50 protein-coding genes, 1 tRNA gene and 1 pseudogene (1 of these 52 running past the window's edge) are annotated in these 57,671 nt (G+C 72.0%); 28 read left to right on the top strand and 24 right to left on the bottom strand.

The window, feature by feature from the left end; genetic code table 11:
• Positions 1-268 carry the 3' end of an ATP-binding cassette domain-containing protein gene (locus AB0881_RS28470; protein ID WP_366621673.1) on the top strand. 500 nt of this gene lie to the left of the window's left edge, so only the last 268 of its 768 coding nucleotides appear in the window; the start codon falls outside the window, past its left edge; the stop codon is at positions 266-268.
• A 9-nt stretch (positions 269-277) separates the two neighbouring features.
• On the opposite strand, the gene AB0881_RS28465 is transcribed toward AB0881_RS28470, so the two are convergent.
• The 3 genes from AB0881_RS28465 to AB0881_RS28455 form a co-directional block, all read right to left on the bottom strand.
• Positions 278-1,999, bottom strand: a complete 1,722-nt coding sequence (locus tag AB0881_RS28465) for an ankyrin repeat domain-containing protein (protein WP_366621683.1) — start codon at positions 1,997-1,999, stop codon at positions 278-280.
• Between the two features lie 47 nt (positions 2,000-2,046).
• Positions 2,047-2,118, bottom strand: a tRNA-OTHER gene (locus AB0881_RS28460).
• Positions 2,119-2,172: 54 nt separating this feature from the next.
• Positions 2,173-5,376 carry a carboxyl transferase domain-containing protein gene (locus AB0881_RS28455; protein WP_366621671.1) on the bottom strand — a complete coding sequence of 1,068 codons (3,204 nt, stop codon included), beginning with the start codon at positions 5,374-5,376 and terminating at the stop codon, positions 2,173-2,175.
• 150 nt (positions 5,377-5,526) lie between these two features.
• Here AB0881_RS28455 and AB0881_RS28450 point away from each other — a divergent pair, with 150 nt between their 5' ends.
• From AB0881_RS28450 to AB0881_RS28435, 4 genes are all read left to right on the top strand, one after another.
• On the top strand, positions 5,527-6,105 hold the full coding sequence (locus AB0881_RS28450) for a TetR family transcriptional regulator (RefSeq protein WP_366621669.1): 579 nt from the start codon (positions 5,527-5,529) through the stop codon (positions 6,103-6,105).
• A 101-nt stretch (positions 6,106-6,206) separates the two neighbouring features.
• Entirely contained in the window at positions 6,207-7,721 is a 1,515-nt protein-coding gene (locus tag AB0881_RS28445; protein WP_366621667.1) for an RtcB family protein, read from the top strand.
• 1,065 nt (positions 7,722-8,786) lie between these two features.
• Entirely contained in the window at positions 8,787-10,031 is a 1,245-nt protein-coding gene (locus AB0881_RS28440) for a hypothetical protein (protein ID WP_366621665.1), read from the top strand.
• 296 nt (positions 10,032-10,327) lie between these two features.
• Positions 10,328-10,747, top strand: coding sequence for a hypothetical protein (locus tag AB0881_RS28435; protein ID WP_366621663.1), 420 nt, complete (start codon positions 10,328-10,330; stop codon positions 10,745-10,747).
• Positions 10,748-11,111: 364 nt separating this feature from the next.
• On the opposite strand, the gene AB0881_RS28430 is transcribed toward AB0881_RS28435, so the two are convergent.
• The 8 genes from AB0881_RS28430 to AB0881_RS28395 form a co-directional block, all read right to left on the bottom strand.
• Positions 11,112-11,435 carry a DUF6355 family natural product biosynthesis protein gene (locus tag AB0881_RS28430; protein ID WP_366621661.1) on the bottom strand — a complete coding sequence of 108 codons (324 nt, stop codon included), beginning with the start codon at positions 11,433-11,435 and terminating at the stop codon, positions 11,112-11,114.
• A 378-nt stretch (positions 11,436-11,813) separates the two neighbouring features.
• Positions 11,814-12,272 (bottom strand): S26 family signal peptidase, encoded by a 459-nt coding sequence (locus AB0881_RS28425; protein ID WP_366621659.1) that lies wholly within the window; start codon positions 12,270-12,272, stop codon positions 11,814-11,816.
• Complete coding sequence (locus AB0881_RS28420; RefSeq protein ID WP_366621657.1) at positions 12,269-14,098, bottom strand: ABC transporter ATP-binding protein; 1,830 nt, start codon at positions 14,096-14,098, stop codon at positions 12,269-12,271. Before AB0881_RS28420 ends, AB0881_RS28425 begins: the two co-directional genes overlap by 4 nt.
• Positions 14,095-14,658, bottom strand: coding sequence for a hypothetical protein (locus tag AB0881_RS28415; RefSeq protein WP_366621656.1), 564 nt, complete (start codon positions 14,656-14,658; stop codon positions 14,095-14,097). The genes AB0881_RS28420 and AB0881_RS28415 overlap by 4 nt, the downstream gene beginning before the upstream one ends.
• Positions 14,658-15,176, bottom strand: a complete 519-nt coding sequence (locus AB0881_RS28410; RefSeq protein ID WP_366621654.1) for a MauE/DoxX family redox-associated membrane protein — start codon at positions 15,174-15,176, stop codon at positions 14,658-14,660. Before AB0881_RS28410 ends, AB0881_RS28415 begins: the two co-directional genes overlap by 1 nt.
• A 27-nt stretch (positions 15,177-15,203) precedes the next feature.
• Positions 15,204-15,419 carry a hypothetical protein gene (locus AB0881_RS28405; RefSeq protein ID WP_366621652.1) on the bottom strand — a complete coding sequence of 72 codons (216 nt, stop codon included), beginning with the start codon at positions 15,417-15,419 and terminating at the stop codon, positions 15,204-15,206.
• On the bottom strand, positions 15,391-16,506 hold the full coding sequence (locus AB0881_RS28400; RefSeq protein ID WP_366621650.1) for a helix-turn-helix domain-containing protein: 1,116 nt from the start codon (positions 16,504-16,506) through the stop codon (positions 15,391-15,393). The genes AB0881_RS28405 and AB0881_RS28400 overlap by 29 nt, the downstream gene beginning before the upstream one ends.
• Positions 16,507-16,809: 303 nt before the next feature.
• Entirely contained in the window at positions 16,810-17,247 is a 438-nt protein-coding gene (locus AB0881_RS28395; RefSeq protein ID WP_366621648.1) for a hypothetical protein, read from the bottom strand.
• 248 nt (positions 17,248-17,495) lie between these two features.
• Between AB0881_RS28395 and AB0881_RS28390 the strand changes: the two genes are divergently transcribed.
• The gene (locus tag AB0881_RS28390; RefSeq protein ID WP_366621646.1) at positions 17,496-17,954 is read left to right on the top strand and encodes a PaaI family thioesterase; all 459 of its coding nucleotides are present in this window, start codon (positions 17,496-17,498) and stop codon (positions 17,952-17,954) included.
• Positions 17,955-18,141: 187 nt separating this feature from the next.
• Here the strand turns inward: AB0881_RS28390 and AB0881_RS28385 are convergent, their stop codons facing one another.
• Complete coding sequence (locus AB0881_RS28385; RefSeq protein ID WP_366621644.1) at positions 18,142-18,657, bottom strand: Lrp/AsnC family transcriptional regulator; 516 nt, start codon at positions 18,655-18,657, stop codon at positions 18,142-18,144.
• A gap of 100 nt (positions 18,658-18,757) precedes the next feature.
• Here AB0881_RS28385 and AB0881_RS28380 point away from each other — a divergent pair, with 100 nt between their 5' ends.
• Entirely contained in the window at positions 18,758-19,816 is a 1,059-nt protein-coding gene (locus AB0881_RS28380; protein ID WP_366621642.1) for a pyridoxal-phosphate dependent enzyme, read from the top strand.
• Positions 19,817-19,886: 70 nt separating this feature from the next.
• On the opposite strand, the gene AB0881_RS28375 is transcribed toward AB0881_RS28380, so the two are convergent.
• Complete coding sequence (locus AB0881_RS28375) at positions 19,887-20,060, bottom strand: hypothetical protein (protein ID WP_366621640.1); 174 nt, start codon at positions 20,058-20,060, stop codon at positions 19,887-19,889.
• Here AB0881_RS28375 and AB0881_RS28370 point away from each other — a divergent pair.
• From AB0881_RS28370 to AB0881_RS28340, 7 genes and pseudogenes are all read left to right on the top strand, one after another.
• Positions 20,046-20,606: pseudogene (locus AB0881_RS28370) on the top strand (alpha/beta hydrolase fold domain-containing protein); the annotation flags it as partial. The gene AB0881_RS28375 and the pseudogene AB0881_RS28370 overlap by 15 nt on opposite strands.
• Positions 20,607-20,880: 274 nt before the next feature.
• Complete coding sequence (locus AB0881_RS28365; protein ID WP_366621638.1) at positions 20,881-22,263, top strand: acyltransferase; 1,383 nt, start codon at positions 20,881-20,883, stop codon at positions 22,261-22,263.
• Between the two features lie 137 nt (positions 22,264-22,400).
• Positions 22,401-25,190 (top strand): LuxR C-terminal-related transcriptional regulator, encoded by a 2,790-nt coding sequence (locus AB0881_RS28360; RefSeq protein WP_366621636.1) that lies wholly within the window; start codon positions 22,401-22,403, stop codon positions 25,188-25,190.
• A gap of 164 nt (positions 25,191-25,354) precedes the next feature.
• Complete coding sequence (locus AB0881_RS28355; protein ID WP_366621634.1) at positions 25,355-27,418, top strand: hypothetical protein; 2,064 nt, start codon at positions 25,355-25,357, stop codon at positions 27,416-27,418.
• Positions 27,419-27,584: 166 nt separating this feature from the next.
• Entirely contained in the window at positions 27,585-28,139 is a 555-nt protein-coding gene (locus tag AB0881_RS28350; protein ID WP_366621632.1) for a hypothetical protein, read from the top strand.
• Between the two features lie 9 nt (positions 28,140-28,148).
• Positions 28,149-28,424, top strand: a complete 276-nt coding sequence (locus tag AB0881_RS28345) for a hypothetical protein (protein ID WP_366621630.1) — start codon at positions 28,149-28,151, stop codon at positions 28,422-28,424.
• 567 nt (positions 28,425-28,991) lie between these two features.
• Positions 28,992-29,306 (top strand): hypothetical protein, encoded by a 315-nt coding sequence (locus tag AB0881_RS28340; RefSeq protein ID WP_366621628.1) that lies wholly within the window; start codon positions 28,992-28,994, stop codon positions 29,304-29,306.
• A gap of 163 nt (positions 29,307-29,469) precedes the next feature.
• Here AB0881_RS28340 and AB0881_RS28335 read toward each other — a convergent pair whose 3' ends face one another.
• Together AB0881_RS28335 and AB0881_RS28330 are read right to left on the bottom strand one after the other, a co-directional pair.
• Positions 29,470-29,874, bottom strand: coding sequence for a hypothetical protein (locus AB0881_RS28335; protein WP_366621626.1), 405 nt, complete (start codon positions 29,872-29,874; stop codon positions 29,470-29,472).
• Between the two features lie 585 nt (positions 29,875-30,459).
• Positions 30,460-31,044, bottom strand: coding sequence for a hypothetical protein (locus AB0881_RS28330; protein WP_366621624.1), 585 nt, complete (start codon positions 31,042-31,044; stop codon positions 30,460-30,462).
• Positions 31,045-31,255: 211 nt separating this feature from the next.
• Here AB0881_RS28330 and AB0881_RS28325 point away from each other — a divergent pair, with 211 nt between their 5' ends.
• From AB0881_RS28325 to AB0881_RS28315, 3 genes are all read left to right on the top strand, one after another.
• On the top strand, positions 31,256-31,708 hold the full coding sequence (locus tag AB0881_RS28325) for a hypothetical protein (protein WP_366621622.1): 453 nt from the start codon (positions 31,256-31,258) through the stop codon (positions 31,706-31,708).
• A 755-nt stretch (positions 31,709-32,463) separates the two neighbouring features.
• Positions 32,464-32,805: a DoxX family protein gene (locus AB0881_RS28320; RefSeq protein WP_366621620.1), complete on the top strand. Its 342-nt coding sequence runs from the start codon at positions 32,464-32,466 to the stop codon at positions 32,803-32,805.
• 928 nt (positions 32,806-33,733) lie between these two features.
• Complete coding sequence (locus AB0881_RS28315) at positions 33,734-34,276, top strand: SMI1/KNR4 family protein (protein WP_366621618.1); 543 nt, start codon at positions 33,734-33,736, stop codon at positions 34,274-34,276.
• A gap of 247 nt (positions 34,277-34,523) precedes the next feature.
• Here AB0881_RS28315 and AB0881_RS28310 read toward each other — a convergent pair whose 3' ends face one another.
• A complete protein-coding gene (locus AB0881_RS28310; protein ID WP_366621616.1) occupies positions 34,524-36,491 on the bottom strand; it encodes a DUF6461 domain-containing protein in 1,968 nt (655 codons plus the stop codon).
• Between the two features lie 671 nt (positions 36,492-37,162).
• Positions 37,163-37,603 carry a group II truncated hemoglobin gene (locus AB0881_RS28305; protein ID WP_366621614.1) on the bottom strand — a complete coding sequence of 147 codons (441 nt, stop codon included), beginning with the start codon at positions 37,601-37,603 and terminating at the stop codon, positions 37,163-37,165.
• 371 nt (positions 37,604-37,974) lie between these two features.
• On the opposite strand from AB0881_RS28305, the gene AB0881_RS28300 reads away from it, so the two are divergent.
• The 3 genes from AB0881_RS28300 (at position 37,975) to AB0881_RS28290 (ending at position 40,382) form a co-directional block, all read left to right on the top strand.
• The gene (locus tag AB0881_RS28300) at positions 37,975-38,193 is read left to right on the top strand and encodes a hypothetical protein (protein ID WP_366621612.1); all 219 of its coding nucleotides are present in this window, start codon (positions 37,975-37,977) and stop codon (positions 38,191-38,193) included.
• Positions 38,194-38,333: 140 nt separating this feature from the next.
• A complete protein-coding gene (locus AB0881_RS28295) occupies positions 38,334-38,951 on the top strand; it encodes a hypothetical protein (protein WP_366621610.1) in 618 nt (205 codons plus the stop codon).
• A gap of 186 nt (positions 38,952-39,137) precedes the next feature.
• A complete protein-coding gene (locus AB0881_RS28290; RefSeq protein ID WP_366621608.1) occupies positions 39,138-40,382 on the top strand; it encodes a cation:proton antiporter in 1,245 nt (414 codons plus the stop codon).
• A gap of 58 nt (positions 40,383-40,440) precedes the next feature.
• On the opposite strand, the gene AB0881_RS28285 is transcribed toward AB0881_RS28290, so the two are convergent.
• Together AB0881_RS28285 and AB0881_RS28280 are read right to left on the bottom strand one after the other, a co-directional pair.
• Positions 40,441-41,172 (bottom strand): spermidine synthase, encoded by a 732-nt coding sequence (locus tag AB0881_RS28285; protein ID WP_366621606.1) that lies wholly within the window; start codon positions 41,170-41,172, stop codon positions 40,441-40,443.
• Between the two features lie 403 nt (positions 41,173-41,575).
• The gene (locus AB0881_RS28280) at positions 41,576-41,722 is read right to left on the bottom strand and encodes a hypothetical protein (RefSeq protein ID WP_366621604.1); all 147 of its coding nucleotides are present in this window, start codon (positions 41,720-41,722) and stop codon (positions 41,576-41,578) included.
• Between the two features lie 94 nt (positions 41,723-41,816).
• Here AB0881_RS28280 and AB0881_RS28275 point away from each other — a divergent pair, with 94 nt between their 5' ends.
• The 4 genes from AB0881_RS28275 (at position 41,817) to AB0881_RS28260 (ending at position 49,351) form a co-directional block, all read left to right on the top strand.
• Positions 41,817-43,415: a peptide chain release factor 3 gene (locus AB0881_RS28275; protein WP_366621602.1), complete on the top strand. Its 1,599-nt coding sequence runs from the start codon at positions 41,817-41,819 to the stop codon at positions 43,413-43,415.
• A gap of 480 nt (positions 43,416-43,895) precedes the next feature.
• Positions 43,896-45,386: a SulP family inorganic anion transporter gene (locus tag AB0881_RS28270; RefSeq protein ID WP_366621600.1), complete on the top strand. Its 1,491-nt coding sequence runs from the start codon at positions 43,896-43,898 to the stop codon at positions 45,384-45,386.
• 218 nt (positions 45,387-45,604) lie between these two features.
• Positions 45,605-46,006, top strand: coding sequence for a MerR family transcriptional regulator (locus AB0881_RS28265; protein WP_366621598.1), 402 nt, complete (start codon positions 45,605-45,607; stop codon positions 46,004-46,006).
• Between the two features lie 93 nt (positions 46,007-46,099).
• Entirely contained in the window at positions 46,100-49,351 is a 3,252-nt protein-coding gene (locus tag AB0881_RS28260; RefSeq protein WP_366621596.1) for a DUF4132 domain-containing protein, read from the top strand.
• Positions 49,352-49,582: 231 nt separating this feature from the next.
• Here the strand turns inward: AB0881_RS28260 and AB0881_RS28255 are convergent, their stop codons facing one another.
• Positions 49,583-50,164 carry a CGNR zinc finger domain-containing protein gene (locus AB0881_RS28255; protein ID WP_366621594.1) on the bottom strand — a complete coding sequence of 194 codons (582 nt, stop codon included), beginning with the start codon at positions 50,162-50,164 and terminating at the stop codon, positions 49,583-49,585.
• 84 nt (positions 50,165-50,248) lie between these two features.
• Between AB0881_RS28255 and AB0881_RS28250 the strand changes: the two genes are divergently transcribed.
• Positions 50,249-51,448, top strand: coding sequence for an epoxide hydrolase (locus AB0881_RS28250; RefSeq protein WP_366621592.1), 1,200 nt, complete (start codon positions 50,249-50,251; stop codon positions 51,446-51,448).
• A gap of 94 nt (positions 51,449-51,542) precedes the next feature.
• Positions 51,543-52,466: an RNA polymerase sigma-70 factor gene (locus AB0881_RS28245; RefSeq protein WP_366621590.1), complete on the top strand. Its 924-nt coding sequence runs from the start codon at positions 51,543-51,545 to the stop codon at positions 52,464-52,466.
• A gap of 16 nt (positions 52,467-52,482) precedes the next feature.
• Here the strand turns inward: AB0881_RS28245 and AB0881_RS28240 are convergent, their stop codons facing one another.
• The gene (locus AB0881_RS28240) at positions 52,483-52,686 is read right to left on the bottom strand and encodes a hypothetical protein (protein WP_366621588.1); all 204 of its coding nucleotides are present in this window, start codon (positions 52,684-52,686) and stop codon (positions 52,483-52,485) included.
• Positions 52,687-52,857: 171 nt separating this feature from the next.
• Between AB0881_RS28240 and AB0881_RS28235 the strand changes: the two genes are divergently transcribed.
• Positions 52,858-53,700: an SGNH/GDSL hydrolase family protein gene (locus tag AB0881_RS28235; protein ID WP_366621586.1), complete on the top strand. Its 843-nt coding sequence runs from the start codon at positions 52,858-52,860 to the stop codon at positions 53,698-53,700.
• Positions 53,701-53,711: 11 nt separating this feature from the next.
• On the opposite strand, the gene AB0881_RS28230 is transcribed toward AB0881_RS28235, so the two are convergent.
• The 3 genes from AB0881_RS28230 to AB0881_RS28220 all read right to left on the bottom strand — a co-directional run bounded on the left by AB0881_RS28230 (position 53,712) and on the right by AB0881_RS28220 (position 56,287).
• Positions 53,712-54,827: a hypothetical protein gene (locus AB0881_RS28230; RefSeq protein ID WP_366621584.1), complete on the bottom strand. Its 1,116-nt coding sequence runs from the start codon at positions 54,825-54,827 to the stop codon at positions 53,712-53,714.
• A 135-nt stretch (positions 54,828-54,962) separates the two neighbouring features.
• Positions 54,963-55,520 (bottom strand): dihydrofolate reductase family protein, encoded by a 558-nt coding sequence (locus AB0881_RS28225; RefSeq protein ID WP_366621582.1) that lies wholly within the window; start codon positions 55,518-55,520, stop codon positions 54,963-54,965.
• A 65-nt stretch (positions 55,521-55,585) separates the two neighbouring features.
• Positions 55,586-56,287: a helix-turn-helix domain-containing protein gene (locus AB0881_RS28220; protein ID WP_366621580.1), complete on the bottom strand. Its 702-nt coding sequence runs from the start codon at positions 56,285-56,287 to the stop codon at positions 55,586-55,588.
• Positions 56,288-56,406: 119 nt separating this feature from the next.
• Between AB0881_RS28220 and AB0881_RS28215 the strand changes: the two genes are divergently transcribed.
• Entirely contained in the window at positions 56,407-57,588 is a 1,182-nt protein-coding gene (locus tag AB0881_RS28215) for an acyl-CoA dehydrogenase family protein (RefSeq protein ID WP_366621578.1), read from the top strand.
• Positions 57,589-57,671: the final 83 nt, after the last annotated feature.

Here is a 57,671-nt window from a genome sequence, read left to right as displayed (position 1 = left end):
GCTGGCCCGCGCCCTGGCGACCCGCCCCCGGCTCCTCCTGCTCGACGAGCCGTCGGCGGACCTGCCCCTGCGGGAGTCGCGCGCGCTGGAGGTCCTGATCCGCGACCTGGCCGCCGAGGGGCTGGCCGTCGTGCTCGCCGAACGCGACCTGGAGCAGGTCATGGGCGTCTGCGACGAGCTGCACGTGCTGCGCGCCGGGCGCACGGTCGCCTCCGGGCCGCCGTTCCAGGTCCGCGCCGACACGCGGCGCGCCCAGGACGTCCCGTAGGCCGGCGGTTCAGTAGTCCTCGTAGTCGGGGTGCTCGGCGAGCACCCGCTCCCTGAGCCAGCCGAGGTCCCGGCGGCCGGCGCGGTCAATGAGGCGGAGCAGCGTCGTCTCCTCCTCGTCGAGCAGGTCGACGCGGGCGCCGGCGTCGACCAGCGCGCGGACCAGCGCCTCCCGGCCGTCCATCTCCACGGCCCGGTGCAGCGGGGTGCGCGGCATGTCCCTGCTCCAGTCGCTCGTGGACTCGGCCTCCAGGTCCAGCCCCGCCGCCAGCAGGCGCGGCAGCAGCGGCTCGTGCTCGGGCAGCAGCGCCAGCATGTGCAGCAGCGTGCGCCCGTGCTCGTCGCGCACCCGCGGGTCGATCCCGAGGTCGAGCATCCGCACGACGCCATCGGTGTCGCCGTGGTGGAAGCGGTCGAACAGGTCCCGGCGCAGCTCGCGCCACTTCCGGGGCAGCCTGCCCCGGCCGGTCGTCCACGCCCGCTCGGCGGCGAAGCAGCCGCCCGGTTCGCCGCCGAGGGCGACGAGGGCCGCCTCCCGGTCCCTCTCCTGCCCGGTGTGCGGGATCTCCAAGACGCCGTCCCGGAACGCCGGCTCGTGCCACTCGCCGCCGCACCGCACGCGCACCGTGAGGGGCACCTCCGGCTCCGGCGGCCCCGCCGGCGCGTTCCGCGCCGCCGCGCGCCCGGGGAACAGCGCGTCGCGGACGAGCGGGTGCAGGGCCTCGGGCGGCGTGCGGCCGTGGCGGAGCAGGTCCAGGTCGGGCGGCCGCCGCCAGGTCGCGTCGGCGAGCACCGGGACGTCCTTCCCGTGCTCGTCCCGCCACTCCCAGTAGGAGTCGGACGCCACGACCTCGACCCGCAGCCGCTCGCCGTCGTGGTCGAACAGGATGACGCTCTCCACGGTCCACGGGATTTGGAACCGGCCGCCGCCCAGCCGCCGGATCTCCGGCTCCAGCCGGGTCAGCGCCAGCGGCATCCGGGCGAGCTGGTCGTACGGGCCGAACGGCTCGTACCCGCCGGGCCGCCCGGTCCCGGGGTCCGGCGTGACCAGCTCGACGCCGGCGGCGGCGAACGCCGCGTCGATCTCGCCGCGCTCGTGCAGGAGGGTGACCCACTCGGTGTGCCCGGCCGGGTCGCCCGGACCCGGGTCGGAGGCGGGCAGTTCCGCGGCCGTGAGCGGGGTGCCGTCGGGGTGGAAGAAGGGCGCGCGCCCGGCGTCGCCGCCGCAGCGCTCGCGCAGCTCGCCGGTGTGCCGGTCGTCCCAGAGGTGCCGTGCCTCCGTCCAGGGTTGGACGAGGTTGCGCCAGAAGCCGATGTGCGGGAAGTCCGTGCAGATGAACGGGGCCTCGCGCGGCCGGGGGTCGCCGAAGCGCAGCGTCATCCGCTGCGGGCCGTTGATCAGCCAGGACGGCGTGTCGACGTACAGCGCCTCCATGCCGTACTCGGCCAGCACCAGGGGATGGTCGGGCGCCAGCGTGGTGCGCCCCTGCACCCGGGGCGCGTGCCAGCGGACCAGGTCCGGGACCAGGTGCCGCAGGTCGTCCTCGACCCGGCCGGCGACCTCGGCGTCGCGGCGCCGCGCGATCTCGTCCAGGTCCAGCTCGACGTCGATCGCCGCGGCTGCGCAGGCGCCGCGCCAGTCGCCGGCCGCCCGCCGCTCCGCCGACCGCTCGATCATCCACCGGGGCACCGCGTACCGCCGGATCCGCCGCAGCCGCGCGACCTCGCTCACCTGCGGCAACGACGCTCCCCCGGTCCGGCGGCATGGAAGATGAGGGGTAGGACCGGTCGGATTCGAACCGACGTCCTCCAGCCCGCTGCAAGGCGCGACGACCTCTGCGCTACGGCCCTACCGCCCGGAATCCTAGCGATCTTCCACGGTGGATCCGCCACTTTCACGACATGTCACCAGGTATCTATCCAGCGGCGCGGCGCCCGCTCCTCCCGCTCCCCGGCGTCCGGCGCGCCCGCGAGCACCGTCGTGATCCAGCGGCGGGTGTCGGCCGGGTCGATGACGTCGTCCAGCTCGAACACCGAGGCGGCGTTGAGCGCCTTGCCGTGCTCGTACGCGGCCGCCACCATCTCCTCGAACATCGCCTGCGGGTCCTCCGCGGCCGCCAGCTCCTTGCGGTAGCCGAGCCGTACCGCGCCCTCCAGGCCCATGCCGCCGATCTCCCCCGTCGGCCAGGCCAGGGTGGCCAGCGGCGCCCGGAAGCCGCCGCCCGCCATCGCCTGCGCGCCCAGCCCGTACCCCTTGCGGAGCACGATCGTGACGAGCGGGACCCGCAGGTTGGCGCCGGTGACGAACATCCGGCTGAAATGCCGGACGGTCGCGGTCCGCTCGGCGTCCGGGCCGACCATGAAGCCGGGGGTGTCGCACAGCGACACCACGGGGAGGCCGTGCGCGTCGCACAGCTGGAGGAACCGGGCGGCCTTGTCGGCGGCGTCGCGGTCGATGGCGCCGCCCAGATGGCCCGGGTCGTTCGCGATCAGGCCCATCGGGCGGCCCTCGATCCGGACCAGCGCGGTGACGATCCCGACCCCGAACCGGCGCCGCAGCTCCAGCACCGAGCCGGTGTCGGCCAGCCCCTCGACGGCGCGGCGGACGTCGTAGGCGCGCAGCCGGTTCTCGGGGACGACGTGCCGCAGCAGCCGCTGGTCCGGGCACTCCCATTCGGGCGCGGGCCCCTGGAAGTACGACAGGTAGCGCTTGGCGGCGGCGACCGCCCCGGCCTCGTCGTCCACCACGACGTCGATGACGCCGTTGGGCTCCTGGTCCCGGACCGGCCCGATCTCCTCGGGCCGGAACACGCCCAGCCCGCCGCCCTCGATCATCGCCGGCCCGCCCATCCCGATGTTGGCGTCGCGGGTGGCGATGATGACGTCGCAGCAGCCGAGCAGCGCCGCGTTCCCGGCGAAGCACCGCCCGGCGGCGATCCCGACCGAGGGGACGAGCCCGCTGAGCCGCCCCATGGCGTGGAACGAGGTGACGTCCAGCCCGGAGACCGTGGTGGTGTCGGTGTCGCCGGGCCGCCCGCCGCCGCCCTCGGCGAACAGCACCACGGGCAGCCGGCGGCGCGCGGCCAGCTCCAGCATCCGGTCGGTCTTGCGGTGGTTGAGGTGGCCCTGCGTGCCGGCGAGGACGGTGTAGTCGTACGCCATCACCACGGCCCGGCCGCCGTTGATCTCGCCGATGCCGCAGACCAGGCCGTCGGCCGGCGTGCGGGCGACCAGGTCCTCCACCGTGCGGCGGCGGCGCTGGGCGGCGATGACGAGCGCGCCGTACTCGTGGAACGTGCCCGCGTCGCACAGGTCGCCGATGTTCTCGCGGGCGGTGCGGTGGCCCCGGGCGTGCCGCTTGGCGACTGCCTCGGGGCGGGCCTCGTCCAGCCCGGTCGCGTGCCGCGCGCGCACCTCGGCCAGATCGGCGCGGATCTCGTCCGGGTCGATCCGCGCCTCCTCACCGGCGTCGCCGCCGACGACGTCGGCGGGTTCGAGGAACAGCACGGGCGCGCCGTCGGCGACGGTGTCGCCGGGCGCGGCGGCGACACGCCGGACGATCCCGGACGCGCCGGCGCGGACGACGTGCTCCATCTTCATCGCCTCGAGGACGAGGACCGGCGCCCCGGCCCGTACCGCGTCCCCTTCGGCGACGTCCACGCTCACGACCGTGCCCTGCATGGGGGCGGCCACGGGGACCGTCCCGGCGGGCGCGTCCGCGTCCGCCCGCACGGCCACGGCCTCGGGCTCCGGCAGGGCCGCGACGATCCCGGGCAGGTGCTCGGTCAGGAAGCCGGTGTCGAACGCGGCGCCGGTGAAGGCGGGGTGCCGCAGGACGCCCTGGAGCAGCGGAACGTTGGTCTCGACCCCGGCGATCTCGAACTCCTCCAGCGCCCCGGCGACGCGCGCCACCGCGGCGGCGAAGTCCCCGGCGCGGCCGACGACCTTGGCCAGCAGCGGGTCGTAGCGCGCCCCGACCTCGTACCCGGCGTGCCCGTGGGTGTCGACCCGCACGCCCGGCCCGGCGGGCGGCGTGAACGCGGTCAGCGTCCCGGAGCGCGGCCGCGGCGTCCCGTCCGCGTCCACCCGCTCGGTGTTGACCCGCGCCTGCACCGCGCACGCCCGCGGGAACGGCGGCGGCCCGGCCAGGCCCACGTCCGCCAGCCGGGCGCCGTACGCGAGCCGGATCTGCGCGGTCACCAGGTCGATCCCGGTGACCTCCTCGGTCACGGTGTGCTCGACCTGGAGCCGGGGGTTCACCTCCAGGAACCAGAACTCCTCCCCCGCCACCAGGAACTCGACCGTGCCGAGGCCCTCGTACCGGACCCGCGTCCCGATCCGCACCGCCGCGTCGATCAGGGCCGCCCGCGTCTCCGCGGCGAGCGCGGGCGCGGGGGCGATCTCGATCAGCTTCTGGTGGCGGCGCTGGACGCTGCAGTCGCGGTCCCACAGGTGCGTGACGGTGCCCGTGCCGTCCCCGGCGATCTGCACCTCCACGTGCCGGGCGCGCGGTACGCGCCGCTCCACGTAGAGGCCGCCGTCGCCGAACGCGGCGAGCGCCTCGGAGCGGCACCGCTCGTACGCCTCGTCCAGCTCGGCGGGGGTCGCGGCGGCGCGCATGCCGCGCCCGCCGCCGCCCGCGACGGCCTTGATCATCACCGGCCCGTGCTCGGCGAGGAACGCGCGGGCCTCGGCGAGCGTCGCCGTCCCGGCCGTCCCGGGCGTCACCGGCACGCCGGCCTCGCGCGCCAGGGCCCGCGCCCGCGACTTGTCGCCGAACAGCTCCAGCAGCTCCGGGCGCGGCCCGACGAAGGTGATCCCGGCATCTGCGCAGCGGGCGGCGAACGCGGCGTTCTCGCTGAGGAACCCGTACCCGGGATGGATCGCGGTGGCGCCCGCGTCCTTGGCCGCGGCGAGGATCGCGTCACCGTCCAGGTAGCCCGCCACGCCCTCGCCGGGCAGCTCCCTCACCTGCGCGGCGCGGCGCAGGCCGGGGAACGGCGGGTCGTCGCGGGTCCGTACCGCGATCACCGGCAGGTCCAGCTCGCGCGCCGCCCGCAGGATCCGCAGCGCGATCTCGCCGCGGTTGGCCACCAGGATTCCCGACACCGGCCCTCCTCGCCTCGTCTCTCGCCCCATTCCCTACCATCCCGCCGCCTTCCCGGCGCGGACCGGGCCGGGAGGATAATGGCGGGGGCGGCTTGACAGCCGTCGCCGACACGTGAGGACATGCCTTAGCCGATCACCGGAGGGACACCGATGAGCACCGCGCGCCCCTCGACCCGCGACGCGCTGCTGGACGCCGCGGCCGAGCAGCTGGTCAGGCGCGGCTACCGGGGCGTGCGCATGCAGGACGTCGCCGCGGCCGCGGGCGTGAGCAGGCAGACGGTCTACAACGAGTTCGGCGACAAGTGGGGGCTCGCGCAGGCCGTGGTGCTGCGCGACAACGAGCGCTACCTGGACGACATCGACCGGATCCTGTCCGAGCACGACGACCTGTTCGCGGCGGTCGAGGCGGCGGTGCTGTTCACGCTGGAGACCTCCGCCGACGACCCGATCAAGAAGGTGGTGCTCACCGGCGCCGGCGGCGACGAGCTGCTCCCGCTGCTGACCACGCGGGCCGACCCGGTGCTGTTCACCGCCAGCGCCCGGCTCATCGAGCACGCGCTGGAGCAGTGGCCCCGGATGGAGCGCGCGGAGGTCAGCGAGATCGCCGACGCCGCGATCCGGCTGACGATGAGCAACATCATGCTGCCGTCCGAGCCGCCGGAGCGCGTCGCGCGGTTCATCGCGCGCATGGTCACCCGTTATCTGGGTGGCAGGGCCGGCGACGGCTGATACATTCGTCCTCACCTCGCGGCTGCTGAACCGGAGGCCCGTGGCGGGTTCCGCCCCGCCCTCTTCTCGCCATGCCCCTCAGCAGCCACGAAGGACTCTTCTTGAACCACGCACGCCAGGACCACCGGCTCGAACGCGTCGACGACCGCCGGCTCCGCCTTCCCAACCCGTACGACATCCCCGTCGAGATCTGCGCCGGTCCGGACGTCCCGCTCGAACCCGCCGCCGTGGACGAGGCGCTCGCCGTCCTGGAGACGGCCCGCACCCTGGAACGGCTCGCCGAGGCCGTCCGGCACGACGGCCCCGTACCCCGCGTCACCCGGGTCGCGCTCACCCCCGACTTCCACAAGGGCGCCGGCATCCCGATCGGCACCGTCATCGAGACCGAGGGCGCGCTGCTCCCCCAGGCCGTCGGCAACGACGTCAACTGCGGCATGCGGCTGGAGGTCACCTCGCTGGACGCCGCCGCCGTCCGGCCCCGCCTGGACGCCCTCGAACGCCGGCTCCGGCACCTGTTCTTCGAGGGCGGCCGACGGATCGCGCTCACTCCAGTACAGCGCGAGGCCCTCCTCCACGACGGCCTGCCGGGCCTGCTCCTCACCGGCGACACCGGCTGGGCCGGGATCTCGTCCACCGACGCCGACGACAGCGTCGACCGCATGCACCTGCCGGGCCTGCCGGTACGGACCGCCGAGGCGTTCGCCGACTGGGTCGGCAGCGCGGGCGGCGCGTCCGGGGGCGCCACCAGCGACGGGGTCATCGGCGGGATCGGCGGCGGCAACCACTTCGTCGAACTCCAGTACGTCGAGCGCGTCCACGACGCAGCGGCCGCCCACGCCTGGGGCCTGAAACCCGGCACGGTGGTGACGATGGCGCACAGCGGCTCGCTCGCGCTCGGCCACCAGGCCAACGGCACCGCACTGGACCGCCTCCGGTCCGGCTGGCCTACCGGCCTCCCCCGCCCGCGGAACGGGATCCTGCCGTTCCTCCTGGACGAGCGCTCCGCCGACGACCGCCGCCGCTACCTGGAGTCGTTCGGCAACGCCGCCAACTTCGCCACCGGCAACCGCTTCTTCCTGTCCCTGACGATGCGCGCCGGCCTCGCGGCCGAGTGCGGGCACCTAGACGCGCGCCTGCTGTACGACGCGCCGCACAACCTCTTCTGGCAGGACGGAAACCGAGTGGTGCACCGCAAGGGCGCCACCCCGGCCGGCGGCCACACCGAGAGCGGCCCGTACGCGATATGGGGCGAACCGGTCATCGTCCCCGGCTCGATGGGCGCGTCCAGCTTCGTCCTGCGCGGCCACGGCAACCCCCGCACCCTGTCCAGCGCCTGCCACGGCGCCGGCCGCCGCATCCCCCGCGGCACCTCCGCCCAGGCGAGCGACGCCGACCTCGACGCCTTCCTCCGCGAGTTCCGCGTGGTCACCCCCCTCGACCACCGCGACCCACTACTGGCGGGCCGCCCCGACGTCATGACCGCCTGGCGCCGCGACCTCAAACAAGAGGCCCCCTGGGCGTACAAGGACATCACCCCAGTGATCACCTCCCTGCACGCAGCCGACGTCGCCACCCCCGTCGCCGAACTCCGCCCCCTACTGACCGTCAAGGGCTGACCGCCCGATGTCCGGAGGGACTGTCTTAGAGATCGTGTGGGTGAGGTGGTGATCCGAAGGCAAGGGCCGATGCCCCGGCCGGGAAGGATCACAGGTGACCAACCACGACGAGCTGATCACCGCCTCACCCACAGATCTTCAGACACTCCACTTATGCCAGCCGTCGCGAACAGAAGTCCGGCTCCCGCCCCGATGCCGAGCCGGCGGCCCGACTGCACTAGTGCGGATGGGTGACCGTCGATGACGTCCGCAATCCCGCCTCGGACCTTCCAGGGTCTTGCGACAGCCAGCGGGCACCAATTGACTCTGGCCGAATGAGGGCTTCGGAAAGTGCACCTTAAGGCGGGATTTCGATTCCCTCAGGCTTGACGAGCTGACCGCGATGGGCCCCAGGCGATCAGTTGTCCGGGTTTTGTTGGCCGGTGGTGTGATGGTTGTGCGGCCCGTCCGGGGCACGCTGCAGCCTTGTCGATCCTGCTGTTTCTTTCAAGGGTTCCCGGGTGACCCGATCAGTTTCCCCACCGCTTGAGCAGTGCTCGCCGATCCGCGGGGCTTGGTCGCGGGAGGGTAGGCGCAGCGACCATACGCCCGCGGGATGAAGGCAGGCGCCGCATCGGCCGCCCCCGTTCGCCTCACTACACCGAGCGGGTTCCTGAACGGCCGAGAGCCTAATCGAAGGAACCGCTAGGCGATAGGGCCCTTTGGGCCTTGCGGCAAGGGTGCGCAATTTCGCGTATACCCAAGGGCGGCGCCTGCATGTAAGGGCCCCTTGGCGTCCGGGTCCGGCCACCACCGCAACAAGGCTGGCAGGCATATCTTTTCGCGTCATGCGACATCGCTAAATGACACTCCGAGTCAGACAGGCCTTGACATAGACCACCCGCCGGGTGATCTTGATGGCGATCACTATCTGACGAAGTGGCCTGACTGCATCGTGCAGCCGGGAAAGCGCATGTCCTTTCACGCCGACATGCCCAACTGCTCGCACACGCGGAAAGGAAAACCGCCGCCGTGAAATTGAGACGCTTTTGGCTGTCAGCAGCGACAGCCCTGACCGTGAGTTCGGTGCTCGCTCCTGTCGCGCACGCCGAGCCGGCACCCGCGGCCCCGGTCACCGCGCAGCCATCCGCCCCGGCGCCTCAGCTCCCGCTCCAAGCAGCCGCCGACGAGCGGCCCGCCGCCGCGGGTGACTGCTCCGCGGCCGACTTGGACCGGCTCGCCGCCCAAGGCCAGACCACGGCTGTGTGCACCACCACCAGCCCGGCCGCGACCCGGCCGACGGCCGCGGCCGTCCAGGCCCTGGCCGGCACCATCCCGCAGTGGTGTCTGGACGAGCCGGCCAGCGACGGCTGGTACCTGCTGCGCACCGAGGCCTGCAAGAACTCCACGGCGACCGTCACCGTGCGGCAGCGGGTGGCCAACCGATGGGTCACCGTCGGCGAGGTGGAGTTCAACGACCTGCACCACCTGGAGACCAACGCGACCAACACCGAGATGCTCTACACGCACCGGGCCATCCCGTTCCGCGTCGTCGGCGCCGCCGTCGTCAACCTGGGCGGCCGCTTCAGCTGCTCCAGCCGCTGCACGGTCACCGGCCAGCAGTACCCGCCACAGCCGCTGTACTCAGGCCAGGTCGTCGGCGGCGAAGCCACCATCACCAACACCGCCCCGGCCGTCGGCCGCCGCAACAGCAAGACCGGCACCGTGCACCTGACCGCCACCGCACCCGCCGCCCGACCGGCCCGCTCCTCCGAGACCTCACCGCGGGTGCGGTGCGACAACGCCATCCCCGGCTACCGGGTCGCCGGCTGCGTGTTCCCGAACTTCGTGCCGGCGATGCAGTACGCGCTGAACGGCCCCTTCCCCGAACTGGCCCGCCACATCCGCGACGCCCAGCAGTCGGGCCTGCCCGGCGCCTACCCCAACGGGCGGGTGCTGAACAGGACCACCCCGGCCAACGCCACCCAGAACCGCAACCGCTCCTGCCCCACCGGCCAGAACCCCTTCCCCCGGCCTCCCGGCAAGAGCTGCGACGAGTACCCGTTCGCCTCCACCCGCCAGGGCGCTTTCACCGCCAACCCCAATACTCCGCCGCGTCGGCTCCGGCGCACCTTCCCCTGGTGCCAGCTTCCCGCTTCCGTGCCCACCAACCGGACCGGCTCGCGCGGCTACAGCATCTGCATGATCGACGAAGACGACAACGAGGACGGCGGGGCGGCTCTGAACACCACCTTCTACCAGACCCAGCGCATCCTGCCGCCGGCCAGCGCACGCGGCACCGGCGATGCCTTCCGAGTGTGGATCACCTAGTCCGCCGCGTCGCCGCCGATTGAGGACCGGCCAAGACCCGCTTCCCGCACGCGCTGTGCATCCGCACCGGCCGGGAAGCATACGCTGGCGGCCGGGCGGAGCATCTGCTCCGCCCGGCCGCACGTGCCGAAGTGCCGGTGCACCATCAGCGAAGTGCTCGCGGCGGCGATGGCCTCCTCACCGGGCCCGGCCACCGGGAGCGCCCGCCACCCTCACCGCACGCCCCGATCATGGGACTGTCGATCGCCAGTCCGGTAGTCCACACCCTCCGGACCTGACCCGCAGAGGTGATGTGCATGCCCTCCCCACAGGAAGCCCACCGCGGCTATCGGGTGCAGATGCAGACCCGCCAGTGGCTGACCGTCGATGCGGTACTGGACAACGAGGCGGCGACGCAAGCCGTCCAAGGCGATCCCCGAGGCGTGGTCGAGTTCGCGAGAAGCATCCGCCGGGCGGGCTGGGACCAGATCCCCGATTGGCCGCGCGATGCGCGTGGATTCGAGACCTGGCCGGCGCCCGGACAGCAGAGCACGGTGACCTTGGACCGGGATCAGTGGGAGCTGGTGCTGTCGGCGCTGGAACAGTGGGCGAGCGTGGCCGAACAGGACCGCGCCGATCCAGAGGCCGCCGAGAACGCCCGCTTCAACCGGGCCATCGCGCACGTGATACGCGCTGAACTCGGCCGACAGGGCTGGGTACCGTCGACCGCTCGATGAGCCACGACCACGGCCTGAACCGGCACCGCTCCGGACGCGTTCGCCTGCCTGAGCCGCACCGGGTTGGGTGTGAAGTCTGGAGTGCCCCGGGTTCGGTGGTGTCGCGTTGCTGCGCTTCGACCAGCCGCAGGAAACACTCAGCTGCCTCCTCTGGACCGCCGCCCGCCCCCGGTGGCGTTCACCGCCGGCGCCGGCGGCCGCGACGATGAAACCCCGCCCCTCAACGGAGGAGGCGCGGGGTCTCAAGTACGGCCGGTGGCGGTGGGGCGGGCGTCGCACGGTGCCACCAGCTCACCGCCACATCCAGACCCAGAGCGGGCCAGGAGCCGGTGCGGTCTCACCCCACCGGGCCGTGGGTGCTGGGCTACCGAGCGCTGCACGTCCTGCCGGCGTAGGCCGCGTACGAGATGTGGGGCCACTTGCCGAGCCGGGTCACGCCGGGCGGCACGCACATGGTGTAGTCGCCGCTGCCCGATTCGACGTTGATGATGATGTCGGTGCGGGGCGGTGTGTCGCAGTGCCCGTACAGGGCGTTGAGGTTGCTGTCGATGTGGAAGCCGCATCGGAACTGCGCGGCGGCTCGCTGCTCGTCCGCGACCGCGACGCCGGCGGTGGCTCCGGCGGACAGCAGCCCTGCCGTGGCCAGCGCGGCCACTGCGGTCACTCGCTTGAAGGGCACGGTCTTCATCGTTCTCCTTCGCCTGACGATCCTTCGGGGCTTTCCCGAACCGGGTGATCGCCTGAGTCAACCCGTGGGCGCATTCACCGCTGCTTCAGATGGGCTTCATGCCAGGCCAGGGCCAAGCCCGCTTGCCCTTGGCAGCGGCATCAAGCACGGCGCATGCATGCGCGAGACGGAGAGCGGCGCGAAAACCACCGCGCTGGCGCCGACCGTCAGGAGGTCAGGAGACCTGGGACCTCGATGCCAGGGCCTCGCAGGGCGGTGGATCGACCGATCTAGGGTGCGGGTGATCCTCGTTGACGCTGGCGCCCTCGTCCACCATGCGGCGAGCCCACTCCCGTTACACCTCCCCTGCACGGACGTAGTTTTCGGCAGGCACAGGGGTCAGGTGCTGAGGCGGCGGACGACCACGCCGTACACCAGATTCCCGGGGAGGTAGCCGAGGCGGCGGGAGCTGAGGCCGCGGGGATTGTCGCCCGCGACGATGAACATTCCGGGCGGTACGGTCGCGCCGTCCCGGGCCAGGTCGGGCGGCAGCAGTTCCGGCCGGACGGGCTCGCCCGGCCGCGCCGCGATCCGCTTCACCATCAGCGTCCGCCGGTCCCTGCGCACCCGTGCTCCCGGCCGTACGCGGGGGCTGCTCGCGACCACCACCTGCCCGGTATGGAGGGCGCGCGGCCGGCGGCGCCGTACGAGCAGGCGGTCGCCGTCCGCGAACGTGGGTTCCATGCTGTCGCCGTCCACCCGCACGACCAGGTAGAGGCGGCTTTGCAGCAGAGCCGCGAGCGCCCCGGCGAGCGGAAGCCCGCCGGCCAGCGCGGCCCAGAGGGCGGCCGATGTCATGGCGGCCGTCCCGCGGGTTCCGGTGGCGGGCCGGCGCCGTCGAAGCCGGCCGCCTGGAGGCGGAACAGCCGCGCGTACCGGCCCCCGGCGGCCATCAGCTCGTCGTGGCTCCCGGACTCGGCGATCACCCCGTCGTCCAGTACCACGATCACGTCGGCATCGCGGACGGTGTTCAGCCGGTGCGAGATCAGCAGGCTGGTCCGCCCCGCGCGGTGGTCCCGCACGGCCGCGTGCACCGCCGCCTCGGCGGCCGCGTCCAGGACCGAGCTGGGCTCGTCCAGGATCATCAGGTCGCGGTCGCCGCGCATGAACGCGCGGGCCAGCGCGACCCGCTGCCACTGGCCGCCCGACAGCACCACTCCGTCCCCCGTACCGCCGAAGAACATCCTGGTCAGGAGCGTGTCGTAGCCTTCGGGCAGATCCCGCAGCAGGCCGTCCACCCCGGCCCGCCGGGCGGCCGCCCGGATCCGGTGCAGATCGCCCATCGCGGTGACGTCGCCGACCCCCACGTTCTCGGCGGCCGAGAGGTCGTAGTTGGCGTGGTCCTGGAACACCGCGCTGATCCGCTCTCGCAGCTCGGCCGGGTCCATCTCGCGCAGGTCCGTCCCGTCCCACCGGATCGCGCCGCGGGTCGGGTCGTAGAAGCGGCACAGCAGCTTCACCAGGGTGCTCTTGCCGGCGCCGTTCGCTCCCACCAGCGCCACCGACCCGCGGTACGGGAGGAACGCGTCCACGCCGCGCAGGATCCACGGGTGGCCGTCGGAGTAGCGGAACCAGACGCCGTCCAGCTCGATCCCGTGCCGCAGCGGCGGCGCCGGGCGCGGCCGGGCGGGCACGGGCAGATCGGGCCCGGCCCGGACGACCTCCGCGTAGTGGTCCATGCGCAGCAGCTGCTCGTGCACGCGGGCGAACGACACCAGCAGGGCGTTGAGCCCCACCTGGACGCCGGTCAGCGCGCCGACGAACAGGGTGACGTCCCCGACGGTGATCTCGCCGCGGCGTGCCGCCGCCACCGCCCAGGCGAGTCCGATGCCGGCCACCAGCGCGCCCAGCAGCGCCAGGCCCGCCTCGGCGGCCAGCTCGCGCCGGTCCAGCGCCCGCCGGGCCGCGTCGGCCGTCCGGCGGTCGGCGAGCAGGCGGGTGCGCAGGAAGCCCGCCATGCCGAACAGCCGGATCTCCTTGGCCGCCCCGACGCCGGTCAGCAGGTCGGCGTGCATCATCTCGCGGCGCTCGACCGGCCCCAGCCTCCAGGTCAGCCCGGCGCGCCCGCGCGACAGCCGCAGCTGCGCGATCAGCATGGGCACGGAGGAGACCAGCACGATCGCGGTCATCGCCGGGCTGATCACGATCAGCGAGACCGTCAGCCCGGCGGTGGTCAGCGCACCGCGGCCCGCGGCGAACACCCCGCTGAGCAGCGAGTTGCAGACGACCGTCGCCTGCTGGGCCAGGCGCAGCCGGTCCAGGAACACCGGGTCCTCGAACCGGCCGAGGCCCGTGAACCGCCCGGTCGCGGCGAAGAGCCGCTCGGTCGCCAGCAGCCCGGTCGCACGCCCGATCTCAGCACCCAGGTACTGGGAGTACTGCGGCAGGACGGCCAGGACCAGCCCGGTCGCGGCGAGCATGGCGGCCGCGCGGAAGGCGTCCGCCGCCGTACCGTTCCGGGCCAGGGTGTCCACCAGGAGTTTGGTGGCCCAGATCGTCACGACCGGCACGGCGGCCTCGGCGACCATGAGCAGCAGGTACCGCACGGTCCTCAGCGGCGCGGCCTTCGCGATGACCGCCGCGGCCTCGCGGGCGGCACGTGGCGAGAGCCGCTCCGCGGTCACGGGGCCGATGCGGTACGGGAGAGGGCGCCGTCCAGGTCGGCGAACCGTATCCCGGCGGCGGCCACCACCCCGCCGGCGTCCACGACGTAGAGGGCGGGGTAGCTGGACGCCTCGAAGGCGCGGAGGACCGGCCCGCCGTCCCGTTCCACCAGCACCCGCGCCACCCCGGACAGCCGCTCGACGTAGTCCTCGGCGTGCTCTCCGTCGACGGTCGCGACCACCGCGACGACCCGGTCGGGGTCGCCGACCGCGTCCCGCGCGCGCTCGGCGAACTCGGGGAGCAGGTCCTGGCACGGCCAGCAGCCCGTCATGAAGACGCCGACCAGCGTCCCGTCGCCGAAGGTCTCCCGCCCGAACGGCCGTCCCTCGGTGGTTGACGCGGCGAAGTCGCCGACCGTACGGCCGGGCGCGAGCAGCCGCGGCCGCGCGGAATCGCCGCCGCCGTGGTCGTGGGGCTCCCCGCCCTGCTGCCGCAGCCTGCGCACGACGCCGAACGTCAGCAGGAGGTTCACCAGGCACAGCACGCCGATCAGGACGACGGCGGCGGAGAGGTAGGGCATCAGCTCGCTCCTCGGTCGACAGGCCCGGCGAAGAGCCCGATGATCTCGTCGGAATGGACGACCAGCAGGGCCGCGGCCGCGCCCGCGGCCAGCGCCACCGCCGCGCCCGCGGGGTGGCCCGTCCCGGTGGCGCCGCTCGCGGCCCCGGCCGCCGCCACCGCGGCCAGCCCCGCGTTCCGTACCAGGTGCCGGAGTCCGACGGGCGTGTCGGACCGGCCGAAACAGCGGCATGACGATCCGGCCGGCGCGGTGGCGACGAAGACCGCGAAGCCCGACAGGAGCACCGCCGCGGCGGCGAACCCGAACGGGACCGTGGCCGGGACCGCCAGCAGTACGGGGATCAGCGCCTCCGCTCCCACGACGGCCGCCGCGAGCGGGCGGGCGAACCTCGCGGTGAGGGGTGCCCGCCGCAGCGTGCCGGTGAACGGGCCGAACCCCGCGCCCGGCAGCTTCGAGACCGCCGCGAAGAGGAGGACGAGCCCGATCAGGGCACGGCATGCGAGAACGAGGTAGTCCATCCGCGTTCCCCGTCCACGGCGCCCGCGTCAGCAGGAGCCGCAGGAGCATTCCTTGAAGTAGATGGTCGACCAGCAGTCACACTGCGTGTACAGCTTGGCGCGCTGGGCCGCGCACTGCTCGCACCACCGGTACGGCATGCAGTTGGAGGCGTGGCACTCCGAGCAGCCGATGGCGGACGCCTCCACCTCCGGCGCAACGGTCGACAGCAGCCGGTCAGCGGTGCGCTCGATCAGACGCGTCATCGTCGTCCCTTCCGTTCGCGGGGCCTACGAACCGAGTATCCGGAGCGGCCACCGGGACGTCATTGGCAGCGCGCGCCGGGTATGTGTCCGTCCGCGCACGCGTCCGGTACGCGCCGGGTGAGATGCCGTAGGTCGCGCGGAAGAGCTTGCCGAAGTGGGCGCGGTCGGGGAAGCCCCAGCGCGCGGCGACCAGGTGCACCGGCCGCCCGCGGAGCGCGGGATCGGTGAGGTCGCGGCGGCAGCGTTCGAGTCGCCGGTACCGGATCCAGGCCGCGACGCTGGTGCCGCCGCCGTCCTCGAAGAGCTTGTGCAGGGAACGCACGGAGATCTGGTGGGCGTCGGCGATCAGCTGCGGCGCCAGCTCCGGATCGGCCAGCCGCCGCTCGATGAAGTCGTGCACGCGGGCCAGCAGCGCGCCCCGCCCGGACCCGTGCGGCGGCGTGCGCTCCCCCGCCATCTCCCTGGCGCACAGCGCGCCGATCAGATCCAGGACGACCCGCGCCATCATGCCGCGCTCGGCCGGAGTGCATCCGGGCGCGTACCGCAGCAGGTCCGTCAGATGGCGGGCCAGCAGCGCCCCGGCGGCGTCCCGGACGCTGATCGGGACGGAGACCAGCCGGTCGGGCGGGCCGTACGGCAGTGGCGGCAGCTCCGAGCGCGGGAACAGGACCACGACGGTGGTGCACAGCCGGCCGCGCCCGGCCGACTGCCCGGCGGTGAAGGGCCGCGAGCTGTCGCGCAGCAGCATCTCGCCGGGGCCCACCCGTACCCGCCGCCCGTCCTGGACGTTGCTCAGCGAACCGGCGCGGACCAGGTCGAGCTGGTATGCCTGCGGGTCGCGGCGCCGGATCAGCCGCCGGGGACGGGCCACGCACAGCGGCGAACAGCGCATCTCCCCGACCATGACCGCGCCCAGCGTCAGCAGCGTCAGCTCACCGTGGAAGCCGTCACGCCCCGGGCTGTCGATGTCGGCCTCGAGCGGGAAGCCCGCACGGGCGACCATCGTCCGCCAGTACGCGAGCCGCTCGACCGGGGGCACGGCGCGGGTGTCGATCCGGAGCCGATGCCCGGCCGCGCCGCCCCACATTCCGCCCTCCGAAGCGCCACGGCGGGTCCCGGACCGATCCGCGGACCCGCGTCCACGACATTGATCACCTTCTCCCGAGTATCGGCGGGGGTCCCGCGCGGCGACAGGGCCCTTCGGTCCCGGGAAGAGACGGCACGGCAGGACGCGTCCGGCAACGGCGACCTCGTAGCTGAGACGGCCGGGCCGGGCGACGCGAAGGTGCGCTCGGGTCGTCGACGGGGAGGCCGGGCCGCCCCGCGTCCGACGACCTGCGCAGCTCGGGAGATCCGGGGCGAGCGATCAGGCTCTGCGTCGCCGGTCGGCTCAGGTCAGATACGTGCGGGCGGCGGCAACGAGGCGACCGTTGGCGTCCCGGGCGGCTTGGAGCAGGGTGTCGAGCGTCGCCCGGTCGGGCGCATCCCGCAGGAGGTAGGTCGCCTTGGCCGCGGCACGTGCCGGCTCGGTGAGCTCAGGGGCCAGGAGGGACAAGGTCGTCATCGGCCCGGTGATCGCCGAACGGGTGATGCGGGCGGCGGCGCGGGCTTCGGCGATCTCTTCGGTGGGAGCGGCGTTGAGGCGCAGGTCCTCGCACCGCCATATCGCCTGCCGGTGGTCGGCCAGGGCGCTGGAGTTGGCGACCTGGGCCTCCCACGTGCGGCCGCCCGGTCGTCCTGGCGGGCCGTACGGCTGACACGAGCCTGGAGCAACCCGGTCGTCAGGCCGCCCGCCAACGTTCCGATCACTGCGATGACGCTCGCCCACATCACGATCTCCTCCCAGAGGAAGTGCCGAAAGGCGACAGCTCCGAAACTGTAGGTGACCGGCGGGCCGCCGGTCGAGGTGGAGCTGCGCAGGCGGATCTCGTTGCGCAAGCAGGCCGTTCCCGTCTCGCCGGCGAAGCAGGGCATCAGTGGTGCCATGATGATCGCCATCGCGCCTTCCTACCAGTGGAACGCCTGGCCGGCTGAGGATGTCGCTCCACCCGACACGGACCGAAGGAGAGCACATACGTGGAAGACCAGACGCAGCAGGAACAGGCGAGCCCCGCGGTGCGGAAGCGCGTCCAGGACAGCTTCGACCGCCAGGGCCTCATGGCGCACCTCGGTGCGCGTATCGCCCACATCGGCCCCGGCCGCGTCCGCATCGTGCTCCCGGCTCGACCCGAGGTCACCCAGCAGCACGGCTACGTCCACGCGGGCGCCACGAGTGCCATCGCCGACAGTGCCGGCGGCTACGCCGCGCTCACGCTGTTCGACGAGGACAGCGATGTCCTCACCGTCGAGTACAAGATCAACCTGCTCGCCCCCGCCGCCGGTGACTACCTGGAGGCGATCGGCACCGTCCTGAAATCCGGACGCACCCTGACCGTCTGCGAGCTGGAGGTGTACGGCGTCTGGAAGGGCGGCGAACGCAAGTTCGTGGCCAACGGCCAGCAGACCTTGATCCGCATGAACAAGCCCACGCAGTGAGCCTGTAGCCGATCCTGCCGCCCTGGATGACAGGGTGGGAGCGGCCGTGGTGCTCCTTCCCGCCGCGTTCGACCGTCCCCAGGGCCTGACCGGTCGACCAGGCGATGGTGCTCTCGTGTGGTCCGCTCAGCCGTCGCTGGTGCCGGGACGCCCGCCACACATCGGCCTTCCCTTGGGGTCTCCCTGCCTATGGCCGCCTGTCTTGTGGTCGAGTGGGCTGTGATGCGGGAAGCGGGAGGGCCAGGCCGGCCTTGATGGTGTCGAAGACGACCAGGGTCTCGTAACGTCTGATGTTGTCGTCGGCCTTGAACAGGCGGTCGCCGAGCCGGCCGCAGTCGCGCATGCTTCGTGCGGCCAATACGACGACGTAGTCCCACGGCCCCGCGACCCGGTAGCACTGCTGGACCTGCGGGTGCGAGCGCGTCCGTTCGGCGAAGGCGCGGTGGTGCTCGAACGATTCCTGGTCGAGGGTCACCAGGACCGCGGCCAGAACGGTGGGGCCGAAGCGGTGCGGGTCGAGGACGGCGACCTGCCTGCTGATGAGGCCGTCCTTGCGGTAGCGGGCGATCCGTCGCTGGACGGCGCTCGGTGAGAGCCCGACCTGTTCGCCGAAGTCGTGCAGGGTGCGTCCGGCGTCGTGCTGGAGCAGGTCCAAGAGTTGGACGTCGATTTCGTCCAGGCGCGGCGGCGGCGATTCGGGCATGCAAGATTATTGCGTCGCGGCGGGATAATTCTCAATCGCTTCGATCGGGAGTTCGAATAGCGTCGGCCGGGTCCGGAAGCCCCGAGGAGAGGCGACGCGCATGGACCTGGACGTGACACGGATCGAGAAGGCCGTACAGGTGATCGATCCGGTGTTCCTCAACACCCCGCAGTACCTCGACGAGCAGCTGTGCCGGGCGCTGGGCGGCCGCGCGGTGACGGTGAAGGTGGAGACGGCCAATCCGGTGCGCAGTTTCAAGGGCCGGGGCGCCGATCTGATGCTGAGCACGCTCGCCCCGGGCACGCCGGTGGTGTGCGCCAGTTCGGGCAACTTCGGGCAGGCCGTCGCCTATGCGGGACGGGCCCGCGGGATGCCGGTCGAGGTGTTCGTGCCCGAGACGGTCAATCCCGGCAAGCGGGAGCGGATGGAGACCTTCGGCGCCCGGGTCATCACCGCGGGGACGGATGGCACGTCCGCGCGAGAGGCCGCGGCCGCCCACGCCGAACGCCATCCTGACCGCGTCTACCTTCAGGACGGTCTGCAGGCGGCGATCGCCGAGGGCGCCGGGACGATCGGAGTCGAGCTGGCCCGCGGCGCACCGGGTGGTGCGGGCTTCGACGCGGTCGTGCTGCCGGTCGGCGACGGCGCGCTGATCAACGGCGTGGCGCGCTGGATGAAGGAGTACGCCCCCGGCACCCGGATCGTGGGGGTCAACGCCGAAGGCGCCCCCTCGATGCGGGAAAGCCTGCGCGCCGGCCGCGCGGTCCGCATCGACCGCGCCCGCACCTTCGCCGACGGGATCGCAGTGCTCGGTCCGCTGGATGCCTCGGTACGGCGGGCCCGCACCCTGGTGGACGAGATCGTCCTGGTGTCCGACGAGGCCATCGCCGCCGCCATGGAGCTGGCGGCGCGCACGCTCGGGATCGTCCTGGAGCCGGCGGGGGCGGCGGGCCTGGCGGCGATCGCCGAGGGCGCGGTCCACGGCGATCGGTTGGCGACGGTGCTGACCGGCGCCAACCCGCGTCCTGAACAGGTCCGGGAACTGGCGGCCCGGCTGGCACGACCCGCCCGCAACGCGCCGCCTCCCGTCAGACACCCGGACCTTGGGGCATCGGGCCTCGCAGAACGTACAACCTTCCAGACTGAGGAGAAGGCATGAGTGAGGTCTCTGCAATGAAGCGGCCGCCGGAGCTGGACTGGCCGGCGATGACGGACGAGGAGTTGCTCGCCTACCGCGAGGCGGAGAACCGCTTCCGGGCGTCCAGCGCGGCACGGGCGCTCCTCGGGAAACCCGATTCCGGCGCCACGATCGATTGGCGGCAGGTGGTGCGGCCCGGCCGGACGCCGCGCGCGACGGCGACGGCACCGACCGGGCCGAGCTGCCACTCGTGCTCCACGTCCACGGAGGCAGTTTCGTGGGCACGGCGGTGCAATGTGACTGGGCCAACAGCCATCTCGCCGCCCACCTGCCCGCAGTCGTCGTCTCGGTCGAGCACCGCCTCCTCGGCCCGGAGACTCCGCTGTCGGATGCCGTCGACGACGGCTGGGACGTGCTCCAGCACGTGGTGCGGCACGCCTCGCAGTGGGGCGTCGACCCGGCGCGCACGGCCGTGTTCGGCGAGAGCTGCGGCGCGTTGATCAGTGCCCTGGCGGCGATCCGGGCCTGAGAGGCCGGCCTGATGCTCAAGGCGCAGGTGCTGGCTAATCCCGCGGTCGATGTGACCGAGACGATGTTCGACTACGCCTCGATCGCCGAGTACGGGTACAGCCCAACGCGGGCCGTGCTTCAACTGCGGGCGTTCCAGCGGCTCTCCATCCCGCCAAGAACCGACGCTCGTGCGCTCTCGCCGCTGTACGCCGACGACCTGAGCGGGCTGGCCCCGGCTCTGGAGGTGGTGCCGACCCAGGACGCGGTAGCCGATCATGGCCGCCGCTACGCCGAGCGGCTGCAGGCGGCCGGGACACCGGCACGGCTCACCGAGTACCCCGGAGCGCGGCACGCGTTCCTCACCCTGCCGGGCGTGGAACAGCAGGCCGAGGCCGCGCGGGCGGAAATCCTCGGTTTCCTTCGAGCCTCCCTCGCCGCGCGGCCGGAAAGGGAAAGCACTCCAGCGCCACGCCTGGCGGCGGCCCCTGGGTGTCGCGGAGCGAGGGACGGGATTGGCTCCTTCACCACGGGCATATCTCGCGGTGTCAGGGCCGGGGGGAGGATGTGTCGGCACCATGTCAGAGCGCATCGTGCGTGGCGCCCGGGACGTGATCCGCGGGCTGCGCCAGCTGGCGGAGCGGACGCCGCCGCAGCGGGATCGCTGGGTCGATCTGCTCCGTGCGGCCGCGATCGTACTGGTGGTGACCGGCCATTGGCTCGCCACCGTGGTGACCTATGGCGAAGGTGGCCTTGCCGGCCGCCATGTGCTGGCGGTCCTGCCGTGGACGCAAGGGCTGTCGTGGCTGTTTCAGGTCATGCCGGTGTTCTTCCTGGTCGGCGGTTTCTCCAATGCCGCCTCCCTGAGGTCGTCGATGGCACGCGGTGTCCACTGGCGGGAATGGCTGGCCGGCCGCGCCGACCGGTTGCTGCGCCCGACGACGACGTTCCTCTTCGTGATCGCAATGTCGGCCGCTCTCGCCCGTGCCCTGGGCGCCGAGCCCGACGTCATCGGGAGGGCGGTCTGGCTGGTCACGATCCCGCTGTGGTTTCTCGCCGCATATTTCGCAGTGGTGGTGCTCACTCCAGCGATGTACGTATTGCACCGCCGGTGGGGTCTTGCGGTCCCCCTAGTTCTGGCCCTGCTGGTCGGCGCGGGCGACGTTGCGCACCTGGGCTACGGGACGGACCATGGCGGCGTGGCCAACTTCCTCCTGGCATGGTTGGCCGTTCATCAGATCGGATTCTCCTGGCAGGACGGACGGCTGCCGGCGCGGTGGCAGGTGGCCCTGCCGCTGGCCGCGTTCGGAGCCGGGTGCCTGGTGTTCCTCACGGCGGCCGGGCCGTATCCGGTGAGCATGGTCGCCGTTCCGGGAGCACAGGTGCAGAACACCTCCCCGCCGACGGTCGCCCTGCTGTCCCTGGCGATCGTGCAGACCGCCCTGGTGCTGCTGTTGCACGGCCCGGCCAACCGGTGGTTGCGGCGGACCCGCCCGTGGATGGCGGTGGTAGGGCTCAACGCCGTGATCTTGACCGCGTTCTTGTGGCACATGACGGCGGTGGCGGTGGCCGCCGTCGCGCTCTATCCGACCGGGATATTCCCGCAGCCGCGGGTCGGCTCCTCCCAATGGCTGCTGCTGCGGGTTCCGTGGCTGGCTTGCCTGGCGTTCGTGCTGGCCTTGCTGGTGGCGCTGTTCGGACGGTCGGAGTGGCGTGGCAGAACGCGTCCCGGTCGAGGCCCGGCCGGTGCGGGCACGGACCGAAGACCGATCGTCCGGCCAGGGGCCTCCACCGCGCTGACCATTGCCGGGCTGGCCGGGGCGCAACTGGGACTTGTCGGTGTGGCGCTGGCGGGTCCGGAATATCGTGCTCCGGCGGGGCTCCCCCCAGAAGTGCTGCTGGCCTATTTCGCCGGTGCGGTCACTTTGCGCCTGATCCAGCGGCGAGCGGCAGGCACCTGACCGGGTGGGTCGCGTGCCGTGCCCGGGACCCTGCGTCATAGACGTACGAATCGTACTGCCGACCGCCGGCGGACGCTGTCCTGCTCCGGCCTCGCCGAAGATCGTGACGGCGGGATCACCCGGCGTAAGATCTGGCCGTGGGGCGCTTCGACGGGCAGACCGAGATCGTCGGCCGGGACGCCGAACTCGAGTCGCTGTCGTCCTTCCTGGATTCGCCACGGGTCGCGTTCCTACTCGAAGGGGACGCGGGGATCGGCAAGAGCACCCTGTGGCGTGCCGGGGTGGCGATGGCACGGGCCCGCGGCCATCGAGTCCTGACCTGTTCGCCCGCCGAGGCGGAAGCCGGTTTCGCTTACTGTGCCCTGGCGGACCTCCTGGATCCGGTGCCGGACTCGACGCTGGCCGTGCTGCCCGGGCCGCAACGCCGCGTCCTCGAATTCGCCTTGCTGCGCGCCGAAGCGGATGGTCCGGTGGACGAGCGGGCGATCGCGGTCGCGTTCTTGTCCGTCCTGCGCCTGCTCGCTCGCTCGGATCCCGTCATGGTGGCGGTCGATGACGCCCACTGGCTGGACGCCCCAAGCGCACGGGTGCTGATGTGGGCGTTGAGGCGCGTGGACGAGGAGCCCGTACGTGTTCTCCTCTGCGCGCGTTCCGACGTTCCCGCACGGCTCGGATCCGACTTGGAACAGGGCGTCGGCGTCTCGCGGATGCGGCGGCTCCGGCTCGAACAGATCGACCTCGCGTCCCTTCGACGGCTGCTGATGATCAACCTGGGTGCGGTACCGCCACCGAGGGTCCTGGCGCGGGTCCGGCACGCCGCCGCCGGGAACCTGCTGCACGCGCTGGAGATCGCGCGTGCGCTCAACGCCCGCGACGAACCGCCCGCGCCGGGTGAACCGCTGCCGGTTCCCGCGTCCTTGAGGGAACTGGTCGGGTGGCGCGTGGCCGAACTGCCGGCGGCGACGCGGGAGGCGCTGCTGGCCGCGTCCGCGCTCGCCGGCCCGACGCCCGAACTGCTCCAGGGCATGGACCGGCGACGCCGGGTGACGCGGGTGCTCGCCCCGGCGGAAGAGGCCGGCCTGATCACCCTGGACGGCGATCGCCTCCTTTTCACCCATCCGCTCATCGCCTCCGCGGTGTACGCCGAGGCGGCTCCGAGCCGGCGGCGTGCGCTGCACGGACGGCTGGCGCGGCTCGTGGTCAACACCGAGGAGCGCGCCCGGCACCTGGCACTGGCGTCCGAGGGCCCGAGCGAGTCCGTCGCCGCGGCGCTCGATGGCGCCGCGACCGCCGCGATGGTCCGCGGGGCACCGGACGCGGCCGCCGAGTTATGCGAGTTGGCCGCCGAGGCGACGCCGCGGGACCGCCCGGACGCGAGGTGCCGACGGCTCGCCCATGCGGCCGAACACCATTTCATGGTCGGTGGGCGCCGCCGTGCGCGGCGGCTCCTCGAACGGATACTGCCCGAGTGCCGTCCCGGCCGGGAACGCGCCCGCGTGCTGCGGCTGCTCGGCGAGCTTCGCTTTCACGACGACAGCTTCCCGGAGGCCGCCCGCCTGCTGCGCCGGGCCCGGGCCGAGGCCGGTGACGACCTGGCCGCGCTGGCCGCCATCGAGTGCGATCTCACCTATGTCACGCACACCCATGAGGGGGTTTCGGTCGCCGCCGCACATGCCCGGGCCGCGCTCGACGCCGCGGAAGAGCTCGGCGAACCCGGTCTGCTCGCCGAGGCGCTCGCGGTCGCCACCGTCGTCGGCTTCATGCGGGGAAAGGGGGTCGACGACGCTGCACTGCGACGTGCGCTCGCCCTGGAGGACGTGCGCCGCCGGGTCCCGGCACCGATGCGTCCCAGCGTGATCCACGCGTGCCTCATGTTCTGGACCGGACGGCCCGAGCCCGCCCGGGCCACGCTGGACAAGCTGGGCGCACAACTCGCTGAGCTGGGGGACGAGACCGCCCAGCCGATCCTCGCGTTCATCCTCGCCCCCGATGCCTGTGCGCGGGGAGCCATCGCCGAGGCCGAGCGTCACGCGCGGGAGGGCATGGAGGCCGCCGACCGCGTCGGCACCGACATCCTCCGTGCCCACGCGCTCACCGCGCGGGCCGTCACCGACGCCTACGCCGGACGGCTGGACACGGCCCGGCAGGCCGCGGAACAGGCGACGTCGCTGTTCTTGCGGGTCGGCTGCCTGCGCTGGGCGACGGTGCCGGTGTGGGCGCTCGGTTTCACGCACCTGTCCGCCGATGACGCGCCGGCGGCCGCGCGGCTGCTGGAGCCCCTGGTCGGATCGCTGGCCGGAACCGGGATCGACGAGCCCGCCGCGGTCTGGTTCGTCCCGGACGCGGTGGAGGCGCTGATCGCGACCGGTGACCTGGAGACCGCCGACGCGACCCTGCGCTGGTTCGACCGGGGCGACACCGCCCAGGTCCAGCCGTGGGTGTCGGCGACCGGGCGCCGCTGCCGCGGGCTGCTCCTGGCCGCGCGCGGCGACGTGGACGGCGCCTTGCGGGAGCTGGAGCGGGCGCTCCTCGCGCACGAGCCCCTCCCGCATCCGGTCGAGAACGCCCGTACGCTGCTCGCGCTGGGCCGCCTCCAGCGCCGCGCCAACCGGCGACGTACCGCACGGGAGACGCTGGAACGCGCACTGGCGATCTTCGAGGAGGTCGGCGCGGCCCGGTGGGCCGAGCAGACCCGCGCCGAGCTGACCCGCCTCGGCCTGCGCCGTCCGGCCGGCTCCGGCCTGACCCCGCGCGAGGAACAGGTGGCCAGGCGTGCCGCCGGCGGTGCGACCAATCGCGAGATCGCCGCCGATCTGTCCATCAGCGCCAAGACGGTGGAGGCGAACCTCGCCCGCGCCTACCGCAAGCTCGGCATCCACTCCCGCGCCGAACTCGGCGCGCTGCTCGGCGCGCGGCGCGAAACGTAGGGAAACACCTGACGTACCGGTCCGCCCCCGGCCTTACCTTCCAGGAGACGGGCCCGCCGCTTCGGCTGTGCACGGCCGCGCGCCATATCGGGGGGCAGTGGGGCGGTGACCGCTCGGCGACGGGATCGGACGAGAGGGCGCATCGGCGAAAAGGGGGCTGCGCCGTGTTCCTGACGAGTTCGCGCAGGGGTGTGCCGGCGGTGCTGGTCGCGTGCACGCTGGTCGTCTCCGGATGCGGGATCGTCGGTGCGCGTGATCGCGCCGGCGATGATCCCGCGCAGCTGGTCCGGCGGCTGCGGTCCGGCACGTTCGGCACCGAGCAGGTGGACGTGGTCGTCGGCGTGCTGCGCCGCACCGGCGTCGGGGTGTACGACGACTTCGGCACCACCGGGGGGCCGCCCATCCGGCTGACCGAATGGCAGGCCCGCAACCTGGCGGCCGAGGCCGCCGGCGGTGGCGGGCGGACCGGCGCGGAGATCAACGCCGAGTTCCCCACCGCGGTCGGCATGCCGCCGATCGGGTTCGTGGTGAACGCCTGGCTGATCACGCATCGCAGCGAGGCCGCGCGTTTCGCGCGGGCGCTGCTCGGCGAGCACGACTGGCGGCACCCGGAGAGGATCGTGTATCCGCGGCTGGTCTTCACCCTCTTCCTGGCCGAGGCGGCCAAGGGCGCCGGCCAGGCCGCGTCCACCGCCCCGGGACAGCCCCCGCCGACCACCGGTCCGACGACACCGACGCGGCCGATGCCCTCCCCTCCGGCGACGAGCACTCCCGCACCACGGTCCGTACCGCCGACGAACCTGCCGACGACGCCGGCTCCGACCGTGCCCGGGGAGACACCCGGCCCGAGCGGGCGAACGGCCGCCGGAACGGTCCGGCTGGACGACGGGACGGCGCGGACGGTGGCCTGGCAGGGGCAGCGCGCGAACCTCTGCGCGGGCATCGCCGACTTCGTGTCCGAAGGGCTGAACAGCCTCGCCAGGTTCTTGAAGGTCGACGCGAGCGGCGGCGGCGCGTTCGTCCGGTTCCTCGCCTCGATCTGGAACGCCGTCGTCGATCTGGCGGCGGCCGTCGTGAAGGGGCTGATCAGAGCGGCGACCGCGCCGGTCGTCGACGCGATCGGCGGGGTCCTGACCGCGATCGGGTTCGCCTACCAGCTGTCCACCCTGGTCAAGGAATGGAACGTCCGCATCGAACCGGTCCCGTCCCGCAACGCCTTCGGCATCGGCGCGCCCAACACCGGCCGGTTCAAGCTCACGGTCGGCAACGACCGCTTCGAAATGCCCACCGACCTGGAGACCTGCGCCCAGAGCGCGGGCCTGGACCTGGTCGGCGCCGGAGCGCCCGGCAGCACGGTCACCTGGACCACCGCCAACGGCGGACGTCCCGACCTGGCCACCAAGACCCGGGCGGACGAGACCATCGGCAAGGACCGGACCGCCTACCTGACCTACAACACCGGAACCGAGACGGCGGCCGACGCCCAGGGAACCGAGCAGAGCGGCCTGCTGGAAGTCCGAGCCATGATCCGCCGTGGGCAGATCGAACGGTTCCGCCGATTCATCGTGGAACGACTCCTCAAATCCCTGGACGCCCTCCCCGAGGCGGTCAGGAACTTCGTCCGCGACACCCTCGCCCGGCCCGCCGTCGACGCCGCTACCGACAACCTCGCCAAACACCTCGACGTCAAGGGCTACGGCGTGGTCAGCATCAGCTACCACGTTCCCGAACAGCCGACCCCGCCGAGCCCGAGGGGCCGCACCGGCGGAACCACGCCGCCCGCCGGCGATCTGTGCAGCCAGGTCGGCACCGGCACCTACACCGGAACACTCGATTGGACGTCCACGGCCACGACCGGCAAGGGCACCGTTCGCCACACCGGCACCGGCCCGATCAGCTTCACCATCGCCGCCGACGGCACGGTGTCCGGGACCTGGAGCAGCAAGGGGCGCGTGGACTCGTCCGGCACGGGGTACGACTTCGCCCTCCGCGGAGGCGCCATTGAGGGCCGCGGCTGCCGTCCCCAACTGTCTCTCAAACCCGTCACGTGGGCCAGAGACGACGTCGGCGTCTCCTACACGCTACCCGGCTCGCCGGTAGGCAGCTTGATGCCCCAATTGGCGAACATCACGGTCAGTGGCCGTGCCCTCAGAGCTGCCAACACCGCGGACGTCCAGGTCACCGATGGCACGGCCCACAACACCGTCACCCTTACCGCCACCCGCTGAGCGACTCTGTCGCGATCAGAGCGTCGGGGCACCGGCACTGGATCCGATCGTTTCTCGACAGAAATTCGGAATCAACGACGCCTCTCCTGAATGGTGTAGTTAGCGGCCAATTCGTTCCCGGTCCGGCGTGAACGATAGCGGCGAGTAACGTACAGAGAGGAAATCGATGGCCATCCGGCGACATCGGAGAATTCTTTATCTGGTGGCCCTGGGCGGGAGCGCCGCATTCGTCGTCGCCGGCCTTGTCCTCGGCCCGTGGTTCGGGGAGACCAGCCGGGAGAACGCGGCGGGGATCGGCCGTACCTTCGGCCCGGGCGAGATCGTGGAGCTGACGGAAGGCGATCACCGGATGGACCCCGATCGAGCTGTCTACCGCTACAACCCGGGGGGTAGGCCGGTCATGGTCAGATGCTCCGGACTGGACGAAGGCCCGGGAAGGCGTCCTTACCGCACGCGCGATGGCTGTGAGCACATCGGGAGCCTGACCACCTACCAGAGTGCCCAAGTGCGCTGCACGGCACCGCCCGGCACCCGCTTCGCGGTCGGCAACAAGACCTCGGATCTGGACGAGGACTTCGGCCGGTATCTGGTCACCGGCATTTGCCTGTTCGTAGCCGTCCTCAACCTCGCGATCTGCCTGCCGGTCCTCTTCTTCACGGAACGACGCGCCAAGCGCACCTCGATGCCCCAGCCGGAACGACCTGCCGGCTACGGGCCCTGAGCTTGTCGTATGACCTCACTGCCCGAGTCCGCCGACAGCTACCGCAAACTCGGCCAGCTCCTCACCGACACCGGCCTGGACCCCACCGCCGCACAGCACGCCAGCCTGTACGCCTCCGCCAGCGGCGCCGACCTGCCCGCGCTCGCCTCCACCACACTGCGCGTCCCCTCGGTCCGGCACGACCAGCACGTCTTCCGGTTTCGCAACGCCCGCCACCTGGCGGACTACATCACCACAATCCCCAAGTACCGACTCGGCCCCCTCGCCGGCGCCCCGGCGTGCTGACCGCCGAACTGCGACGCCGCCGCTCGGCGGCCTGGATGCGGAATGGGTGGAAGCCTCGGCGAGATGGCGGAGCGCGCCGCCGTAGGTGACGAAGCAGGCACCGCAGGCGCAGGAGTTTGGCGGGCGGGGCGCGCGTAGGGGCGCGCGATGGTCGACATTGCGGCTCACCGCCCAGAACACCATGACCCGAAGATCATTCATTGTGGTGGCGGTTAGTGCCCACGTTCGAGCTGGACCGATCACGTCCTTTCCCCTCCGTGATCACTGGTGCGGCGCTACGTTCCGCCTCGTGTCGTCTTCTGAGGAGTCTCAACCCCCTGCGCAGGACCCTGCTGAACGCCCAAGCCGGCGGCGGCGCGCCTTCCGTTTCCTGGACCATGAGGTCGTCGGCGGCCTGACCGTCGACCTCATCACAAAGGGCATCGCGCCCTTGCTGGCGGTCACGCTGGGCGGCGGAACGGTGCTGGCCACTGCACCGGCGAACCGTCCAAGCCCGCAGCGCACGGAACCGCCCCCGCAACCACGCCTGCGCCCTCGACCGCGGCCGCGTTCCGAATGGTCGAGCCCGTGAACGGCGCCAGGGTCCGCCGGTGCGTGAAGGTCACGGCATCCGGCGCTGTCCCGACCCGGACCATGGCGCAGGACGGGCCGGGCGGCCTCTGGACGGTCCCGCAGCCCGTGGCCGTCGGCACCGCCGCCGACGTCGATGCCCTCTACCAGCTGTGGGTGGGGCTGGCGCCGCGCCAGGTCGCTGACGAACTGGCGCGGGACCTGCGACAGACACCGCCCTACATGCTGGAGCAGCTGACCGCCAAGGGGGTGCGGATCGTGCAGCCGGTGGCGACGGTGCGGCGGGTGAAGGACACGACACCGTACTGCTAGCAGAGACAAACTTCGCGCCGTCCTCGACTCCCTCAATCCGGGCAACACACTGGTGATCTACCAGCCGGACCGTCGCAACGCGCGGAAGGCTAACCAGTAGTGGGAGCGCTTCGAGCCGGGGCTGCCTGGGCTTGGGGCCACGCTGGGAGCGCTGGGGCCCAGTTCAGGCACTACGGCTGAGATTGGCGGCTTGGGCCTCATACCGCTCGCGGCGGGCGGCGCAAAGCGACTCGGGGTCGAGCGCCTTGATCGGGGGAACACTGACCGGCCCGGCGGTCTTGCCACAGGTGAGTGCGGGGTTCAGTTGGTTTCGCCGCGGCCGGGCTTGATGATGTCGGCGGCCGTAAGGTCCTACCTTGTTGACGGCAGGCGGGTCCAGGCCCAGGGAAGAGCAGACCTCGGCCTGGCTGATGTGCGCGATGCCGCCGCGGGCGTTCTGGTAGGCGAGCAGGAGCAGCATGACCCGCATCGCCGAACCGGTCAGGTCGACCAGGGCCAGGAGCGCAAGCGCCTGACGGTCGATCTGGACGGCGTCGAGGCTGGGGAGATCCGGGACGTGCTCGGTCACTGATCATCCCTTCGTCGATGGTGGAGATCGTCTGCTGGACACGCTCACGCCATCTACCTCAGCCAGGTGCGCCGAGATCTCCCCATGCGTCAGGCCCTGGCCGACAGCGACAGCATCAGCGACCATCGACCACGTGCGCGCGGAGCAGGACGCCGTCCATGCCGACGCCGCCGTGTTTGAGACACTATCCCCGCGTGCACGGGGAGCAGCCAGCACCCCGCCCCGGTAGGTCACCCCGTTGGGGACCATCCCCGCGCAGGGATGGTCCTAGACCATCACGGACGGCGACAGACTGGCCCACCGAGCTGGCTTGGCTCCCACCACGGAAGCCGAAGCACTTCACCGGGGCGTTCGGCCCGTCGAGTTGGCTTGATTCCCCACATGCGCCCCTGTGGGACTATGACTGGGGAGCGGCGCAGCCAGAGCAAGCTGTCTTGCAGCGTGTTCCCCCCGGGGCGATCGTCACCTCAGCTCAAGGACGGCGCTGGTCCACCCGAGGACTTGCGGGGCATCCCAGTGGGGTCGAGCGGAAGGCCCCGGCCAGCAAGGCGGCGGCCCTCCTGGAATGCCTCGCGTTGCGTTGGCTCAATCTCCAGCACGCGTTCGATCAACACGGGCCTGCCCGCGCTGTCCGCGCGGGACCAGGAACTCGACGAGGTCGGGGACGAAGGCGAAGGGCCCCAAGAGCGCATCGGGCGCAAGGGCCACGAGCCGCTGGGGATCTCTTGTGCTCGCAAACCAGGGCAGAACGGTCTGCCTGTTTTGTTCACACAGCGCCACCAGGCGGGCGACACGTGTCTCCGGGTGGGTCAGGTCAACGGTGTTGCGGAATCCGGCCCACGCCAGGTCATGGCAACTGGTGGCGCACAAGACATCCAGCGCGCCCGCTGGGCGGATCACCATCAGCAGATGGTTGGCGGTGCGCCAGTCCCCCAGGTCGGACTCATCGACACGCAGTTGCGCCACCGCGGACCGAACAAACGAGCCGGCCCGATTGTGACGGCTCGGCTCCAGCGTCATCCGTTCAACGCGGCCGCCCTGGCCACGCCTCTCGAAGCAGCGCCGGGACTTGATCCATCGAAACCCGTCCGGCCTGAACTCCTCGGCCATGTACAACGCCGCCGCCTGCAGCACATCAGCCGGCCGGTGAGCGGTCTCCAGCAGGCCCACCAAGTCCTCGCCCCACGCGATCACCCCACGTCTAGATCATGCCGGAAGGTGCATCGACCCAGACCCAGCCCATGTAATCGAGTACGACACGGCTTGATACAGCGTGGGCGCGGCTCTTCCGCAGCGCCCGATTCGACCAGCTTCCGGTATTCGGAGACCGGCTGGTCCGATAGTGTCGAACAACCTTTCGGGGGGGCGAGGAGGGCCGTCTGTGGGCGGATCGAACTGGGACTACGTCGTTCCCTACCAGCCGGACATCGACGCAGCGCTCGCCATGGCCCACGAATACGCCTTCAGCCAAGGCGACTACTTTTGGCCTTTCGATAGCAAGAGCCGCTTCTCAGCGGGTCCTGAACGCCCCCGCCCGGGTTCCATCCGCGAACTCTGGGAAGACCCAGTCGTCCAGGAACTCCTGACCCATTCGGTGCTGGACCTGTTCACCGTTGCCGGGCCGGCTGAGGAACCGGAGATCTTGCAAGCCGCGCCGTTGAGCTCAGCGGCGACCCTGGAGCTGTTCGGTACAGAACGCCCAAGCCGGGCGGACTACGACCGCGCTCGAGACCGGCTATGGAACGAGATCAGGAACGGTTACGGCCACTACGTGACCTTGTATCACGACGGGACGCCGGAGCAGATCGCCTTCTTTGGTGTCACCGGCGACTGATCGGCCGTGCGCTTCAGTGTCACTGCGTTGCGCTGGTCCGGCGAGCTGCGCATGTGCGCAGGACGCTCGCCCGCGTCTGGGGGTCAAGCTGATGGTCGGACTGCCCCGGTCCGACTCCGTGATTGATTGTCTGGGAGGCAACGACCAGGACATACCACGAACGCAGCAGGGACATGGCCTCTGAACTGCGGCAGCCCGCCGCGCTGCTGGCCACCGCCACCAGCCTTATGGGCCTGATCGCCTACACGATCACCGTCGGCGCCGCCCGGTGGCTGTGGGCCTGGTGGGTCGTTCTCGCCGCAGCCCGTCGCCGTGATTGCCGTCGGGCGCCGGTGACCGCTGGAGCTCTCGCGCTTCATCGCCCGGATCAGGCTGCTCCTGGTCATGGCGTGACGGCGGGGCCTGGTACCGGCCCACCGGCAGGAAACCCAGCAGGTGCCAGGCCCCACACCCAAACTGCCCGCCTTGAGGCGAATTGAGCCGTACTGGGTGGTGAAGTCCGTGGTGTACCCCGGGTTCGGTGGCGTCGTGTTGCTGGAATCCTCGTGCCTCTGAGAGCAAGGGTAGGCGCAGGTGGCATAGCGGCGTGAACCGTCCGATCGGCGGGTGACACCTGCACACCGGGGGCTCAAGGGGTAGCTGCAGCGCGCCGTGAATACTGCCGTCGAAAATTGTTCGGCCGGGGCTGTCACGTTCGGCGGGCGGGAGGGGTCGAAGGAGCGAACATGATCCCGCAACCCCAAGGAGCAGCCCCGATGTCCACCACCCTGATCGCCGTCACCGTCGCCACCGCCGCCTGGGTCGGCTTCTCCGGCTTCTCCCTGCTGCGCCGCGCCGACTTCGTCGTCCAGCCCCTCATCGCCTACAAAGTCCCCCGCACCTGGTGGACCCCGCTGGCCCTGGCCAAGACCGCCGGCGCCATCGGACTGCTGGCCGGCCTGGCGGTCCCCGCACTCGGCATCGCCGCCGCACTCGGCCTGACCGCCTACTTCCTGGGCGCCATCATCACCGTGCTCCGCGCCCGCTCCTACAAGACCCTGCCCTTCCCCATCCTCTACCTGGCCCCGGTCGTCGCCACCCTCGCCATCACCGCATGACCTCCCCAAACTGGGTGTACACCATGGCGCACCCCCGGCCAGGTGAACTCCCCCGGCGCATCAACCTCGCCAGGGAGAAACATAACGGCGGCAACCGGCCTTACCCGGCCGGTCGTACAGGGCATCGACATCACCGCTCACGGCACGAGAACATTCCGGCGTACGAGAAACCCAATGAAACCTCGGTTCACCTGATGTCTCGGAACTGCTCCCCGCGCACGCGGGGATGGTCCCTCCTCACGCACCGCCACTGATGGCGACCTCCTCTGCTCCCCGCGCACGCGGGGATGGCCTGCACGAATTGGCCCGCCTGGATCGGGCCTCCCGGGATGCCGCGGTCTCAACATCTAGGTCCAGATTCCGGCGCTGTATCTGGAAGGCATTGAATGAGTGATCCCGTTCCCACGGTCACCGGACTTCGGCAGGCCGGGCGAAGGCTGGCCGCGCCCCTCCGGATCGTCGCGGAGCGACGGTTGCCTGAACGGGAGCCGTGGTCGCCGCCGGGGGTTGTGCCAGAGGACTACGCCGCGCTGATTTCCCGGACCGGCTCGGGCACGCTCGCGGGCGTGCTCCGGCTCCTTGTTCCGGGGTGCGGCGAGGACGGCTTCGACATCGAGGCCGAGCGGCGCACGTTCATACCCCCGCATCCGGACGCCAGGCTATGGGGCGTGTTCACCAGTGGGGAGACGTGCTGGTGGCTACCATTCGACGACGATCCCGCCCAGTGGCTGGTGGCCCTGAGCGGTCACGGCGCCCAGCAGCTCAACCTCACCACGACCGAATTCCTCGAAGAATGGCTGGACGGCCTACTCGACCTGCCCGTAGTCTCCCTCCCGCCCGTACCGCGAGAGCGCACCCTGGCAGCTCCCGGGCATCCAATCACACCGCCCGCGCCATCGCGGGCAGCGCGCGCGACCCCTCGACCCAGTTGCGGACCATTATCGGGCCAGGAAATCCGGGCACCTACGACTGGGAGGCCCTCGAGCGAGGCCTGGGAGTTCCTCGGCTGCCGACCGACTACAAGCGCCTGTACGAGACCTACAGCGGCGGACACTGGATCGTTCTCAAGGGCATCTTCGTCGAGCACCCTCGCGACCTGGCGGCCCGGCACGCCGGCCAGGCCACGTTCATCCGGGACGTGCGGGTGCAGGACCCTGCGAGACCGGGCCGTCGGCACGTGCCGTTCCCCGAGCCCGGCGGCTTGCTGTACCGCGGTAGCACCGAAGGACGCGACACCCTCTGCTGTGACACCCAGGACCCGGACCCCGATCGCTGGCCCGTGGTGAATTTGGGCTACGGCGACGTTGAGGAGTTCGGCCCGATCGTCGAGCTCCTCGTCGCCGAACTCACCGGTGTCGGACTGGGCATGACCCACTTCGCGCTCAGCGACCCCTCTGAATGGGCATGGCCGCTTAGGGGGCCGCGCCTCCCGCGCAAGTACCCGCGCCGCCGTGCCGCCCGCCCCTCATGACCCCCTGAGCAGCGCCGCTGAGACAACGGCAGGCGGCACGGCCCGTCCGCGGCATGAGGCCGCCCGCGCTGGCGCCTGCGTCGAAGGGAGGCGACGAGACGAGCCCAGGGCGGCCACCACATCGTCGGGAACGTGGCCGCGCGGGGCCTGGTCAATGGCGGCGGGCCGCGGCGATCAGCTCGTCTAGCGGTCCGACGCCGAAGGCACAACCCAGACAGCGATCAGGTGGGCCAGCAGGCGGCCAGCTTTATGGCGGGTCTGGTCTGGTGATCCTGCTCTGGGCGTCGGCGATCAGGTTGGCGGCGTGCGGGCCGGCGGCGTAGCGGGCCGCCTCGATGGTGTCGGTGACCGCGGCGACGGGGTCGGGGTTGGTGGCGCGGTGCAGGGCCAGCCAAAGCCACCGGTGTTCGCCGTCGCTGAGCTGGGAGCGGCGGGCACGCAGGTGGGCGTCCGGGGTGAGGGCGCGTGCTGCGATGCTGGCGGCGATGTCGGGGTCTTCGGCGAGTCCCGCGTAGCGGGCCGCCTCCGCGGCGACCCACCAGGCCACCTCACGCAACGTTGGTTCCGGCAGCCCGGGCAGGACGTCGGCGGCGGGCCCGAGCGGGTTGTCGGGCCGTGGTCGGCGCGGGTGCAGCGTGGGCAGGTCCGGCACGATCCGGAAAGCGATGTCGGCGGTCTCGATGCGGGCCAGGTCTTCGGCGGTGATGCCGTGGCCGGTGAAGCGCTGCACCGCGACCAGCCCCATCATGTACTTGCGGCGGTGATGGTCGGCGAAGTCCAGTCCGGTGAGGGTCTCGGCGATCTGTGGTGGCGCTTCGAGCTCGCCGAAGGGTTCCTCCGACAACAGGATCTCGCCGTGCTCGGCGAACGACAACCGGGTCAGCGCGTTGACGTTCCAGTACATGCTGGCGGCCCGTCCGCCGGTCGATGCCCTGGTCAGTACGGGCGCGCTCGAGCCCTGGAAGCCGTTGTACTCGACGGCGAGCACCGCACCGCCAACGTCCAGCACCGCGCCCCAGGGGTCGATCGCCTGTCGCTGTAGCAGGTCCTCGCCGATGGCTCGCAGCGACTCGGGCCGGGCCGGGTCGGCACCGAAGGCGCGCAGCACGTCCGCGACTTCTGCCCCGGTCACCACCGTGACCGTCGCGGCCTCCGACAGGGCGCTGTCGCGCACCCAGCGGTAGGTGGCTTCGGGCAGTGCCGGCCGCACCGGCTCAGGCTCACCGCGCAACCGGTGGCCGAGCCGGTCCGTGCGGGCGTGCACGATCTCGGGCGCGGCGGGCGCCTGCCACACCACCAGCTCGTACTGCTCGGTCGCTTCGGGGTCGTCCCGGCCGCGGGCGTGCACCCGCAGCCGATAGTCGCCCGGCCACGGTGGGGCCGCCCCGCGCAGGTGCGACTCAGCCGGCCAGGGCGGGGCGTGGCTGCCCGGACGCGGCCCACCCGGCTGGAGTCGGGTGTTCCCGTCCAGGTGCGGTTCACCCGCCTGGGGCCCGAACACTGAGGCGCCACCGGCATCCGCCCGCCAGCTGACCTCGACGATCTCCTCCCAGCCGGCCGCGACGTCCGGCGGTGGCCCCTCCAGGACGGTCAGCACGATCCGGACGCGTCCGGTCTCGACGCCGGTGCGGATCACCGCACCACCCGGGACGACCGCGACCAGCCCGTTGCCGCCGAAGTCGGCTTCCGGGACCTCACGTCCCTCCAGCAGCCCGAACCGGTGCCCCCGCACCTGCGCCGACCCGGAGGTGTGGCGGGGCAGCACGTACTCCGCCCGGGTCTTGGCCAGTAGCGCGGCGTCGTAGGCCGGGGGCATCGGGGCCTCGCGCAACAGCAGTACCGCGGTGCCGATCGCGACGCCGAGCACCGCAGGTGGTTCGGTGGGCCAGGGGTGGACTCCCACCCGGCGCAGGACGCCGGCAGAGGTGGCCACAGCCAGCGCAAGATGTGCCGCGCCGTGTGCCGCCGCGACATCCTGTTCTTCGGTGATCTCAGGCCCCACTGCCAGGAGGGCGGCCACGCGCGGGTGGGTGGCCAGCCGGCACGACAGCGCGGCGACCAGCGGCACCGCGCCCGGACGGAATTGGTCCAGCATGCCGGCCCCCTTGACCGCCTCGCTGGTCTCGTCCGCGCTGAGGAAACCGACGGCGCCGGTGAGCGGCTCGCCCAGCAGATGGCTTAAATCCGGGACGTCGGCGAGGTCCAGCTCTGGCACGGTCAGCTCCAACGCGCCGAGAAGGCGTTCGGCCAGCAACGGCGACAGTGAGCCGAGCGCGTCCCGCACTGGCGAACCGCCTGGTACGCCCGGGTGGACGTGAGCCATCGGACGTCGTCTGGCGCCACGAATCGGCCACGCGCCGTCCGCGGTCGCCCGCAGCCGTCCGAGCTCGGCCGCCGGCGCCTTCGGGACACGGGCCGTGACCAGCGGTATCGCCGCAGCGATCGGCTCGGCTAGCTCCGCTGGTAACGCATCGGGAATCTCCACCACAGCACCTCCGGGGGATCGTGTGGGCAAGACAACGGAAAACTAGCCGTCCCCTACGACAGTCCGGAGATATCGATTCCTGGATGCATCGCTGATCAGGGTCGGCGGATGTCAAGGTCCGTCGGCGGCGCGGTAAACCTGTGGTGGCGTCGACCAGCACCTGCGGGCGGCATGGATGTACAGGCGGCGGGCGTACGCCACGTGGTGGTGATCTGTGATCTGCGGTGGAGTCGCTGGGCGACTCACTGGACACAAACCTCGTTCAACGTCACACAATGTCGAACCGGTTGGCGATGGTCAAAGCACATACTTCCGATTCGCAGGCGGGCAGCGAGCAGCCGTGCGTCTGGGATTCGTTAAGGAATACGAACCTGTGCATGGGCTCAGCTACGTCATCGCTGTCAGTCGCTGTTCCAGGTCCAGCGGGGAACCTCGCGCAGGGGGTGCAGGTCGGCCTCTGTCTCAGCGCGGGAGTTGTGCTGGGCGACCATCGCGCCGAACTCGGCGTGGGAACGGAAGGCCTCGCGGAAGGCCTCGTCATCGGGCAGCCCGGCCTCGTCGAGCGCCTCCATATAGAGGTCGACGAAGCGCTGCCGCTGCTCGTCAGTGATGTTCAGGTGACGGTGCTCCTGGATGAGGTACGCAAAGCCCAGTTCGCGGGTGAAGCGGTCGGGGCCGCCAAAGGATTCCGCGGTGAACCAGGCCAGGTGCTTGACATGATCGGGGCGGCGGCTGGGGAACAGGGGTTTGAGCAGCGGGTCGGCCAGCAGTTTGGTGTAGAAGACCTCTTCAAGCCGGTGCAAGACCGCGTCGCCGCCCGCGTACTCGTACAGACTCGCCATGCCAGTGCCTCCCTACGAGCACTGTAAGCAGGGCTGCGGGACGAGGGGCCGGGCTGGCCGGAAGCGGCGGCCGGATACCGGTGGATGGAACTTCTGGAACAGCGCTTCAGCTCGCTCGCCCCAGCACCCGTGCGGTCTCTCTCGTGGCCACAGCACCAGCGTGGGCTTCTAAGAGTTTCCCGCTGTTCGGCGGCTACGTACGTTAACTCGGCCGTGGGCCGACAGGAAAGGACGTGGGTCGTGCCGCGCTCACTACGAGCCCATTTCCGTGCTTGCCCGGCAGGCCCCGGCAGCAGGCACTGGAACACCGCGCGGCATCGTCCACGACGCCTGCACCGGCAACAAAGCCTCGGTGGGTCGGCGGCACCCGCGTGGTCGTCTTCGCCCTCCTCGCGATGGCCACCATCCGCGACACGGTGGCCGTCAGCGCGCTGACCGCCTGCGTGTTCCTGTTCGGGCCGCCGATCGGCGCACTGGTCGATCGGCAGCGGCCCGAGGTCTGGATGCTGGTGGCCGCTCTGCCGATCGCCGACCTCGTGTCGCTCGGAGCCCTGCAGAGGTGTTGGGACGATCGCCGGGGTCGGCGGTGATGACTCTTAGCGTCCAGAAGCGTCGTTGGGATTGGAGAGGGAGGCCGGCGGCTACTTTTGGGTTCGCCGTGGAGCCGGGTAGGTGGGAGCGGATCGGCCGATTACGCTGGTACGCCCGATTCCGGCCGTGTGGAGGTTGTGTGTCCGTCGGTTCCGCTGTGCGGCGCGGTGGCCTGGTGTTCGGGGTGGTCCTGGCCGGGTTCGTGCTCGCTGCGGCCGGGCACCTGTGGCTGGGGCCGGGCGGTGGGGCCGCGGTCGTCGTGTTCGGGACCCTCGCCTCGTTGATGGCGCTGGGGTGGCTGTACGGGAGGCATGCGGCCAGGGGCGTGCCGCTCGTGCTCGGCGTCGTGGCGGTGTTCGGCCTCAACATCGTCGGTGTCGTGGCGGTGCGGGACATCGCGATGACGCTGGTCGGTGTCGATGCCCAGGCGATCGTGGAACGGACCTGGACGCGGCAGAACCGCGGCTCTACCAGCCACCACTGCACGCTGCGCCTGGCTGACGGCACCGCGCTGCCCGGCAAGCTCGCGACCAGTTGCGAGGGGTACGGGCGCGGCGACACCCTGCCGGTCGTCATCGACCCGCAGGGCCGTTTCGCGGCGGTCGGCGGCCCGAAGTCGGAGCTGCCCACGGTGGGAGAAGGCCAGGTGGCCGTAGCCGCCGGTCTGGTGCTGCTCGTTTCGATCACGTTCGGGAGCCTGCCCGAACGTGACCGGCAGGTCAGATCACCGAGACGTTCCCGCGCCTCACGCCCCTGACATCGATTCCTCCTTGCGGACGGCGACCTGGGGCCGCTTAACCCGAATGTCGGGCGGAGCGTCCGCGAATCCTCGATATGCGTCTGGAAGGTGAGAACGGGCTTTCGCTACAGTCGTGCCACTGGTGCGCCGGGAAGTCTGGTCGGCAAGTCCCTACCAGTCCTCTTGAAGGAAGCCGGCCCCCCGATGACGACACTCCTCACCGCTTTCGCTGCCCTGCTGCTGGTGGCCGTGCTGGTCTCCAGCCTGGCCAATCGCACCATCCTGTCCACGGCGGCGCTGTTCCTGGTCGGCGGGTTCCTGCTGGGGGACGGGGTCACCGGGGTGGTGTCGCTGCGGCCGGACGACTCGATGGTGGCGACGCTGGCGGAGCTGGCGCTGTTCGCGGTGCTGTTCACCGACGGGATGCACGCCGGCTGGCACGATCTGCGCAGCGCCTGGCGGCTGCCGGGCCGCGCCCTGGGCTGGGGCCTGCCGCTGACGTTGCTGGTGACCGCGGCGCTGGCGCATTTCGTCGTGGGGCTGGGCTGGGCGGAATCGCTGCTGATCGCGGCCGTGCTCACTCCGACCGACCCGGTGTTCGCCGCCGCGCTGGTCGGCAACGACCGTGTGCCGCCGCGGCTGCGGCACCTGCTGAACGTGGAATCGGGGGTCAACGACGGGCTGATCCTGCCGTTCGTGGTGCTGTTCCTGGCCGTCGCGCAGGGCTCGGACGACCTGCACCTGGGCGAGCTCGGAAGCGAGCTGGCCCTGGGCCTGGTCATCGGTGTGGCGGTGCCGTGGGCGGCGATCATGCTGGAACGCACCCGGCTGTTCGCCATCTCACCCCGGTACGAGCCGCTCAACGCCGTGGCGATCGGGCTGCTGGTGCTGGCGCTGGGCAAGGCCACCCACGGCAACCTGTTCCTGGCCGCGTTCGCCGCCGGGATCACCGTTGCCACCATCGGCGACCAGCACCGCCAGGCGTTCGAGGAGTTCGGCGAACTGGTCGCCGAGCTGCTCAAGCTGGCGGCGCTGCTGGTGTTCGGCGCCCTGCTGTCCCCGGCGTTCCTGGGCGATGTGGGCTGGACCGGCTGGGTGTTCGCCGTCCTGGCCCTCATCGTCGCCCGGCCGGTGGCGATCTGGATCTCCTTCCTCGGCTCCGGGCTCACCGCCCGCGAGCAGGGCGCGGTGATGTGGTTCGGGCCCAAGGGGTTCGCCTCGGTCGTCTACGGCCTGCTCGTCCTGGAATCAGGCATCGCGGACGCCGATGAGATCTTCCATCTCGTCGCCGTGACGATCGTGCTGTCGATCCTCGCGCACTCGTCCACCGACATCGTGGTCGCCCGCGGCTTCGACGACGAGCACGACGTCCCCGCCTGGCACGGGAAGGCCCGCAACCTGCTCCGCCGCAGTGAGCCATCGCCCTCCGCCGAGGACGACGGTCCCTGAGCAGAACGGGCGCCGGTCAAATGGCCGGCCGCCTTGCCGCGGTCCTGTCGCCCGCTGGTCAGCGGGTGGGCGCAGGGGTCGTGTTGGCGACGTAGACGGTGTTGGCCGCCGTCCCGCCCTGAACGGGGTTGGGAAACTCCACGACATGTACCTTCACCTGGGGGAACACTTCGCCGAGAACGGCGCGGAAATCGGTGTCCGGGGCGGCGTTGGACCACAGTGCGAAGACGCCGCCGGGGTGTAGTTGGTCGGCCAGGCGGCGCAGGTTGTCCGGCTGATAGAACGAGGCGTGATCGCTGTTCAGCAGGTGGCGCGGTGAATGGTCGATGTCCACCAGTACGGCGTGGAAGCGGCGGCCCTCCCCCTGGGAGTCCAGGCCCGACGGGCTGCCCGCCATGGCGAAGAAATCGCCCTCGACCAGTGCGCAGCGGGGATCGGACACCAGCCGATCGCCGTTCGGGACCAGTCCGTTCTCATGCCATTCGATCACTTCGGCGAGCGCTTCCACGACCGTGAGCGAGCGCACCCGGTCGTCGTCCAGGGCGGCCTCGGCGGTGTAGCCGAGGCCGAGCCCGCCGACCACGACATCGAGTTCGGCTCCGGGCGCGGCCGCCAGTCCCAGGCGGGCCAGTTCCACCTCGCCTTCGGTCCAGAGGCTCGACATCAGGAAGTCGTCGTCGAGCTTGATCTCGTACACCTGGGTGCCCGACAGGGGGTCACGGCGGCGTCTCAGGCTGAGCTCCCCCATCCGGGTCGGGCGCCAGTCAAGTTCCTCGAAGAGTGCCCCCATGGTTCCTTCCGCGTTGCGAGTGGGTTCAGGTGGTGGTCATCGCGGGCCGGTGCTCACCGTGGAGGCCGGCCCTGTATGCGGAGGCGCGGGTCTCGCTCCCATCGGCGACCACGGCGGGTCACGTTGTCGGGTGCGTCGTGCTGGTGGAGCAGGTCTATCAGTTCCTGGACGACGGCGGCGGATGCGTGGCCGCTTCGGGCGCCGTGAGGAGGTCGTTGTGAGCCTGCGGACGTGGTGTCCTGGTCGGACGGCCGCTTCAACCGGGTATCCGATGCCCACTGATATCGGGACGGGGTGTTGCTGCGCCGTCGTGAGCACGCCCGCAGACAGCGGCGCGAGAACGTTCCACGCCAACGTACTCTAACGTAAGGGTAGAGTGTGGGACCGGGGGCGGTCCAGGTGGTCAGCGCGGCAGCGGATCGATGAGCCGGAGGCCTGGTGCCGGGACGTCGGCCGGCGCCTCGGGCTGCTGCGCGAGCGGCTGCCCGATCGTCGAGGACCCGGGCGCCGGCCCGTCCGCGAACCAGCGGCGTGCGCCGAGCGAACCCATCCGGGCAGAACCGGACAGTGGCCCTGCGCTACCGCCCCGAACACTCTGACACGCACGCAGTGGGCCGGCGAGGCCGAACACGAAAGGGGCCGCGGTGACCGGCAGGCCGGACGATGTGGTGGCGCAGGCGGCGCGGCGGCGGACGTTCGCGGTGATCAGCCATCCCGATGCCGGGAAGTCGACGCTGACCGAGGCGCTGGCGCTGCACGCCGCGGCGATCGAGGAGGCGGGGGCGGTGCACGGCAAGTCCGGGCGCCGGGGCGTGGCCTCGGACTGGATGGACATCGAGCGGTCCCGGGGCATCTCGATCACCTCGTCGGTGCTGCGCTTCGAGTACGGGGGCGCGCTGCTGAACCTCCTGGACACCCCGGGGCACGCCGACTTCTCCGAGGACACCTACCGGGTGCTGGCGGCGGTGGACGCGGCGATCATGCTGCTGGACTCGGCCAAGGGCCTGGAGGCCCAGACGCTCAAGCTGTTCGACGTGTGCCGGCACCGCGGCGTCCCGGTCATCACCTTCGTCAACAAGTGGGACCGTCCCGGCCGCGAGCCCCTGGAGCTGCTGGACGAGGTCGAGCAGCGCATCGGGCTGCGTCCGGCTCCGCTGAACTGGCCGGTCGGGGTCGCCGGCGACTTCCGCGGCCTGATCGACAGGGCGAGCGGCGCCTACACCCGGTTCCGGCGCACGCCCGGCGGCGCGACCCGCGCCATCGCCGAGCGGGTGCCCGCCGGCCGCGCCGCCGCCGAGGAGGGCGAGGCGTGGGAGGCGGCGACCGAGGAGCTGGGGCTGCTGGAGGCCATCGGCGCCGAGCTGGACATGGACGCGTTCGGTGCCGGGCTCTGCACGCCGGTCCTGTTCGGTGCGGCGCTGCCCAACTTCGGCGTGGAAGCGCTGCTGGAGGCGGTCCGCGAGCTGGCGCCCGCCCCCTCGGCGCGAGCCGACGCCGAGGGCGCCCGGCGGCCGGTGGACGCCCCGTTCTCCGGCCAGGTGTTCAAGGTGCAGGCCGGAATGGACCGCGCGCACCGCGATCGGCTGGCGTTCATCCGCGTCTGCTCGGGACGGTTCGAACGCGGCATGGCCCTCACCCACGCCCCCACCCGGCGCCCCCTGGCCACCAAGTACGCCCAGACGGTCTTCGGCCGCGACCGCTCCACCCTGGACACCGCGTACCCCGGCGACGTCATCGGCCTGCCCAACGCCTCCGGCCTCACCGTCGGCGACACCCTGTACGTGAGGACGCCGGTGGCCTTCCCGCCGATCCCGGCGTTCGCGCCCGAGCACTTCGCGGTGGTGCGGGCCACCGACAATGGCCGCGCCAAGCAGTTCCGCCGCGGCATCGACCAGCTCGACGGCGAGGGCGTCGTCCAGGTGCTGCGCAGCGACCTGCGCGGCGACCAGGCGCCCGTGCTCGCCGCGGTCGGCCCGCTGCAGTTCGACGTGGTCACCGCCCGGATGGCCGAGGAGTTCAACGCCCCGGTCGAGTTGACCCGGCTCGACTACACGACCGCCCGCGTCACCGACAAGGAGTCGGCCGAGGCGCTGAACGGCCGCCGCGGCGTCGAGGTCCTCACCCGCTCCCTCGACGGCTCACTGATCGCGGTGTTCGCCGACAAATGGCGCGTGCGGGCCGTCGAGCGCGAGCACCCCGGGCTCACCCTCACCCCGATGCTCGCGGCGGGCGTGACCGACTGACCAGGAGCGCGCGCCGAGGCGGGCATCGATCGATCCTCTCAACGAAAGTCGCGGGCCTGGTCCGGTCCCCGGTTCCCTGGCGACCGCTCACTGGTGTGACGATGGTCTCTACTCGCACAACCAACTCTTCCGTCACGTTAAAGTAGAGATCGTTGGGGTGCGGATCCGTGACGTTCTGGCCTGTGAAGGGCCTGTCGGTGGTCATCCAAACCGGCGATCCGAGTCTCGGGGGAGTTCGTTTTGTCGCAGCATGCCGTGAGCCTGCCGGCATGGCCGCGGCCCCTGGACGCGGGCCGGACGATGTGAGCCGGCCGGTGGCGCCGATCCGCTGAAGTCCGGGGAACGCGCGGAGCCTCGCGCGGGATCTTCGGTGTCCCTCTCCGGCGATGAGGCCGGCTCCCCTGCCTGCCCTCGACCTGTTCTCGATCCGCTGTCGCCCGCGTCCGAACCGGCGCGTGCACGACCCCTGTCTGGAGTGTCTTGTCCCTGCCCGCCGTCCTGGCCCGCCGGCTGAAGCCGGCCACGCCGATCACCGCCAAGCTGCTGCGCACCGAGGTGCTGGCCGGGCTGGTCGTCGCGCTGGCGCTGATCCCCGAGGCGATCTCGTTCTCGATCATCGCCGGGGTCGATCCCAGTGTGGGACTGTTCGCCTCGTTCACCATGGCCGTCACCATCGCGGTCGTCGGCGGCCGGCCCGCCATGATCTCGGCCGCGACCGGCGCGATCGCCCTGGTCGTCGCGCCGCTGTCCCGCGAGCACGGGTTCGGCTACCTGATCGGCGCGGTCATCCTCGGCGGCCTCTTCCAGATCGTCCTGGGCGCGCTCGGGGTGGCCCGGCTGATGCGGTTCGTACCGCGCTCGGTGATGGTCGGGTTCGTCAACGCGCTGGCCATCCTGATCTTCATGGCCCAGGTCCCCGAACTCCGCGACGTCCCCTGGCCCGTCTACCCGCTCGTCATCGGCGGGCTGGCGCTCATGGTCCTGTTCCCCAAGGTCACCAAGGCCGTCCCGGCGCCGCTGGTGTCGATCGCGATCCTGACCGCGCTGACCATCGGCGCCGGGATCGCCGTCCCCACCGTCGGCGACAAGGGCGCGCTCCCGTCCTCGCTGCCGACCCCGGGGCTGCCGGACGTGCCGTTCACGCTGGACACCCTGACGCTGCTCGCCCCGTACGCGCTGGCGTTCGCGCTGGTGGGGCTGATGGAGTCGCTGATGACCGCCAAGCTGGTGGACGACATCACCGACACCCGCTCGGGCAAGACCCGCGAGTCGATCGGGCAGGGCGTCGCCAACATCGTCACCGGGTTCTTCGGCGGCATGGGCGGCTGCGCGATGATCGGCCAGACGATGATCAACGTCAAGAACGGCGCCCGGACCCGGATCTCCACCTTCCTGGCCGGGGCCTTCCTGATGATCCTGTGCATCGTGTTCGGGCCGATCGTCTCCGACATCCCGATGGCCGCCCTGGTCGCGGTGATGGTCCTGGTGTCGGTCGGCACCTTCGACTGGCACTCGGTCGCCCCGGCCACCCTCAGGCGGATGCCGATCGGCGAGACCACCGTCATGGTCGTCACCGTCGCCGTGGTCGTGGCCACGCACAACCTGGCCATCGGCGTCATCGCCGGCTCCCTGACCGCCATGGTGATCTTCGCCCGCCGGGTCGCCCACCTGGCCGAGGTCTCGGCGGTCACCGACCCCGACGGCGGCCAGGTGGTGTACGCCGTCACCGGCGAGCTGTTCTTCGCCTCCAGCAACGACCTGGTCCACCGGTTCGACTACGCCGGCGACCCCGGCCACATCGTCATCGACCTCACCGACGCCCACATCTGGGACGCCTCCTCGGTCGCCGCCCTCGACGCCGTCACCGCCAAGTACGGGGCCCGCGGCAAGACCGTCGAGATCATCGGCCTCAACGAGGGCAGCGCCAGGATGCACGGCACCCTCTCGGGCGAGCTCGCGGGCAGCCAGTGACCGGCGCCGGCCGCCGCCGGGCGGGCCCTGTGAACGAGTCGTCCCCGGTACGACAACACTCCCCTTTCGTAACATCAGAGTTCTGGGTCGCGTCACGCCGTTCTCCGCCACCCGCGCCAGGACGGCGGCGGCGCCCCGATCGCACGGGCCGGGAAGGATGGACCCCTGACCGCGATGAAGAAGAGGCCGCCGCGTTCCGGCGACCCGGAAGGAGCCTGATGGGCGCACAGCGCATGCAGATCGGCGAGGTCGCCGACCGGACAGGGCTGAGCCTGCGCACCATCCGGCACTACGAGGAGGTCGGCCTCGCCCCGCCTTCGGCCCGTTCCCAGGGCGGCTTCCGCCTCTACACCGACGACGACGTCAACCGCCTGCTGGTCATCAAGCGCATGAAGCCGCTCGGCTTCACCCTGGAGGAGATGCGCGACCTCCTGACCGTCCTCGACGACCTCCAGTCCGGTCCCGCCGAAGGCGCCGGTCGCGCGGAACTGCTCAAACGGCTCGCCCTCTACCGGGCCCTGGTCGAGGAACGCTGCGACAAGATGCGCACCCGCCTGGCCGACGCCGAGCAGTTCTCCGCCGAACTCGCCACCGAACTGCGACAGCACGGCCGGTCCTAGCCGAGCCGTGCGGCGCGTACGGCACCGCACGGACGTGTTCCGTGTAAGACTCCGAGCGGGCGTTGTCACCCGGCGGTGCTAGCGTCCCCGGCCATGTCCGAGAACGCGCTCGTGCTCCCCGATCATCAGCGAAGCCACCTCCACCCTCGGCGCGGTGGCGGTACGCCCGCGGCTCCCGCCGCCATCGACCCCACCGCCGCCGAACGGCTGCGCAAGGTCCTGGCGGAGTCACGCGCGAAGGCCGAACGGCTGCTGAGCCATGGGGAAAGCTCTCCCGAGCTGGTCGAGCCCGCCCGCGCCCACTTGGACGGCACCGCGACCCCCACCGGCGCGGCCGTTCTCGCGGCGGCCGCGGAAGGGGCCATCGAGGCGGAGGAGCTCGCGGACGCGTGGACCGCGGAGCACGGTCCGGCGTTCGCGGCCGCGGCGACGGCGGGGCTGGCCCGCGTCCGGGTCGAGCCCGATGGAGGAGGCAGGGGCCGGCGTCTTCGGCTGGTGCGCCACGACGACCCCGCGCTCTTGTGGGGTCACGGCGACGCGGCCTTCGACGATGTCGCTCCGCGCGTACGCGCGCTCATCGCGGCGGCCGGTGACGAGGAGTACCGGGACGTGGTCGAGGCACTGGCGGAATGCCGCCAGGACCTGGTCGCGCGGATCGCCACGGCGTTCCTGGCCCCGTCGGAGACCGGCTGGGTGGACGACCTGTGCGCCGAGCTGCCCGACGATCTGCCGCCCTGCCTGGCGCGGCGGGTCATGTGCTCGCTCGGCACGCCGGACCAGGTCGCGCGGTTCCGCGGGACGCGGCAGCTGTGGGACCGGCTGGTCGGGCAGCAGGATCTGTACACGGCGGCCGACGGGCTCGGTCCCGCCCTGGTCCCTCTGCTGGCCGATCTCATCGACCGGACGGCCGACCCGCGGGCGCTGGAGGTCATGGGGATCCTGCCGTCCGACGAGGCGCTGAAGGCCCTGGTGGAACGCCTCGACCGGCCGGGCGTGCACGCGGTCCTCGTCCAGGCCGCGGAGCGCTTCCCGGAGCGCGGGCGCCGGGCTCTCCGCGATGCCGCGGACTCCGGCCCCGGGGAGATCGCCCGGTACGCGGCGCGCCTGCTGGGCGGCCCGGCCGTGCGGGAGGCGGGGTGGGCCGACGAAGCCGCGCTCGAGGATCTGCCGTCCGTACTGGCCGATCCGCCCTGGGCCGGGGGCCTGCCGGACCGGGGGCGCGTCACCGTCAAGGGCCTCGAACCCCCGGTCGAGCGGACGGCCGAATGGGAGCCCGGTGAACGCGAGCGCTGGAGCGCTCCCCCGGCCGGAGGGAAGGTCGACTGGGAGAAGGAGATCGAGCTCTTCCGCGACCGCCGGCTGCCCGCCGAACGGCAGTGGGAGCTGTTCCTGTCCGGCCCCGAGGAGGACGTCCGGCCCCTGCTCGCGCGCTGGAGGCCCGGCCTGACCGAGGCCGTCCCCGCACGGCTGAAGCCGATCCTGGCGCGGTTCTCCGCGGACGCCGCCCCGGCGGCGCTGGACATGGCGGACGCGCAGCCCGCGGCCGCCGCGGAGCTCCTGCTCCCGTTCTGCGACGCCGGCATCGCCGCGCGGATGGCGGAATGGCGGCTGCGGCGTCCGGCGCTGCGCCCCGTCGCGGAACGCTGGTTCGCGCGGCACGCGGGGGCCGCGGCACGCGCGCTGGTCCCCGCCGCGCTCTCCGCCGCGAAGAAGGCCGCCGACCGGCGGGCCCGGCGCGACGCCGAGACGGCGCTGGTCCACCTCGCCTCGCATGGGCACGCCGGCGACGTCCTGGCGGCGGGCCGGGAGCACGGCGCCGAGGCCGCCGCCGGGATCGAGGCGCTGGTCGCGCTGGACCCGATGGCGGCCCTCCTCCCCGCGCGGATCCCCGGTGCGCCGGGCTGGCTGGACCCGTACCTGCTCCCCCAGGTGCTGCTGCGGGACGGGCGGGCCCTGCCCGGCACGGCGGCCGGCCATCTGGTCACGCTCCTCACCGTGTCGGAGTTCGACGACGTCCACCCGGGCGTGGACGCGGTGCGGGAGGCGTGCGAGCCCGCCTCCCTCGCCGCGTTCGCCTGGAGGCTCTTCGAGCTGTCCGGCCTGCGCGAGCGCGGCGGCGGCCGTGGCCTCGAGGACGAGGGCTGGGTCATGACGGCGCTGGGCCTGCTCGGGGACGACACCACGGCGCGCGGCCTGGAGCCGGTGATCCGCAGGTGGCCGGGCATGAACGGGAACCGCATGGCCGTCGCGGGCCTCGACGCGCTCGTCGCGATCGGCACCGACGCCGCACTCGGGCGGCTCAACGGCATCGCCGAGCGGATCAAGTACAAGGGCCTGCGGGGACAGGCGCGCGACCGCATCACCGCGCTCGCCGCCGACCGCGGGCTGAGCGCCGAGCGGCTCGCCGACCGGCTCGTCCCGGATCTGGGCCTGGACGCGGCGGGCACGCTCGTCCTCGACTACGGCCCGCGCCGGTTCACGGCCGGGTTCGACGAGCGGCTCAAGCCGTTCGTGCTCGACGGCGACGGCAGGCGGCGGGCGAGCCTCCCGAAGCCCGGCGCGCGCGACGACGCCGAACTGGCCCCGGCGGCGTACAAGCGGTTCACCGAACTGAAGAAGGAGGCGCGCGCCACCGCGGCCGCACAGCTGGAGCGGCTGGAGCGGGCGATGGTCACCGGGCGGCGCTGGAGCGCGGGCGAGTTCAGCGAGCTCATCGCCGGGCATCCCCTGATCTGGCACATCGCCCGCCGGCTGCTGTGGACGTCCGGGGACCGCACGTTCCGGATCGCCGAGGACCGCTCGCTCGCCGACGTCCACGACACCGAGTTCACCCTGGCCGGCGCGGACGAGGTCGGGCTCGTGCATCCCCTGAGCGTGCCCGCGGACGAGCTGGCGGCGTGGTCCGACGTCTTCGCCGACTACGAGATCTCCCAGCCGTTCCCCCAGATCGGCCGGCCAGTCCACGCGCTGACCGAGAGTGAACGTGCCGGTGCCGCGCTCGACCGTTTCCGCGGCCTCACCGTCACGACCGGCGCGGTGCAGGGCATGGAGCGGCGGGGCTGGGACCGCGGCGTCCCCCAGGACAACGGCCTCATCTTCTGGATCTCGCGGCGCCTGCCCGGCGCCCGGACGGTCGTGCTGGACCTCGACCCCGGCATCTCCGTCGTCGCTCCGGGAGACTGGCCGGAGCAGCGGATCGAGGGGGTCCGCATCATCCCCGGCCACGACCCGTCCCGGCGGCCCGGCGCGCACAATCCCGCGACCTTCGCCGACCTCGACGCGATGAACGCCTCGGAGCTCCTGAACGACATCCTCCACCTCACCGACGGCCGCACGGCCACGTAAAGCCGGTTGCTCAGCGCGGGCGATCGAGGCCGTCATCGGCACCGCGTCGGCGCTCGGTCTGGAGTACCTCTCGGTCCGCGCCGGCACGCGTTCCCGCCCGCTCTACCGACGATTGGGCTTCACCACGAACAGCCACGTTCTCGAACTCGGGCCACCCCGACCGTGAACCCGCCTATATGTGTGGAGAGGCGGTGTGCCGCAGACGCGGGTTCCACCTGGATATACCGCGGGCTATGACTGCTTCGCCGAGCCGGGTTTCTCGTGCTTGCCGGCATTGAAGCGCGCCTTCTTCTGGCGATTTCCGCACGTGTTCATCTCGCACCATTTGCGGGTGCGACTCTGGCTGGTGTCGAAGAAGGCCGCCCGGCAGGTCGGCGATGCGCACAAGGCCAGTCTCCCGTCTCGTTCGCCCGCGATGATGCTGATCGCGTCGGCGGCGATGACGCCTAGGGCGTCCTCCACGGCCGATGCCGAGCCGAGTCTCCACCGCCGATCGCCCTCGGGCGTCAGGACGGCCGCGGCCCGCCCCTGAGCGCTGCAGTCGTTGATGACCTGGACCGCGGACGCGGGGAGCGGGTCCCGGCGCGCGGCCGCCGTCGCGGCCGCGTGGATCGCCTCTCTCAGCTCGCGGGCGCGTTCGAGCTGGGCGGTGGTGCAGGACTCCACGGCCAGGCCGCTCACCACCAGCCAGTCGACGAGCCGGCCCGGCGTGGGGATGCGCTCCACGGCGTCGCCATGCCGCTCCGACAGGGTCCCGGTGAAGCTGGTCGCCAGCACCTTGCCGAGGCGGAAGCCGGGGAACCGAGCGCTCATGGAACCACCTTAGCCGGTTGCGGGCCGAGATCCGGACCTGTTAGAACCGTCTTAGCCGGTTCACCCGACGGCCGAGGAGGGCTCATGAACCGCCAGACCAGCGACGTGCAGGCATTCGAAGCCCACGCGACCGACGCCGACCTGGACGACCTGCGCGCGCGACTGGCCGCGGCACGGCTGCCGGAAGCCGAGACGGTCCACCGCGCCGCGCCCGGCCCGCGCCGATGGGAGCAGGGCGTTCCCCTCGCCGACCTCGTCGATGTCGTGGACTACTGGCGTACCGGGTACGACTGGCGGACGTTCGAGGCGCGCCTCAACCGGATCGGGCAGTTCCGCACAGCCATCGACGGCCTGGGAATCCACTTCCTGCACCGCCGGTCCACCCGCGCGGACGCCACGCCTCTGCTCCTGACACACGGCTGGCCGGGCAGCGTCGCCGAGTTCGCCCATGTAGTAGACGAGCTGGCGGATCCGAAAAGCGCGGACGCACCGGCGTTCCACGTCGTCGCCCCGTCACTGCCGGGCTTCGGTTACAGCGACAAGCCGGCCGCCACCGGGTGGGGGATCGAAAAGATCGCGGCCGCCTGGGTGGAACTGATGGGAAGGCTCGGCTACGGCAGGTTCGCGGCGCACGGCGGCGACTGGGGAGGTGTGATCACCACGATCCTCGGCGGCAGGTTCCCGGAGCACGTGCTCGGCATCCACACGACGACCGCGCAGGCGCCTCCCGGGTTGGCCACGGACGGGCTGACGGCGGCCGAGCGCGAATGGACCGAGGAGACCCGCGACTTCTGGCTCTACCGCGCGGCGTACGCCAAGCAGCAGGCGACCCGGCCGCAGACCATCGGCTACTCGCTCGTCGACTCGCCGGTCGGGCTTCTCGCCTGGATCCTCGACAAGTTCGCCGAGTGGACGGAGACCGACGACAGCCCGTTCGAGGCGATCTCCAGGGACAGGGTGCTCGACGACGTCACCCTGTATTGGCTGACCAGGACCGGCGCGTCGGCGGCCCGCATCTACTACGAGAGCCACGACTCGCTCGACCCCGAACTCCGGGTCGACGTCCCGTCGGCGATCAGTGTGTACCCCCGCGACATCGAGAAGTGCCCGCGCCCCTGGGCACAGGAACGGTACCGGCGGATCGTCCGCTGGAATACGCCCGGAACCGGGGGGCATTTCCCGTCGCTGGAGGTTCCCGAGTATTTCGTCAAGGATCTCCAGGAGGGCCTCGCGGCGGTGCTGGCCGCCACCGGCAGGCCCGGCGGCGGCAGCCCGGGCCTGTGACGCACGCCACCGGGCGCGGGTGTCACAGGGCGGCGGGTGGCGGCGTCCTGTGTTCGTGCCACGACCGGGAGCGGACACACTGAAGGAGCCGGCGATGAACGAACGCAGCGAGACGACCGCCGGGCCGCCGGCCGAGGGTGGGATGGACCCGGCCACCGAGGCGTTCGTGGCGCATCGCAACCTGCTGTTCACGGTCGCCTACGAGATGCTCGGCTCGGCCGCCGACGCCGAGGACGTCCTCCAGGAGACCTGGCTGCGGTGGACGGGCGTCGACCTGGCCGCGGTACGGGAGCCGCGCGCCTACCTCATCCGGATCACCACCCGGCAGGCGCTGAGCCGGCTGCGCACGCTCGGCCGCCGCAGGGAGTCCTACGTCGGCCCGTGGCTGCCCGAGCCGCTGCTGACCACGCCGGACGTCGCCGAGGACGTCGAGCTGGCCGAGAGCGTCTCGATGGCGATGCTGCTGGTGCTGGAGACGCTCGGGCCGGTCGAGCGGGCGGTGTTCGTGCTGCGCGAGGTGTTCGGCCTGGGCTACGACGAGATCGCCGAGGCCGTCGGCAGGAGTCCCGCCGCGGCCCGCCAGATCGCCCACCGGGCGCGGTCGCATGTCGCCGCGCGCCGGCCGCGCGCGGCCGTCTCCGCGAGCGAGGCCCGGAGCGCGCTCGCGGCGTTCCGGCACGCCGTCGAGACGGGCGATCTGCAGGGCCTGCTCGACATCCTCGCCCCGGACGTCGTCTTCCTCGGGGACGGCGGCGGGATCAGGGCGGCCGCGCCGGCGCCCGTCGTCGGCGCCGGCCGGGTGGCCCCGCTCCTCGCGGGCCTGCGCAGGTTCGGCCCGGCGGCCTCGCTGGAGCCGGCGCAGATCAACGGCCACCCCGCACTGGTCTTCCGGCTCGGCGGCGAGGTCGACACCGTCCTGGCGGTGCGCGTCGGCGACGGCCTCATCACCGGCCTCTACGCCGTGCGCAACCCCGAGAAGCTGTCACGTGTCGAGCGGGCGACCGCCCTGCGCCGCTGAGCCGCCGGGCCGGGAGTCACCGCCCCCGGGTCCCCTTCCTCCGGTCGAGGAAGAAGAGGACGGCGCCCGCCGCGAACGCCGCGAACGCGTACGCGAGGTTGGTGCCCGCCCCGGAGGGGTCGGTCATCGCGAGGACGAGGAACGCCACGCCCACCACGGCGGCGAGGCCCACGTACACCATGTTGTAGGCGCTCCACGCCTTGTCCGTCTTGTTTCCCACGGCCGCTCCCTTCGGTGAACTGTCAAAAAGACACTAGCGTTTGTCAGACGTACGGACGGTGAACACGGGCGGTATCGGCGATGAAGGAGTCCGCGGGAGCGCCCTCCGGCCACTCCAAAAAGACATCGTTGTCTGTTAGATTCCCCTCGAACCGAGCACTCTGGAGCAGGGATGCGCCTGGCCGGGCCGATCGCCGCCACCGTCACCGCCGTCTCGGCGATGAGCCTGACGGGCACCGCCGCCGCGGCGGCCGCCCCCGAGTACTACCTGGCGCTCGGCGACTCGCTGTCCGTGGGCGTGCAACCGGGGCCGGGCCGCACCGACCAGGGCTACACCGACCGGCTCCATGCGGACCTGAAGGCACGGCATCCCCGGCTGAAACTGGTGAAACTCGGCTGCCCGGGCGAGACCACCACGACGATGCTCGACGGCGGCATCTGCCGGTACGCGGCGGGATCCCAGCTGAACGCCGCCGAGTCGTTCCTGAAGAAGCACTCGGGCCGCGTCCGGTACGTCACCCTGAACATCGGCGCCAACGACACCAACGCCTGCCTGCCCGGCGGCGGCGTCGACGCGGGCTGCGCGCTCAAAGGCGTCGGCTCCCTGGTCGCGAACCTGCCTCGGATCACCGCGCGGGTACGGCTGGCCGGAGGCGGCACCCCCGTGTACGCCGCGATGAACTACTACAACCCCGGCCTGGCGTCCTGGGTGTCGGGCGGCGGCGGAAAGGCCGCCGCCCTCGCGTCGATACCGGTCATCGACGTCTTCAACACCTACGAGCACGCCGTCTACCGCGCCGGCGGGTTCCGGGTCGCCGACGTGAACGGCGCCTTCTCCGGGCACGACCTCACCACCAAGGTGGCGGCGCCTCCGTACGGCACCGTTCCGCTGGCCGTGGCCCGGATCTGCGCCTGGACGTACCAGTGCGGCGACGGCGACGGCCACGCGACCCCGGCCGGGTACCAGAAGATCGCCGGCGCGTTCCTGAAGGTCCTCCCCGCTGGGGGACGGTAGGCGGCGCACGGTCACGCGCCGGTGCCGACCTCCACGCCCGCGTCGCCGAGGGTCCGGGCGACCCGTCCGGCCATGTCCGCCGACATGCGGTGGTGACCGAGTTCCAGCCGTTCCAGGCCGCGGAAGGCGGCGGACTCCAGCAGCACCGCCGCGCCCGCGTCGGTGAGGGGGCCGCGGGACAGGTCGAGGCTGCTCAGCCGGGGCAGCATCCGCGACCCGGCCAGCTGCTCGACCATCCGGTCGATGAACGTGAACCCGCGCAGCCCCAGATGGCGGAGGCGCGGCAGCGTGCCGCCGCCGAACAGCTCGTCGAGGGCGGACCGCTCGTCCGGATCCTGCTCGTCGCCGAAGTCCTCCGCCGACCACAGTTCCAGGGCCTCCAGGGCGGGCAGCCGGGAGGCGGCGATCCCGCGGATCTCGTCCGGCTCGAGCATGCCGTGGAACGCCAGCCGGCGGAGCGCGCGGTGGCCGGTGGCGCGGAACCGCAGTGCCAGATGGGCGCACATGACGAGCTCTTCGAGCGCCGGGAAGGCCTCCAGCAGGGCGGCCGCGTCGACCTCGGCGCCGTGGAAGACCTGGTCGTCGTCGATCTCCCCGGCGAACAGCGCCCGCAGGTTCGGGAAGTCCGCCGCCCGCTCCGCCAGCGCCCGGACGGCCCGGGCGAGCACCACCTCGTCGTCGCCCGCGTACGGATCCCCGCCGATCGGGGTGACGCGCACCGGGGGACGGGGCGTGCCGGCCGGCTCCGCCGCGTCGGCCTCCACCCGGCCGTGGTCGAAGGTGCCGCCGATCACCAGTGCGCCGACGGCGCCGGTCCGCGTCCGTTCGGCGAGCCATCGCAGGTGGTCGCCGGTGTGGCGGAACGCGCCGCCGTTCCAGGACACCAGCGGCAGCCACCAGGCCACCGACCCGGGATCGGCGAGCGCCGCCGCCAGGCGTTCCGCGTCGCCCCGCTCGTCGGGCGGCAGGCCCGGCGGGACGGGCGCGCCCATGCGCTCCAGCGCGGCCGCGGCGGCCTCCCGCAGGTGCCGGCTGCCGCGCGAGGGCAGCGCGTCCAGCACCGGAAGGCCGCCGAACCCGACGATCTGGTCCCGGGGGAACGAGCCTGTCACGATCTCCGCCGTCACGGTGCGGCCTCCTCCTCGCGCAGCGATCACGGCATGTCCGACGCGGTCCGCCATGGAGGCGTTCCCGCCGGGCGGACTCAGAGGCCGTCTTCAATCCCGCTGGGGGATCGATGACGGCCTCTCTTTGCGCTGCGGTCAGTTCTGCGGGCGGCGGTAGGTCGCCAGGATCACGCCGGTGCTGGTCGGCTCGGCTCGCACCAGTTCCAGCCTCTTCATCGTGGCGTCGCCGGGGAACAGCCTCCGCAGGCCGCCGCCGGCGACCACCGGGTTGATCATCAGCGCGAGCTCGTCCAGCAGGTCCCGCTCCAGCAGGGACGCGACCAGGCCGGGGCTCCCGGCGACCGCGATGTCCTTGCCGTCCGCCTCCTTCAGCCGCCCGACCGCCGCCGCAAGGTCCCCCTTGACCAGGTGGCTGTTGGGCCATTCGCCGACATCGTCCAGGGTGCGGGAGACGACGTACTTGGGCGCCTTGTTGATCCAGTCCGCGAACGCCGCGTCGTCGGTGCCGTCGTAGCCCGGCCAGTACCCCGCCCACATCTCGTACGTGGACCGGCCGAGCAGCACCGTGTCCGAGGTGTCCAGCGCCCGCGCCAGGGCCGCGGCCGACTCGTCGCCCCAGGTGGACTGCCACCTGTCGGGCGCTTCGACGACCCCGTCGAGCGAGATGAACAGCGTCGAGACGACCTTGCGCATGGTGGCGACCTCCCGTTTCCCCGCTCCCCGTGAGCCGGGTCCGAAACGTTAGGGGCGCCCCCGGATCATGTCTTGTACAGAAGCGACAGCGGCACCGCCGGCTCGCGGACGCCCAGTTCGGTGGCGGTACGGCCGACGAACCGGGCCAGCGACCGCGCGAGGTGCGGCTGGTCGAAGTAGCCGAGCCGGTGCACCACCTCGTGGGCGGGCAGCCCGTCCCGCAGCAGGGCCGCCGCCTGCCGCGCCCTGCCGATCTGGCGGACGGTGCCCCGGGTGAGCCCGGTCGCCGCCACGAAGCGCCGCTGGACGGTGCGTTCCGACACCCCGGGCGGTTCGCCCCGCAGCGCGCTCGCGACGACGGGGTCCCGGACCAGGACGTCCTCGCGCACCAGCCGCCGGACGAACTCCTCGGCGTTCCCGTATCCGGGGAGGTGCCAGCGGGAGCCTTTCAGCGGGAACGAGGCGCGCGTCGCGCCGGGGATCTCGACGCCCCGGTCGACGAGCCGTCCCGGCGGGAGGTGCGGCATCACCGTGCCCAGCGCGAAGGTGATCCCGAAGAACGCGGTGCCGTCGGGGACCGGCGCCGGGCCGGCGGCCGGCTCCGGGCCCTGGACGAACACCTCGACCCGGCCGCGCCGCTCGCAGAAGACCAGGTCCCAGTTCGCGGTCGCGATCGCCGCCATCCGGTCGACGCCGGAGCTGCGGCTGCGCCACACCCGCTCGATGAACGGCGATTCGGACGGTCGGCTCTGCGTGTCGAGACCCATCCGGTCGTTCCCTTCTCGCGGCCCCGGCCTTACGAGAACCCTGCCACCGACCCGCGTCAGTGCGCACTTACTCGGGTGGGCTACGGTGGATCCGCAACGACCGTTCGGAGGAGGCGCGAGTGGACTTCGACCTGCCGGAGAGCGCGATCGCGGTGCGCGATGGCGTGGGGGCGATCGCCGGGAAGTACGGCCAGGACTACTGGGACCGGTGCGACACCGAGAAGCGCTGGCCCGAGGAGGTCTGGCGCGAACTGGTCGACGGCGGCTGGCACAGCCTGGCGATCCCCGAGGAGTACGGCGGCGCCGGGCAGGGCCTGCTGGAGCTCGCCGTGGCGCTGGAGAGCCTGGCGGGCGGCGGCGCCGGCGGCGCGGCCTCGTTCATGTACCTGCTCACCCCGGCGTTCGGCGGGCTCACCATCACCCGGCACGGCACCGAGGCGCAGAAGGCCGAGTTCCTGCCCGGGATCGCCGCCGGCGAGCTGGAGACCTGCTTCGCCATCACCGAGCCGGACGCCGGCAGCAACGCCCTCAACATCACCACCCACGCCCGCCGGGACGGCGACCACTACCTGATCAGCGGCCAGAAGATCTGGATCTCCGGCGTCGAGCGGGCCGACCACATGGTGCTGGTCACCCGCACGATCCCGGCGGCGGAGGCGAAGCCGCGCACGGCGGGCTTCACCGTCTTCCTGGTCGACATCAAGAAGGCCGAGGCCGAGGGGACGCTCACGTACCGTCCGATCCCCAAGCTCGGCACCAACACCGTCGCCTCCAGCATGGTGTTCCTGGACGACGTCCGCGTCCCGGCCGACCGCGTCCTCGGCGAGCCCGACCTGGGGTTCGCGGTCCTGTGGGACATCCTCAACCCCGAGCGGATCCTGGCCGCGGCCGGCGGTGTCGGCTCCGGCGAGCTCGTCCTGGAGATCGCCTGCGCGTACGCCCGCGACCGCGCGCCCTTCGGCAAGCCGATCGGTGCCAACCAGGGCATCGCCTTCCCGCTCGCCAAGATCAAGGCGCAGCTGGAGCTGGCCCGGCTGATGACCTACAAGGCCGCCTGGCTCTGGGACGCCGGCAAGCCGTGCGGGTCCGAGGCCAACATCGCCAAGCTCACCGCCGCCGACGCGGCCTGGCAGGCGGCCGACCGCGCCTTCCAGACCCACGGCGGCATGGCGTACTCGCTGGAGTACCCGGTGGCCCGCATGTTCCGCGACGCCCGCATCGCCAAGAACATCCCGGTCGCCGAGGAGATGGTGCTGGCCCACATCGCCCAGCACGAGCTGAACCTCCCCCGGTCCTACTGACCCCGGCGCCGCGCGGGACTCCCCTCCTATCGGACAAACCAGGATCACTCTCCGCCTTTCTGGACGAACGACCTTACGAATTC

It is taken from the genome of Spirillospora sp. NPDC029432 (genome assembly GCF_040703975.1).
Taxonomy (GTDB): Bacteria; Actinomycetota; Actinomycetes; order Streptosporangiales; family Streptosporangiaceae; genus Spirillospora.
This window is presented reverse-complemented; position numbering and strand designations above follow the sequence as displayed.

Excerpts from the sequence above, each read along its gene's own strand:
- AB0881_RS28450 (WP_366621669.1), top strand. The coding sequence starts at position 5,527 with ATGAGCACCGCGCGCCCCTCGACCCGCGACGCGCTGCTGGACGCCGCG.
- AB0881_RS28435 (WP_366621663.1), top strand. The coding sequence starts at position 10,328 with ATGCCCTCCCCACAGGAAGCCCACCGCGGCTATCGGGTGCAGATGCAG.
- AB0881_RS28430 (WP_366621661.1), bottom strand. The coding sequence starts at position 11,435 with ATGAAGACCGTGCCCTTCAAGCGAGTGACCGCAGTGGCCGCGCTGGCC.
- AB0881_RS28425 (WP_366621659.1), bottom strand. The coding sequence starts at position 12,272 with ATGACATCGGCCGCCCTCTGGGCCGCGCTGGCCGGCGGGCTTCCGCTC.
- AB0881_RS28415 (WP_366621656.1), bottom strand. The coding sequence starts at position 14,658 with ATGCCCTACCTCTCCGCCGCCGTCGTCCTGATCGGCGTGCTGTGCCTG.
- AB0881_RS28410 (WP_366621654.1), bottom strand. The coding sequence starts at position 15,176 with ATGGACTACCTCGTTCTCGCATGCCGTGCCCTGATCGGGCTCGTCCTC.
- AB0881_RS28405 (WP_366621652.1), bottom strand. The coding sequence starts at position 15,419 with ATGACGCGTCTGATCGAGCGCACCGCTGACCGGCTGCTGTCGACCGTT.
- AB0881_RS28400 (WP_366621650.1), bottom strand. The coding sequence starts at position 16,506 with ATGTGGGGCGGCGCGGCCGGGCATCGGCTCCGGATCGACACCCGCGCC.
- AB0881_RS28385 (WP_366621644.1), bottom strand. The coding sequence starts at position 18,657 with ATGCCCGAATCGCCGCCGCCGCGCCTGGACGAAATCGACGTCCAACTC.
- AB0881_RS28380 (WP_366621642.1), top strand. The coding sequence starts at position 18,758 with ATGGACCTGGACGTGACACGGATCGAGAAGGCCGTACAGGTGATCGAT.
- AB0881_RS28365 (WP_366621638.1), top strand. The coding sequence starts at position 20,881 with ATGTCAGAGCGCATCGTGCGTGGCGCCCGGGACGTGATCCGCGGGCTG.
- AB0881_RS28350 (WP_366621632.1), top strand. The coding sequence starts at position 27,585 with ATGGCCATCCGGCGACATCGGAGAATTCTTTATCTGGTGGCCCTGGGC.
- AB0881_RS28345 (WP_366621630.1), top strand. The coding sequence starts at position 28,149 with ATGACCTCACTGCCCGAGTCCGCCGACAGCTACCGCAAACTCGGCCAG.
- AB0881_RS28320 (WP_366621620.1), top strand. The coding sequence starts at position 32,464 with ATGTCCACCACCCTGATCGCCGTCACCGTCGCCACCGCCGCCTGGGTC.
- AB0881_RS28305 (WP_366621614.1), bottom strand. The coding sequence starts at position 37,603 with ATGGCGAGTCTGTACGAGTACGCGGGCGGCGACGCGGTCTTGCACCGG.
- AB0881_RS28290 (WP_366621608.1), top strand. The coding sequence starts at position 39,138 with ATGACGACACTCCTCACCGCTTTCGCTGCCCTGCTGCTGGTGGCCGTG.
- AB0881_RS28285 (WP_366621606.1), bottom strand. The coding sequence starts at position 41,172 with ATGGGGGCACTCTTCGAGGAACTTGACTGGCGCCCGACCCGGATGGGG.
- AB0881_RS28280 (WP_366621604.1), bottom strand. The coding sequence starts at position 41,722 with ATGGGTTCGCTCGGCGCACGCCGCTGGTTCGCGGACGGGCCGGCGCCC.
- AB0881_RS28265 (WP_366621598.1), top strand. The coding sequence starts at position 45,605 with ATGGGCGCACAGCGCATGCAGATCGGCGAGGTCGCCGACCGGACAGGG.
- AB0881_RS28260 (WP_366621596.1), top strand. The coding sequence starts at position 46,100 with ATGTCCGAGAACGCGCTCGTGCTCCCCGATCATCAGCGAAGCCACCTC.
- AB0881_RS28255 (WP_366621594.1), bottom strand. The coding sequence starts at position 50,164 with ATGAGCGCTCGGTTCCCCGGCTTCCGCCTCGGCAAGGTGCTGGCGACC.
- AB0881_RS28250 (WP_366621592.1), top strand. The coding sequence starts at position 50,249 with ATGAACCGCCAGACCAGCGACGTGCAGGCATTCGAAGCCCACGCGACC.
- AB0881_RS28245 (WP_366621590.1), top strand. The coding sequence starts at position 51,543 with ATGAACGAACGCAGCGAGACGACCGCCGGGCCGCCGGCCGAGGGTGGG.
- AB0881_RS28235 (WP_366621586.1), top strand. The coding sequence starts at position 52,858 with ATGCGCCTGGCCGGGCCGATCGCCGCCACCGTCACCGCCGTCTCGGCG.
- AB0881_RS28225 (WP_366621582.1), bottom strand. The coding sequence starts at position 55,520 with ATGCGCAAGGTCGTCTCGACGCTGTTCATCTCGCTCGACGGGGTCGTC.
- AB0881_RS28220 (WP_366621580.1), bottom strand. The coding sequence starts at position 56,287 with ATGGGTCTCGACACGCAGAGCCGACCGTCCGAATCGCCGTTCATCGAG.